This is a genomic window from Stenotrophomonas forensis (assembly GCF_028752115.1).
GTDB lineage: Bacteria > Pseudomonadota > Gammaproteobacteria > Xanthomonadales > Xanthomonadaceae > Stenotrophomonas > Stenotrophomonas forensis.
This window is the reverse complement of the sequence record NZ_CP082270.1, coordinates 4,765,001-4,819,725: the sequence shown is the minus strand read 5'-3', so window position 1 is coordinate 4,819,725 and position 54,725 is coordinate 4,765,001. Positions and strand designations below refer to the sequence as shown.

At 68.3% G+C, this 54,725-nt stretch carries 45 protein-coding genes (1 of these 45 cut by a window edge); 25 read left to right on the top strand and 20 right to left on the bottom strand.

The window, feature by feature from the left end:
• Nucleotides 1-255: 255 nt before the first annotated feature.
• The 6 genes from rpmH (at nt 256) to K5L94_RS21900 (ending at nt 8,112) form a co-directional block, all read left to right on the top strand.
• Entirely contained in the window at nt 256-396 is a 141-nt protein-coding gene (rpmH, locus tag K5L94_RS21925; RefSeq protein WP_005411729.1) for a 50S ribosomal protein L34, read from the top strand.
• A 5-nt stretch (nt 397-401) separates the two neighbouring features.
• Complete coding sequence (rnpA, locus tag K5L94_RS21920) at nt 402-896, top strand: ribonuclease P protein component (RefSeq protein ID WP_006479316.1); 495 nt, start codon at nt 402-404, stop codon at nt 894-896.
• On the top strand, nt 896-2,611 hold the full coding sequence (yidC, locus tag K5L94_RS21915) for a membrane protein insertase YidC (protein WP_274511457.1): 1,716 nt from the start codon (nt 896-898) through the stop codon (nt 2,609-2,611). Before rnpA ends, yidC begins: the two co-directional genes overlap by 1 nt.
• Nucleotides 2,612-2,775: 164 nt before the next feature.
• Nucleotides 2,776-5,448 (top strand): polysaccharide deacetylase family protein, encoded by a 2,673-nt coding sequence (locus K5L94_RS21910; protein WP_274511456.1) that lies wholly within the window; start codon nt 2,776-2,778, stop codon nt 5,446-5,448.
• A gap of 3 nt (nt 5,449-5,451) precedes the next feature.
• Nucleotides 5,452-6,801, top strand: coding sequence for a tRNA uridine-5-carboxymethylaminomethyl(34) synthesis GTPase MnmE (gene mnmE / locus K5L94_RS21905; protein WP_274511455.1), 1,350 nt, complete (start codon nt 5,452-5,454; stop codon nt 6,799-6,801).
• A 195-nt stretch (nt 6,802-6,996) separates the two neighbouring features.
• Entirely contained in the window at nt 6,997-8,112 is a 1,116-nt protein-coding gene (locus K5L94_RS21900; protein ID WP_274511453.1) for a glycerophosphodiester phosphodiesterase, read from the top strand.
• Nucleotides 8,113-8,202: 90 nt separating this feature from the next.
• On the opposite strand, the gene K5L94_RS21895 is transcribed toward K5L94_RS21900, so the two are convergent.
• Together K5L94_RS21895 and K5L94_RS21890 are read right to left on the bottom strand one after the other, a co-directional pair.
• The gene (locus K5L94_RS21895; protein ID WP_274511451.1) at nt 8,203-8,973 is read right to left on the bottom strand and encodes a rhomboid family intramembrane serine protease; all 771 of its coding nucleotides are present in this window, start codon (nt 8,971-8,973) and stop codon (nt 8,203-8,205) included.
• 106 nt (nt 8,974-9,079) lie between these two features.
• On the bottom strand, nt 9,080-10,042 hold the full coding sequence (locus K5L94_RS21890) for a TerC family protein (protein ID WP_005411722.1): 963 nt from the start codon (nt 10,040-10,042) through the stop codon (nt 9,080-9,082).
• A 290-nt stretch (nt 10,043-10,332) separates the two neighbouring features.
• Here K5L94_RS21890 and K5L94_RS21885 point away from each other — a divergent pair, with 290 nt between their 5' ends.
• Together K5L94_RS21885 and K5L94_RS21880 are read left to right on the top strand one after the other, a co-directional pair.
• Nucleotides 10,333-11,502, top strand: coding sequence for a class I SAM-dependent rRNA methyltransferase (locus tag K5L94_RS21885; RefSeq protein ID WP_053451213.1), 1,170 nt, complete (start codon nt 10,333-10,335; stop codon nt 11,500-11,502).
• Nucleotides 11,503-11,626: 124 nt separating this feature from the next.
• Nucleotides 11,627-12,862, top strand: a complete 1,236-nt coding sequence (locus K5L94_RS21880; protein WP_053451212.1) for a dipeptidase — start codon at nt 11,627-11,629, stop codon at nt 12,860-12,862.
• 73 nt (nt 12,863-12,935) lie between these two features.
• On the opposite strand, the gene K5L94_RS21875 is transcribed toward K5L94_RS21880, so the two are convergent.
• From K5L94_RS21875 to K5L94_RS21865, 3 genes are all read right to left on the bottom strand, one after another.
• Nucleotides 12,936-14,363 (bottom strand): amino acid permease, encoded by a 1,428-nt coding sequence (locus K5L94_RS21875; RefSeq protein ID WP_053451211.1) that lies wholly within the window; start codon nt 14,361-14,363, stop codon nt 12,936-12,938.
• Between the two features lie 245 nt (nt 14,364-14,608).
• Nucleotides 14,609-15,238, bottom strand: coding sequence for a leucine efflux protein LeuE (leuE, locus tag K5L94_RS21870; RefSeq protein ID WP_005411716.1), 630 nt, complete (start codon nt 15,236-15,238; stop codon nt 14,609-14,611).
• 15 nt (nt 15,239-15,253) lie between these two features.
• A complete protein-coding gene (locus K5L94_RS21865) occupies nt 15,254-16,225 on the bottom strand; it encodes a LysR family transcriptional regulator (RefSeq protein ID WP_274511441.1) in 972 nt (323 codons plus the stop codon).
• 91 nt (nt 16,226-16,316) lie between these two features.
• Between K5L94_RS21865 and K5L94_RS21860 the strand changes: the two genes are divergently transcribed.
• The gene (locus K5L94_RS21860; protein ID WP_274511439.1) at nt 16,317-17,324 is read left to right on the top strand and encodes a zinc-binding alcohol dehydrogenase family protein; all 1,008 of its coding nucleotides are present in this window, start codon (nt 16,317-16,319) and stop codon (nt 17,322-17,324) included.
• A gap of 40 nt (nt 17,325-17,364) precedes the next feature.
• Here K5L94_RS21860 and K5L94_RS21855 read toward each other — a convergent pair whose 3' ends face one another.
• A complete protein-coding gene (locus tag K5L94_RS21855) occupies nt 17,365-17,970 on the bottom strand; it encodes a glutathione S-transferase family protein (protein ID WP_053451208.1) in 606 nt (201 codons plus the stop codon).
• A gap of 45 nt (nt 17,971-18,015) precedes the next feature.
• Between K5L94_RS21855 and K5L94_RS21850 the strand changes: the two genes are divergently transcribed.
• From K5L94_RS21850 to K5L94_RS21840, 3 genes are all read left to right on the top strand, one after another.
• Complete coding sequence (locus K5L94_RS21850; RefSeq protein WP_053451207.1) at nt 18,016-19,572, top strand: DNA recombination protein RmuC; 1,557 nt, start codon at nt 18,016-18,018, stop codon at nt 19,570-19,572.
• Between the two features lie 71 nt (nt 19,573-19,643).
• Nucleotides 19,644-20,042, top strand: a complete 399-nt coding sequence (locus K5L94_RS21845) for a hypothetical protein (RefSeq protein ID WP_053451206.1) — start codon at nt 19,644-19,646, stop codon at nt 20,040-20,042.
• A 138-nt stretch (nt 20,043-20,180) separates the two neighbouring features.
• Nucleotides 20,181-20,726 (top strand): glutathione peroxidase, encoded by a 546-nt coding sequence (locus tag K5L94_RS21840; RefSeq protein WP_053451205.1) that lies wholly within the window; start codon nt 20,181-20,183, stop codon nt 20,724-20,726.
• Between the two features lie 100 nt (nt 20,727-20,826).
• Here the strand turns inward: K5L94_RS21840 and K5L94_RS21835 are convergent, their stop codons facing one another.
• The 6 genes from K5L94_RS21835 to K5L94_RS21810 are packed head-to-tail and all read right to left on the bottom strand — an operon-like array spanning nt 20,827 to nt 24,926.
• Complete coding sequence (locus K5L94_RS21835; RefSeq protein WP_053451204.1) at nt 20,827-21,843, bottom strand: MlaA family lipoprotein; 1,017 nt, start codon at nt 21,841-21,843, stop codon at nt 20,827-20,829.
• Nucleotide 21,844: 1 nt separating this feature from the next.
• Nucleotides 21,845-22,156, bottom strand: a complete 312-nt coding sequence (locus K5L94_RS21830) for an STAS domain-containing protein (protein ID WP_008266246.1) — start codon at nt 22,154-22,156, stop codon at nt 21,845-21,847.
• Nucleotides 22,146-22,808, bottom strand: coding sequence for an MlaC/ttg2D family ABC transporter substrate-binding protein (locus K5L94_RS21825; RefSeq protein ID WP_274511432.1), 663 nt, complete (start codon nt 22,806-22,808; stop codon nt 22,146-22,148). The genes K5L94_RS21830 and K5L94_RS21825 overlap by 11 nt, the downstream gene beginning before the upstream one ends.
• Entirely contained in the window at nt 22,805-23,329 is a 525-nt protein-coding gene (mlaD, locus tag K5L94_RS21820) for an outer membrane lipid asymmetry maintenance protein MlaD (RefSeq protein WP_014039020.1), read from the bottom strand. Before mlaD ends, K5L94_RS21825 begins: the two co-directional genes overlap by 4 nt.
• A gap of 59 nt (nt 23,330-23,388) precedes the next feature.
• A complete protein-coding gene (locus K5L94_RS21815; protein ID WP_005414955.1) occupies nt 23,389-24,138 on the bottom strand; it encodes an MlaE family lipid ABC transporter permease subunit in 750 nt (249 codons plus the stop codon).
• Nucleotides 24,138-24,926 (bottom strand): ABC transporter ATP-binding protein, encoded by a 789-nt coding sequence (locus tag K5L94_RS21810; protein WP_053451203.1) that lies wholly within the window; start codon nt 24,924-24,926, stop codon nt 24,138-24,140. Before K5L94_RS21810 ends, K5L94_RS21815 begins: the two co-directional genes overlap by 1 nt.
• A 189-nt stretch (nt 24,927-25,115) precedes the next feature.
• Here K5L94_RS21810 and recC point away from each other — a divergent pair, with 189 nt between their 5' ends.
• The 3 genes from recC to recD are packed head-to-tail and all read left to right on the top strand — an operon-like array spanning nt 25,116 to nt 34,017.
• Complete coding sequence (gene recC / locus K5L94_RS21805; RefSeq protein ID WP_274511422.1) at nt 25,116-28,463, top strand: exodeoxyribonuclease V subunit gamma; 3,348 nt, start codon at nt 25,116-25,118, stop codon at nt 28,461-28,463.
• Nucleotides 28,460-32,140: an exodeoxyribonuclease V subunit beta gene (gene recB, locus K5L94_RS21800; protein ID WP_274511419.1), complete on the top strand. Its 3,681-nt coding sequence runs from the start codon at nt 28,460-28,462 to the stop codon at nt 32,138-32,140. Before recC ends, recB begins: the two co-directional genes overlap by 4 nt.
• Nucleotides 32,137-34,017 carry an exodeoxyribonuclease V subunit alpha gene (recD, locus tag K5L94_RS21795; protein WP_274511416.1) on the top strand — a complete coding sequence of 627 codons (1,881 nt, stop codon included), beginning with the start codon at nt 32,137-32,139 and terminating at the stop codon, nt 34,015-34,017. The genes recB and recD overlap by 4 nt, the downstream gene beginning before the upstream one ends.
• A gap of 110 nt (nt 34,018-34,127) precedes the next feature.
• Here the strand turns inward: recD and K5L94_RS21790 are convergent, their stop codons facing one another.
• The 6 genes from K5L94_RS21790 to K5L94_RS21765 form a co-directional block, all read right to left on the bottom strand.
• A complete protein-coding gene (locus K5L94_RS21790) occupies nt 34,128-34,523 on the bottom strand; it encodes a hypothetical protein (RefSeq protein ID WP_274511413.1) in 396 nt (131 codons plus the stop codon).
• 61 nt (nt 34,524-34,584) lie between these two features.
• Nucleotides 34,585-36,624, bottom strand: a complete 2,040-nt coding sequence (locus tag K5L94_RS21785; protein ID WP_274511410.1) for an FUSC family protein — start codon at nt 36,622-36,624, stop codon at nt 34,585-34,587.
• A gap of 3 nt (nt 36,625-36,627) precedes the next feature.
• Nucleotides 36,628-38,088: an efflux transporter outer membrane subunit gene (locus tag K5L94_RS21780; RefSeq protein ID WP_053451197.1), complete on the bottom strand. Its 1,461-nt coding sequence runs from the start codon at nt 38,086-38,088 to the stop codon at nt 36,628-36,630.
• On the bottom strand, nt 38,085-39,002 hold the full coding sequence (locus K5L94_RS21775; protein ID WP_197563712.1) for an efflux RND transporter periplasmic adaptor subunit: 918 nt from the start codon (nt 39,000-39,002) through the stop codon (nt 38,085-38,087). The genes K5L94_RS21780 and K5L94_RS21775 overlap by 4 nt, the downstream gene beginning before the upstream one ends.
• On the bottom strand, nt 38,999-39,208 hold the full coding sequence (locus K5L94_RS21770) for a DUF1656 domain-containing protein (protein ID WP_025875651.1): 210 nt from the start codon (nt 39,206-39,208) through the stop codon (nt 38,999-39,001). Before K5L94_RS21770 ends, K5L94_RS21775 begins: the two co-directional genes overlap by 4 nt.
• Before the next feature lie 108 nt (nt 39,209-39,316).
• On the bottom strand, nt 39,317-39,772 hold the full coding sequence (locus K5L94_RS21765; protein ID WP_008265191.1) for a MarR family winged helix-turn-helix transcriptional regulator: 456 nt from the start codon (nt 39,770-39,772) through the stop codon (nt 39,317-39,319).
• A 610-nt stretch (nt 39,773-40,382) separates the two neighbouring features.
• Between K5L94_RS21765 and folE the strand changes: the two genes are divergently transcribed.
• The 4 genes from folE to K5L94_RS21745 all read left to right on the top strand — a co-directional run bounded on the left by folE (nt 40,383) and on the right by K5L94_RS21745 (nt 46,661).
• Entirely contained in the window at nt 40,383-40,994 is a 612-nt protein-coding gene (folE, locus tag K5L94_RS21760) for a GTP cyclohydrolase I FolE (protein ID WP_004141296.1), read from the top strand.
• 112 nt (nt 40,995-41,106) lie between these two features.
• Nucleotides 41,107-42,576 (top strand): DUF3375 domain-containing protein, encoded by a 1,470-nt coding sequence (locus K5L94_RS21755; protein ID WP_049457795.1) that lies wholly within the window; start codon nt 41,107-41,109, stop codon nt 42,574-42,576.
• Entirely contained in the window at nt 42,563-43,264 is a 702-nt protein-coding gene (locus K5L94_RS21750) for a DUF4194 domain-containing protein (RefSeq protein WP_053512058.1), read from the top strand. Before K5L94_RS21755 ends, K5L94_RS21750 begins: the two co-directional genes overlap by 14 nt.
• Before the next feature lie 16 nt (nt 43,265-43,280).
• Nucleotides 43,281-46,661, top strand: coding sequence for an ATP-binding protein (locus tag K5L94_RS21745; protein ID WP_053451194.1), 3,381 nt, complete (start codon nt 43,281-43,283; stop codon nt 46,659-46,661).
• A gap of 94 nt (nt 46,662-46,755) precedes the next feature.
• Here the strand turns inward: K5L94_RS21745 and K5L94_RS21740 are convergent, their stop codons facing one another.
• Nucleotides 46,756-47,544, bottom strand: a complete 789-nt coding sequence (locus tag K5L94_RS21740) for a sulfite exporter TauE/SafE family protein (protein ID WP_219626123.1) — start codon at nt 47,542-47,544, stop codon at nt 46,756-46,758.
• 93 nt (nt 47,545-47,637) lie between these two features.
• Between K5L94_RS21740 and K5L94_RS21735 the strand changes: the two genes are divergently transcribed.
• A complete protein-coding gene (locus K5L94_RS21735; RefSeq protein ID WP_053451406.1) occupies nt 47,638-48,030 on the top strand; it encodes a YchJ family protein in 393 nt (130 codons plus the stop codon).
• A 3-nt stretch (nt 48,031-48,033) separates the two neighbouring features.
• On the opposite strand, the gene K5L94_RS21730 is transcribed toward K5L94_RS21735, so the two are convergent.
• A complete protein-coding gene (locus K5L94_RS21730) occupies nt 48,034-49,314 on the bottom strand; it encodes a GGDEF domain-containing protein (protein WP_053451193.1) in 1,281 nt (426 codons plus the stop codon).
• A gap of 150 nt (nt 49,315-49,464) precedes the next feature.
• On the opposite strand from K5L94_RS21730, the gene egtB reads away from it, so the two are divergent.
• The 5 genes in view from egtB to K5L94_RS21705 are tightly spaced (at most 40 nt apart) and all read left to right on the top strand, a layout consistent with a single transcriptional unit that may run on beyond the window.
• Nucleotides 49,465-50,736, top strand: a complete 1,272-nt coding sequence (egtB, locus tag K5L94_RS21725; protein ID WP_274511384.1) for an ergothioneine biosynthesis protein EgtB — start codon at nt 49,465-49,467, stop codon at nt 50,734-50,736.
• Entirely contained in the window at nt 50,733-51,758 is a 1,026-nt protein-coding gene (gene egtD / locus K5L94_RS21720; RefSeq protein ID WP_053451191.1) for an L-histidine N(alpha)-methyltransferase, read from the top strand. Before egtB ends, egtD begins: the two co-directional genes overlap by 4 nt.
• Nucleotides 51,759-51,790: 32 nt before the next feature.
• Nucleotides 51,791-53,053, top strand: a complete 1,263-nt coding sequence (locus tag K5L94_RS21715) for a lytic murein transglycosylase (protein WP_274511381.1) — start codon at nt 51,791-51,793, stop codon at nt 53,051-53,053.
• 40 nt (nt 53,054-53,093) lie between these two features.
• Nucleotides 53,094-53,978, top strand: coding sequence for a D-hexose-6-phosphate mutarotase (locus tag K5L94_RS21710; RefSeq protein WP_274511378.1), 885 nt, complete (start codon nt 53,094-53,096; stop codon nt 53,976-53,978).
• Between the two features lie 32 nt (nt 53,979-54,010).
• Nucleotides 54,011-54,725 carry the 5' portion of a DUF2628 domain-containing protein gene (locus K5L94_RS21705; protein WP_274512649.1) on the top strand. The gene runs 44 nt beyond the window's last position, so the window shows 715 of its 759 coding nt (coding positions 1-715); the start codon lies at nt 54,011-54,013; its stop codon lies beyond the right edge, outside the window.

Below are 54,725 nucleotides of genomic sequence, written 5' to 3'. Positions count from 1 at the left end.
CAGCAATAATCGTCCGGTGGCCGGGGCGTGGACGCGACAAGGCGCCCAAACACAGGCCGGAAAGGGGGGAAATGGATGGCTCAGACTACCACCGAGCGCCCGCCTTCGGAATGCTTGTCCCCTACTTATTCACAAAAACATCCACAGCTATTGCACAGGGCAGTGAATTGGCGTAGCTGCCAGGGCTTGACTTGGGCCGGGGTACCTCTCTAGAATTTCCGGTTCTTTCCGTCCCATTCATACGAGAGGCCCCCAATGGCCACGAAGCGCACCTACCAGCCCAGCAACCTCAAGCGTAAGCGCGACCACGGCTTCCGTGCCCGTATGAAGACCGCTGACGGCCGCAAGATCCTGTCGCGTCGCCGCGCCAAGGGCCGCAAAGTCCTGAGCGCCTGATTGCCATGCCGCACCTCGCGGCAGACGCAATCCCTTCGACAGTGAATACTGCAGACCCGCGCAAGCGATTCCCTCGCTCTGCGCGGGTTCGCACGCGTGCCGAATACTCAACGGTCTTCAACGGCGCCCGCCGTGTGTCCGATCCGCTGATGACCCTGCACTGGCTGCCGGCTGACCGGCCGGCCAGGCTGGGTCTGGCGGTTTCCCGCAAGGTTGATCCGAACGCCGTCGGGCGTAACCGGATCAAGCGCGTCCTGCGCGACATCCTGCGTCAGACACGTACCGAAATCCAGCCAGGCGACTTCGTCGTCGTGGCTCGTAGTGCTGCGCGTTCCGCCAGCAACGACGAGATCCGCCAGGCCTTCCTGCGCCTGCTGCGTCGCCTGCGTGCATTGCCCACGCCGGGCGTGGACGGCACAATGCCGCCGCCTGATGGCATCGCAACTCCTTCTTTGACCGAGCCGGCATCGCGTCCCGGCCCCGCCGAGCCTGTCCGCTGATGAACCAGACCCGCGTATTCCTCATTTTTGCCTGGCTGATGGTGGCCGTGCTGCTGTGGATGGAGTGGAGCCGTGAAAAGGCTGCTCCGACCCCGGCCCCGACGACCACGTCGGCCCCGGCCGCCGCACAGAGCGTTCCGGGTACAACCCCGGGCGCCATCCCCAGTGCTCAGGTCCCGGGTGCCCCCGGCCAGGCCGCCGTGCAGGCCCAGGCCAGTGCCACCCCGGCCAGCCAGCGCGTGACCGTCACCACCGACGTGCTGCGCCTGGTGCTCGATGGCGGCCGCGTGCTCGATGCCGAGCTGCTGCAGTTCCCGCAGACCAAGGACGAAGGCAGCCCGCCGGTGCGCCTGCTGACCGAAGATCCCGCGCATCCGTACAGCGCGATCAGCGGCTGGGCCAGCGAGGACAAGAACACTCCGGTCCCGGGCGCTGACGGCTTCAAGCTGGTCGGTGACACCAACGACTTCGTGTTGGCCAAGGGCCAGAACGAGCTGCAGATCCCGTTCGTGTGGACCGCCGACAACGGCGTGACCATCAAGCGCACCCTGACCGTCTCGCGCAACGAGTACGCCGTGCGCTTCAAGGACGAAGTCAGCAACACCGGCACCGCGCCGTGGAACGGTTACGTCTACCGCACCCTGGACCGCACCCCGACGATCCTGTCGCGGAGCATGACCAACCCGGACTCCTTCAGCTTCAACGGCGCCACCTGGTACGACAACGACAAGAAGTACCAGCGTCGTGCGTTCAAGGACTACCTGGAAGACGGCACGCTGAACCAGAACATCACCGGCGGCTGGCTGGCGATGCTGCAGCACCATTTCTTCACCGCGTGGATCCCGCAGAAGGACCAGACCGCGCACTACGTGCTGTCGCAGGTGGCCGGTCGTGACCTGATCGAAGCGCGTGGCCCGGCCTTCACCGTGGCCCCGGGCCAGTCCACCAGCACCGAGGCCCGCCTGTGGGTCGGCCCGAAGCTGGTCAACCTGATCGCCAAGGAAGACGTGCCGGGCCTGGACCGCGTGGTCGACTACAGCCGCTTCTCGATGATGGCGGTGATCGGCCAGGGCCTGTTCTGGGTGCTGAACCAGGTGCACAAGCTGGTCGGCAACTGGGGCTGGGCGATTGTCGGCCTGGTGGTGCTGCTGAAGCTGGTGCTGTATCCGTTGTCGGCCGTGCAGTACAAGAGCGGCGCCAAGATGCGTCGCTTCCAGCCGCGCATCGCGCAGCTGAAGGAACGCTATGGCGACGACCGCCAGAAGTTCCAGACCGCGATGATGGAGCTGTACAAGAAGGAAAAGATCAATCCGATGGGCGGCTGCCTGCCGATCCTCATCCAGATGCCGATCTTCTTCGCCCTGTACTGGGTGCTGGTCGAGTCGGTCGAGCTGCGCCAGGCGCCGTGGCTGGGCTGGATCCAGGACCTGACCGCACGCGACCCGTACTTCATCCTGCCGGTCATCAACGTGGCGGTGATGTGGTTCACCCAGAAGCTGACCCCGGCACCGGGCATGGACCCGATGCAGCAGAAGATGATGCAGTTCATGCCGCTGGTGTTCGGCGTCATGATGGCCTTCATGCCGTCCGGCCTGGTGCTGTACTGGGTGGTCAACGGCGGCCTGGGCCTGCTGCAGCAGTGGTGGATGACCAAGCGCCATGGCGGCGATCCGGTCCCGGCCACCACTGCCCCGGCCCCGGTCAAGAAGAAGTAACGCCGACCTGTAGAGTCGACTGTTAGTCGACTGGCGTTGGGGATGGAGCAGTCGACCAAGGTCGACTCTACCCCCCGGTCGATGAAAAGCCCGCCGCAAGGCGGGCTTTTCGCATGCGGCGTTAGAATTCCCGGCACACCGTTCCTCCCACCTTCGAGTCCACCATGCCGCGTGCGCTGTCGTTCCGCCTGTTCCTGCCCTCGCTGTTGTTGACCCTGGCCGTGGCCGGGTGTGGCGACAAGGATGCGAAGGCACCGGCGGCCGCCGTCACCCAGCCCAGCGCGCAGGCCGCCGCCGCCGCCGACCCGGCCGCCACGCCGCTGCTGGCCGCGCTGCAGAAGCAGCTGGACGGCTACCGCCGCATCATCGTGCTGCTGGCCGACGAGGAACAGCAGTCGGCCGCAGACCGCGGTACCTCCACGCGTGTGGGGCAGCAGCTGTTCCACGATGGGCTGGAACAGCGCACGGCCATCGCCGCGCAGTTCGACACCCTGTTGCGCGGTTCCAGCCCGCAGCGCTTCGCCACCCTCGGCACCGTGCTGGACTACATCGAATCGGCACCGGAACTGTTCGATGCCGACCGCCTGGCGTTCCGCGAAGTGCTGCGTGATCTGCACGAACGGGTCGGTACCGATTCGTCGCTGCCGGCGGTGAAACTGCACCAGCGCATCGGCGAAGACCTGGAAGCACTCGATGAAATCGAGCGCAACTACAACCAGGAACTGACCCGGATCTTCAGCCGCTTCGAGCGCACCCGTGCCATCGAACTGAAGCGCGAGAAGTGGGACGACTACATCGCCCACCTGCACAAGGACTACAGCCGCGAAGCGATCCTGCGCGACTACGGGGTGATCGAGCCGTACCCGATGTCGATGAAGGACAGCGACCGCGAGATCTTCGGCCGCGACCTGCCGCCGAAGACCGTGGTGCTGACCTTCGACGATGGCCCGCACAAGGCCTACACCGATGAAGTGGTGGCCATCCTCAAGCGCTACGACGTACCGGGCGTGTTCTTCGAGGTGGGTCGCAACCTGGGCAAGGTCGAGGCGGACGGCAAGGTCAGCCTCGGGCCGATGGCGAAGATCAGCCGCAGCCTGATGGAAGAGGGCTATGCGGTCGGCAACCACAGCCTGACCCACGCCCAGCTGTCGCGCACCACCGGCGACGCGCTGCGCCAGCAGGTACTGGACACCGATACGCTGCTGAAGGACGTCGACAGCAAGCGCGCGCCCCTGTTCCGCTTCCCCTACGGTGCACGCAACGCCGAAGGCCTGCAGCTGCTCAACGAGGCAGGGCTGAAGTCGATCATGTGGAACATCGACTCGATGGACTGGGCCGATCCTGTGCCGGAGTCGATCGTGCAGCGCGTGCTCGACCAGGTGAACAAGGAACAGCGCGGCATCATCCTGTTCCACGACATCCACGACCGTGCGGTGAAGGCGCTGCCGCAGATCCTCGACCGCCTGATCGCCGACGGCTACCAGTTTGCCGGCTGGAACGGCCGCGACTTCACCGTCGCCCGCGCGCGCAAGGGCGCGGCCAGCGACGCCACCGTCACCACCGGCTACGAGAAGTCGTGGGCGATCGTGGTAGGCATCGACAGTTACGCCAAGTGGCCGAAGCTGGAGTACGCCAGCCACGATGCGCAGGCGGTGGCCGACACGCTGACAGGGCAGTTCGGCTTCCCCTCTTCGCAGGTGATCGTGCTGAAGAATGAGCAGGCCACCCGCAACAACATTCTGGCCGCCTTCCACGACCGCCTGGCCGACGACCGCACCGGAAAGAACGACCGCGTGTTCGTGTTCTTCGCCGGCCATGGTGCGACCCGCCAGCTCGCCTCCGGGCGCGACCTTGGCTACATCATCCCGGTGGATTCGGACCCGAAAGAGTTCGCCACCGACGCGATCGCGATGACCGACATCCAGAACATCGCCGAGAGCATGCAGGCCAAGCACGTGATGTTCGTGATGGATGCCTGCTACAGCGGCCTGGGCCTGACCCGGGGTGGCCCGTCGTCGTCGTCGTTCCTGCGCGAGAACGCACGCCGCAGCGCGCGGCAGATGCTGACCGCCGGCGGTGCCGACCAGCAGGTGGCCGATGCCGGCCCGAACGGCCATTCGGTGTTCACCTGGGTGCTGCTGCAGGCGCTGGCCGGCAAGGGTGACCTCAACGGTGATGGCCTGATCACCGGTACCGAGCTGGCCGCGTACGTGGCGCCGGCGGTGTCGGCGGTTTCGCACCAGACCCCGGCCTTCGGCAGCCTGCCCGGTTCGCAGGGCGGCGAGTTCGTATTCCAGGTGCCGGACAGCCAGGAGTTCCTCAACGCCGGTACGCGCCAGCTGACCGCCGATGCGATCGCGTTGAACAACAAGGTCGATGCGGCCAGCGAAGCCAAGGGCAGCCAGGCGCCGGTGACCGTGGCCGACCTGCAGGGCGGCAAGGCCAGGCTGGTGGTGCCCAGTGCCGGCCCGGCCTCGGACCGCCAGCGCGCGCAGCAGGCCAATGACCGTGGCCTGCAGCTGTATCGCGAGAAGCAGTACGACCAAGCCGCTGCCGAGTTCACCGAAGCACTGAAGCTGCGCCCGGACTTCGCGCAGGCGGCGAACAACCTCGGCTTCGTCTACTACCGTCAGCAGCGCTATGCGGAAGCGGCGCGCTGGCTGGAGAACACGCTGAAGATCGACCCGTCGCGCGCGGTGGCCCATCTCAACCTGGGCGATGCCTACTTCAACGCAGGCGACAAAGCCAAGGCCAGGCAGGCCTATACCACCTACCTGGCGCTGCAGCCGCAAGGCAGCGGCGCCGCGCAGGCGCGCGCGCAGCTGGAGAAGCTCTGAGCCATGGACACCACGATCCACACGGACACCATCGTAGCCATCGCCAGCGCGCCCGGTGCCGGGGGCGTCGGCCTGCTGCGCCTGTCCGGCCCGCGCGCGGCGGCCATCGCCAACGCACTGGGTGCGCCTGCACTGCGCCCGCGCCATGCGCATTACGCGCGCCTGCGCGACGCCGACGGTGAGGTGATCGACGATGGCATCGTGCTGTGGTTCCCGGCGCCGAACAGCTTTACCGGCGAAGAAGTGGTGGAACTGCAGGGACACGGCAGCCCGGTGCTGTTGCAGCTGCTGGTCGCGCGCTGCATCGCGCTGGGTGCGCGCCAGGCGCGGCCGGGTGAGTTCAGCGAACGGGCGTTCCTCAACGGCAAGCTCGACCTGGCCCAGGCTGAGGCCATCGCCGACCTGATCGCCGCCGGTGACAACCGTGCCGCGCGCGCTGCACGACGTTCACTGGACGGAGTGTTCTCGCGCCGCATCGAGGCCGTGGTCGAACAGCTGGTGCTGCTGCGCATCCACGTGGAAGCGGCCATCGACTTCGCCGACGAACCGCTGGATACGCTCGGTGGCGCGCAGGTGCGGCGCGGGCTGGAACGGGCGCGCAGCGATCTGGCCCTGTTGCGCCGCGACGCCGAGCGCGGCCGTCGCCTGCGCGATGGCCTGCACGCGGTGCTGATCGGGCCACCGAATGCCGGCAAGAGTTCATTGCTCAATGCGCTGGCTGGCAGCGAGCGAGCGATCGTCACCGACATCGCCGGCACCACCCGCGACACCCTGCGCGAGACGATCCGCCTGGACGGCCTGGAACTGACCCTGGTCGACACCGCGGGACTGCGCGACGGCGGCGATGCCATCGAGCGCGAAGGCATGCGTCGAGCGCATGTGGAAATCGAGCGCACCGACCTCGCATTGATAGTGCTGGATGCGCGGGACCCCACCGCCGGTGAAGCCGCGCTGGGTGACGCCGTGGCCGCGGTGCCGCACAAGGTCTACATCCACAACAAGTCGGACCTGCTGGATGTGCTGCCGGCGCTGGACGATCCGGACCGCGTGTTCGTCTCGGCCGCGACCGGTGCTGGCCTGGATGACCTGCATGCGCGCCTGCGCTCGATTGCGTCGGCCGGTGCAGGGGAGCAGGTGGACGGCGAGTTCTCCGCGCGCACCCGCCACGTCGATGCGATCGAGCGCGCGCAGGAGCATGCGCAGCGCGCCGACGGTGAGCTGTCCCACGAACACCTGGAACTGGCCGCCGAGGAACTGCGGCTGGCCCACGATGCACTGGGCGAGATCACCGGGCAGATGAGTGCCGATGACCTGCTGGGGCGGATCTTCTCCAGCTTCTGCATCGGCAAGTAAGGCCCGGGGCAGATTCCCGAACGGGCTCACGCTCTGGTGGGTGCCAACCTTGGTTGGCACAGGGCATCCGGGGTCATCGACGCCAGCCGGCAGGGCGCCGACCAAGGTCGGCGACTACCGGACGCGTGGGGTCCCCCGCCTGTCACATTGCCGCCGCATACTGACGCTCATCACATACCGCTTGGGGAAGTCGCAGTGAAGTCGTGGGGTTGTGCGTTGCTGTTGTCGCTGGCCGTGGCACCATCGGTGGCCATGAGTGCTGAATCCTCCACCCCGGCCGCACACAAGGTGTCGGTCTATGGCCACCGCGGTGCAAGCGCGCTGCTGCCCGAGCACACCCTGGCCGCCTATGCGCAGGCGATTGCCGATGGCGCCGACTACATCGAACCGGACCTGGTGATGACCAGGGACGGGGTGATGGTCGCCCGCCACGAGAACGAGATCAGCGGCACTACCGACGTTGCCTCGCATCCGGAGTTCGCCAGCCGCCGCACCAGCAAGGTCATCGATGGGCAGAAGGTCGAGGGCTGGTTCACCGAAGACTTCACCCTGGCCGAGCTGAAGACGCTGTACGCGCGCGAGCGCCTGCCGGAACTGCGCAGCACCGCCTATGATGGCCAGTTCCGCATCGCCAGCCTGGACGAGATCCTGGCCTTCCTGGTGCAGCAGGCGGGCCGTGCCAACCGTGGCATCGGCCTGGTGCCGGAGATCAAGCACCCGACCTACTTCCAGTCGATCGGCCTGCCGATGGAAGACAAACTGCTGGCGGCGCTGCGCGGCAATGCCTATACCAACGTCGGCCCGGTCACCATCCAGTCGTTCGAGACCGCCAACCTGCGCTACCTGCGCGGCAAGATCCCGCGCGACAGCAACATCCGCCTGCTGCAGCTGCTGTGGAAGGGCGACACCCAGCCGGCCGACATCGCCAAGGCCGGTGGCAGGCTGACCTACGCACAGATGATGACCCCGGCCGGCCTGAAGGACATCGCCGTGTACGCCGACAGCATCGGCCCGGAGCTGCGCTCGATCATTCCGCTGGATGACAAGGGCGCGCTGGGCACGCCCACTTCGCTGGTGCGCGACGCACATGCGGTGGGCCTGATGGTGATCCCGTACACCTTCCGCCCGGAGAACCACTTCCAGGCCAGCAACCTGCGCAAGGGTGCCGACAATGCACGCAACGCCGAGGGTTCGATCGCCGAGATGCGCGCGTACCTGGCCACCGGCATCGATGCCTTCTTCACCGACGACCCGGCACTGGGCCGGCAGGCGGTGGATGGGATGGGCAGGGCGGGGAACGCGGCCAACTGATCCGTCCGATCGCCGAATGTCGTGCGGTAGTGGCCAACCTTGGTTGGCCCCATGGGAACAGCGCCGACCAAGGTCGGCATCTACCACACCTCAGCCGCGCGGATCGTCCGGCCGCCGGAATGGAATCACCACGTAGTCCTGGCCCTCGCGTGGCTGCCACAGCACCGGCACGCGCTGCGGTGACGGCGGCTCCAGCTCGTCGTCGGCCAGCGCTTCTGCCTCATCCTCTTCGTCTTCCCAGCTGTAGCGCTGGCGCGGCGGCAGGGGGTCGGCATTGCGGAACAGCAACGCGGCAATGATGCCGGCGAAGGCGCCGCCCATGTGCGACTGCCACGACACGCCGTCGGCGTGCGGCAGGACGGTCATCAGCATGCCGCCGTAGAACAGCATGCCGATCAGGCCGGTGGCGATCGCCGCGCGGTCGCGACGCAGCAGGCCGAGGCTGGCGAGCAGGAACATCAGGCCGTGGGTCACGCCACTGGCGCCCAGGTGCACGCTGCCCGGATTGCCCAGCATCCAGGCACCCAGGCCCGAGCCCAGCCACAGCAGGGGCAGGGCGCGCACGGTGGCTTTTGGATAGACGCTGCCGGCCAGGGTGCCGAGGATCAGGATGGCGATGCTGTTGGCGGCGATGTGCTCGACCGAGGCATGCAGCATCGGGCCACCGACCAGGCCGAGCAGGCCCTTGGCTTCCAGCGGCGCTACCGCCCAGGGGCGCCAGTCGAACGTGCCCTGCAGGGCGAACACGGCCACCAGCACCAGCACGGCGGCCAGGCTGACATTGAACGCCCGCAGGATGCGCGAGTGGTCATTGCGGGGGGCCGGTACGTCGCCGGCGGGCAGGGGCGCGTTGTTGTCCATACCTCAGCAATGGCGGTGGTTGCCGCGAAACCAAGGCCGCCGCGGCGGGAGAGTGGAGACGGCCGGCGGGACAATCCCGCCGGCCGTGCCGTTCAGCGATTCAGCTTCAGGCGTGGCCCGATCCTTCCTTCGGCGGGTACTTCAGGCTCAGCACCACGGTGGCGGCGATGATCACCGCGACCACGCCCAGCGACACCGGGGTCGGGATCTTGAACAGGTCGATGATCATCATCTTGATGCCGATGAAGCCCAGCACCAGCGCCAGGCCATACGGCAGCAGGTGGAAGCGGTCGGCCATGCCGGCCAGCAGGAAGAACATCGCGCGCAGGCCCAGCACCGCGAACACGTTGGAGGTGAGCACGATGAACGGGTCGGTGGTGATCGCGAAGATCGCCGGGATGCTGTCCACGGCGAAGATCACGTCGGTGACCGCGATCAGGATCAGTACCGCGAACAGCGGGGTGAACCAGCGCACGCCATCGCGCTTCACGCTCAGCGCGTTGCCGGCGTAGTCCGGCAGCAGGCGCAGGTGCTTGCGCATCCAGCGCAGGGCCGGATTGGTCTCCAGATCGGGCTCCTGGCCGGCGGCGAACCACATCTTCCAGCCGGTGAACAGCAGGAAGGCACCGAACACGTAGAGCAGCCAATGGAACTGGCTGATCAGCACGCTACCAGCGAAGATCATGATCGTACGCAGCACGATCGCACCCAGGATGCCGATGATCAGCACCTTCTGGCGCTGCTCCTCCGGCACCGCGAAGTAGCTCATGATCATCAGGAAGACAAAGATGTTGTCGACCGCCAGCGCCTTCTCGACCAGGTAACCGGTCAGGAATTCGAGGCCGACCTTGTTGGCCACGACCTGGCCGGCGGTCTCATTCAGGTAGTACCAGAGGCCGGCGTTGAACAGCAGGGCCAGCGCGACCCAGCCGATCGACCACCACAGGGCCTCCTTGAAGGTGACCTTGTGCGGTCCACCATGGCGCATCAACACGAGGTCGACCAGCAGGGCGATGACCACCACCGCTGCGAAGCCGCCCCACAACCACACGTTACCGATCGTCTGCATTGGGAATGTCCGTTGGAAAGATGAATGCCAGGCCGGACGGCGAGGATCTGCAACGGAGGATCGGGAGGGGATCCAGGGACAGAGCTTCGCCAGTACGGCGAAGGTCTCGCTCGCAGTTCCAATGGCTGGAACTGCCGTTGCACCGGAGCCTGCGGGCTCGAATTGACGGCGACAACGTCTGGGAGCTACTCCCCTTCTGGCGCCGATTCTGCCGTCTGCCCGGGCCGCCGTCAATTGCCGCGCCCGTGCTGGATTTCCGGCCCCCGCCGCCCCCCGGCTACAATGGGCGGATGAATACCCCCCTTCCGATTGTCCGCCTCAAGAACGCGTGGCGTTCCAGCCACCCGTGGATCTTCCAGAAACTGGTCGAGAAGCCGACCGTCCGGCCCAAGCCCGGTTCCATCGTCGACGTGGTCGGCATCGATGGCGAGTTCATTGGCCGGGGGTTCTACAACGGGCATTCGCGCATTGCCGTGCGCATCCTCGAAACCGACCCGAACGTGCCGGTCGATGCCGGCTGGTTCTCGCGCAAGATCGCCCAGGCGGTGTCGCTGCGCCGTGAGGTGCTGAAGCTCGATGCGGTGTCCGACGCCTGGCGCGTGGTGCACAGCGAAGGCGACGGCCTGTCCGGCCTGGTGGTCGACCGCTACGGCGACCTGGTGGTGGTCGAATTCTTCGCCGCCGGCATGTTCCGCCACCGCGAGTGGATCTACGACGCGCTGCGCGAGCAGTTCCCCGGCTGCCGCTTCCACAGCTTCGCCGACGAGCACGTGCAGAAGCAGGAAAGCTTCGACTTCCACGGCAATACCACCACCGAAGCGTCGGTGATCACCGAGTACGGCATCAAGTTCCGCGCCGACCCGGCCGGTGCGCACAAGACCGGTTTCTTCGCCGACCAGCGCGAGAACCGCGAGTGGCTGAGCCAGCAGGTGGAAGGCAAGAGCGTACTCGACCTGTGCTGTAACACCGGCGGTTTCGCGGTGTACGCGGCCGCGCGCGGCGCTTCTGAGGTGGTCGGCATCGACATCGATGAAGACGTGATCCAGATCGCCAAGGGCAATTCGCGCCTGAACAACGTGCGTCCGAAGTTCATCCAGTCCGACATCTTCCCGTGGCTGCGTGATGCCGCCAACCGCGGCGAGCAGTACGACGTGGTGATCCTGGACCCGGCGAAGATGACCCGCGACCGCGACCAGGTGATCACCGCGCTGAAGAAGTACCTGGACATGAACAAGCTGGCGCTGGGCGTGGTCAAGCCCGGTGGCCTGTTCGCCACGTTCTCTTGCACCGGCCTGGTGGCCGAGGACCAGTTCCTCGACATGCTGCGCCGCGCCGCCTATTTCTCCGGCCGCACGATCCAGATCCTGAAGGTCGCCGGCGCCGGTCCGGACCATCCGTTCATGGCCCATGTGCAGGAATCGCGCTACCTGAAGGCGGTGTTCTGCCGCGTGGTGGATTGATGCCTGCGTGTAGAGTCGAGCCATGCTCGACTCGCGGTGCCTGATCAGTCGAGCATGGCTCGACTCTACAAATCAGCGGGCCGCAGCGCTATGGTCGGGCTCTTCCCAATGCCGGTGAGAGCCCATGCCTTCGTTGCGCCACCTGTCCGTCGTGCTTGCCCTGGCGCTGTGCGCGCCGCTGTCCGCCCACGCCGTTGAGTTCAGCGCGCAGGAGCTGGCCCGTGCCAAGGCGCTGCAACAGCGCCTGGTCACTCTCGACAGCCATCTGGATACGCCGGCCAACTTTGGTCGCAGCGGCTTCGACATCGAGCAGCGCCACGACCGCAATGCGCTTTCGCAGGTGGACTACCCGCGCATGGTCGAAGGCGCGTTGGACGGCGGCTTCTGGGCGATCTACACCGACCAGGGCGACCGCAGCGCCGCCGCACACCTGGCCGAGCGTGACCACGGCCTGCAGCGGTTGCTGGAAATCCGCGAGATGCTGGCGGCCAATCCCGAGCGCTTCGCGCTGGCGCTGACCGCCGATGATGCGGCACGGATCAAGGCCGCCGGCAAGCGCGTGGTCTACATCAGCATGGAAAACGCCAGCCCGCTGGTGGAAGACCCGAGCCTGCTTTCGTTCTACCACCGCGCCGGCCTGCGCCTGCTCAGCACCGTGCATTTTGCCAACAACGAGTTCGCCGATTCGGCCACCGATCCCAAGGGGGCGGAGTGGAAAGGCCTGAGCCCGGCCGGCAAGGAGCTGGTGCGGCAGGCGGTGAAGCTGGGCATCGTGATCGACCAGTCGCATGCCTCCGACGCGGTGTTCGACGACCTGCTGGCGATGATGCCGGTGCCGTTCGTGCTCTCGCACAGCTCGGCCAAGGCGGTCTACGACCACCCGCGCAATCTGGACGATGCACGCCTGCGCAAGCTGGCCAAGGCGGGCGGCGTGATCCAGGTGAATGCCTACGGTGGCTACCTGATCGACACCGGCAAGACACCGGAGCGCAAGCAGGCCGAAGAAGCGCTGAGCAAGCAGCTGGGCGGCTGGGAAGGGATGGGGATCGAGCAGGGTGTTGCCCTGCTGAAGGCCGAGCAGGCGCTGGATCACGAGCACCCGGTGCGCCATGCCAGCCTGGACGACTTCTTCGCCCACTTCGAGCACATTCTCAAGGTGGTTGGCCCCGAGCATGTGGGGATCGGCCTGGACTGGGATGGCGGCGGCGGCCTGAGCGACCTGCCCGATGTCAGCCAGCTGCCGAAGATCACCGCCTGGCTGCTGCGCAAGGGCTACACCGAGCAGCAGATTGCCGGCATCTGGGGCGGCAACCTGCTGCGGGTGATGCGCCAGGCGCAGGATTACGCCGCGGGCAAGTAGAGTCGAGCCATGCTCGACTGCTTCCGGTAGGAACCGCGCGAGTCGAGCATGGCTCGACTCTACAAAGCGGCCCTTATTTCGCGATCAGCGCATGGCGACGGCTGTACAGGAAGTACAGCACCAGGCCGGCCACGTTCCACAGCAGGAAGTACAGCTGGGTGCGGTGCGGCAGGCTGATGAACAGGTAGATGCAGCCCAGCGCCGCCAGCGGGCCGACCACGAAGGCCAGCGGGGTGCGGAAGGTGCGCTCGCGGTTCGGTTCGCGCAGGCGCAGCACCACCAGGCAGATGCCCACCGCGGTGAACGCGGCCAGGGTACCGGCGTTGGCCAGCGCGGCGATCTCGTCCAGGCGCGCCACACCGGCCAGCGCCGACACCACCACCGCGGTGAACAGCGTGGTCGCCACCGGCGTGCCAGTACGGGCGTTGACCTTGGACAGCCCGCGCGGCAGCAGGCCATCGCGGCTCATCACGAAGAAGATGCGGCTCTGACCGTACAGGAAGGCCAGCAGCACGGTCGGCAGGGCGATGATCGCGATCACGCCGATCACCATCGCCGCGGTCGGGTGGCCCAGCTGGCGCATGATCAGGGCCAGCGGCTCGGCGCTGTGGCCGAACACCGCGTAGCTCATCGCACCGACTGCCGCCAGCGCCACCAGCACGTAGACGATGGTGCAGCCGATCATCGAACCGATGATGCCGATCGACAGGTCGCGGCCCGGGTTCTTGGTTTCCTCGGCGGCGGTGGAGATCGCATCGAAGCCGTAGAAGGCGAAGAAGATGATTGCCGCCGCTGCCATCACGCCGTGCTCGACGCCATCGGGGCCGATCGACTTGGCGAAGCCGTAGGGCATGAACGGCTGCAGGTTGGCGCTGTCGAAGGCGGGCAGGGCGACGGCGACGAAGATGGCCAGCGCGATCAGCTTGAACACCACCAGGATGGCGTTGAGGGTGGCGCTCTCCTTGGTGCCGGCCATCAGCATGCCGGCCACCAGCCAGGTGATGACGATCGCCGGCAGGTTGATCATGCCGCCTTCCACGTGCGGGCCGGCGGCAAGCCAGGCCGGCAGGTGCACGTTCCAGCCGAACTGGGTGTGCACCCATTCCAGGAAGCCGACGAAGTAGCCGGACCAGCCCACTGCCACCGTACTCACCACCAGCGAGTACTCCAGGATCAGGCTCCAGCCCACCACCCAGGCGAACACCTCGCCCAGCGCACTGTAGCTGTAGGTGTAGGCGCTGCCGGCGGCCGGCATCATCGTCGACAGCTCGGCATAGGACAGCGCCGCGCAGGCGCAGACCGCGCCGGCGATGGCGAAGGAGATCAGCACGGCCGGGCCGGCCAGGTTGGCGCCGACGCCGATCAGCGTGTAGATGCCGGTACCGACGATGGCGCCGATGCCCAGCGCGATCAGGTGTGGCCAGCTGAGCGTGGGGATCAGACGCCTGCCGGCTTCGTGGACGGTGACGGAATCTAGGGACTTGCGCCGGAACAGGGACATGCAGGCCTCGGAAGGGGTGACTAAGAACGACAAGTTCCCGAGTGTGACCGAACGCAGCGCAGCATTACCACTGACGGGGGTCGTGCATGTGTTGAATGCGTCAGCGATGGTGGCTCGCCATCAGCTGAAGTGACGAAATCAGCACAATTGCGGGCAAAAATCGAATTCGTCCGAGGGCCCTCCGGTCGGCAGAGCCGATTCAGCGGGCGGGCGTCCAGCGCAGTGGGGTCAACGGGTCGGCCGGTTCAACCATTCAGCCCCAGGCGGATACCGAACCCCACCAGGAACAGGCCGGCCACGCGGCGCAGTGCGTCGCTGATCCGCGGGTGCTGGATCAGGCGGCGACGGGCCAGGTTGCCCACGCCGATCAGCATCGAGCAGTAGGCGATGCTGACCACCAGGATGATCCCGGCCAGTGCCGCGAAGGTGGCGATGCCCTGGTGCGCCTTCGGGTCGATGAACAACGGCAGGAACGCCATGTAGAACAGGATCGCCTTCGGATTGAGCAGGCTGACCAGAATGGCCTGCTGGAAGTAGCGGCCCGGCTGCATGCGGATCGGCCCGGCGTCACCCCCTTCGTGCTTCGGGGTCCGCAGCAGGCTGATGCCGACCCACACCAGGTAGGCCGCACCGAGGTACTGCACGGCATGGAACACCAGCGGATTGGCCTTCAGCAGTGCGGCCACGCCGGCCAGGGCCAGCCACATCAGGATCTGGTCGCCGACCAGCAGGCCGGCCAATGCGGTGTAGCCGCCACGCACGCCGCCACGGCCGGTGGCGGTCAGCAGGGTGAAGGTACCGGGGCCGGGCAGGGCGAGGAACACCAGCACGGCGACCAGAAACGTCCACAGGTCCTGGATGCCCATCCACGGCATGGCGGTGTCCTCTTGTTACGGGGGGCCGCCATTGTCGGCCAGCGCCGCGCTTGGCGACAGAGGGCTGGCGGGGCCGCCGGGCATGCCAGACAGCAGCGGTTGCAGGTGCTGGCGCAGCTGCGCGTGCAGCTGCCGCACCGCCGGCGAGAACTGCTTGCGATGCGGGCACACCAGCTGCAGCGGAATGCTGCTGCCAACGCCGTCGAGCAGCAGCTGCAGGCGCCCGGCCTGCACATCCTCGCGCAGGTCCAGCCAGGACTTGTAGGTGATGCCTTCGCCGGCCACGGCCCAGCGCCGCACCACATCGGCGTCGTCGCAGACCAGCGGACCGCGCACCGGAATCACGCTGCGGCGCCCTTCGACGTCGAATGACCAGCGATCGTAGGCGCGGCCACTGAGCTGGTAGACCAGGCAATCATGCTCACGCAGGTCCTCCAGACGGCCGGGTGTGCCGCGCCGCTGCAGGTAGTCGGGCGAGGCCGCGAGCACACGCCGGTTGCCTTCCAGCAGGGGCAGCGCGACGTAGTTGGCGTCGTCGAAGTGGCCGATGCGGATCGCTACGTCGACGGGATCGCGGAACACATCAGCGACTTCGTCGGACAGGCGCAGGTGCAGCCGCAGCCGCGGATGCGCGGCGCGGAAGGCGCTCAGCCAGGGCAGCAGCAGGTTGCGGCCGAAGTCCGACGGCGCCGACAGCTGCAGGGTGCCGTGCAGCTCGGTGTCCTCGCCCTGCACGCGCGCCTGGCCCTCGCGCAGGGTGGCCAGCACCTCCTGCGCATACGGCAGGTACAGCGCACCCTCGCCGGTCAGGCGCAGGCTGCGGGTGGTGCGCACGAACAGGCGCAGGTCCAGCTTGCGCTCCAGCCGCGCCACGGCGGCCGCGACCTGGCCGGGCAGCAGATCGGCCTCGCGCGCGGCCTGCGAGAAACTGCCCAGCGCAGCCGTGCGGACGAACAACTGCAGGTCGTCGAAACGGATCATTTTCATTGCCGGAGTGAAAGTGCTGCCCGATTCTGCGCCTTTCTGTGGGAGCGCGCGCGGCGCAACCTGTCGCCTCCTTCCCCACTGGACCGCTGCCATGCGCGCCATTGCCTACACCCAAGCCGGCCTGCCGATCGATGATGCCCAGGCCCTGATCGATATCGAACTGGAGCTGCCGCAGCCCGGCCCGCGTGACCTGCGCGTCGCCGTGCGCGCGGTGGCGGTCAATCCGGTCGACACCAAGGTGCGCCGCGGCGTGGCCACCGATGGCCCGCGCGTGCTCGGTTGGGATGCGGTCGGCATCGTCGACGCGGTGGGCAGCGAGGTGACCCTGTTCCAGCCTGGCGATGCGGTCTACTACGCCGGCGTGATCGACCGCCCCGGCAGCAATGCGGAGTACCAGCTGGTGGACGAGCGCAGCGTCGGCCGCAAGCCGGCCAGTCTCGACGATGCCGCCGCCGCGGCGCTGCCGTTGACCGCGATCACCGCCTGGGAACTGCTGTTCGACCGCCTGCGCATCGCCGAGGGCGGCGGCGAAGGCCAGACCCTGCTGGTGATCGGCGCTGCCGGTGGCGTCGGATCAATCCTGGTGCAGCTGGCGCGGAAGCTGACCAAGCTGACGGTGATCGGCACCGCCTCGCGCCCGGATACCCAGGACTGGGTGTATGCGATGGGGGCGCACCATGTGATCGACCACAGCCTGCCGCTGGCCGAGGGCCTGGCGCGGCTGGGCATCAGCGAGGTGCAGCACGTGGCCAGCCTGACCCATTCCGATCAGCACTACTCGCAGATCGTGGAGCTGCTGGCGGCGCAGGGACAGCTGGGGCTGATCGATGATCCCGGCCAGGTCGATGTGATGGCGCTCAAGCGCAAGGCGTTGTCCCTGCACTGGGAGTCGATGTTCACCCGCCCGCTGTACAAGACCGCGGACATGCAGCGCCAGCACGACCTGTTGAACCGGGTGGCCGAGCTGATCGACGCCGGCGTGTTGCAGACCACGCTGGGCGAGCACTTCGGGCGCATCGACGCGGCCAACCTGCGGCGCGCGCATGCGCTGCTGGAGAGCCATCGCGCCAAGGGCAAGATCGTGCTGGAAGGCTGGTAAGGCCGGGTCGTTCCCGCGCCCTTGGGGCCAGATCCCTGCCTCAGGCCACGCCGTTGTCGACGTGTTCGGCAAAACCGGGTTGCTGGCGCAGGCGTTCGAACCAGGCCCCCACGTTCGGCAGCGCAGGCGTGCTGCCGGGCGTGCTGCGCCAGCGCTGGGTCGACAGGCCCAGCACGACATCGGCGAGGGTGAAGGTGTTGCCCGCCACGTAGCTGTCCGTAGCGGCGAGCTGCGCATCAAGCACGCCCATCAATCGATTCCACTGCACCAGGCTGGCCTCGGCGCGGGCATCATCCGGGTAGTCCGGGTGTTGCCGCACCCGGGCCATGAACACGTGGCGCCAGGCGCTGTTGAGGTCGCTGGCCTGCCAGTCCATCCACTGCTCGACGCGGGCCCGCGCCTGAGTGGTGGCGGGCAGCAGGTCGTCGCGCCCGGCGCGTGTGGCCAGGTAACGGCAGATGCTGTTGGACTCCCACAGCACGAAGCCGCCGTCGCGCAGTACCGGTACCTGCCGGTTCGGGTTCAGCGTGGCCAGCAGGTCCGGCGCCGGCGCCGGTTCGTGATGCAGCGGCAGGTCAAGCCCGGCGCACAGCCACAGGACCTTGCGGACATTGATCGAGGTGGGCTTTCCGTACAGAGCGAGCATGGTCCTGACGCAGCGGCTGAGACTCGGCCAGCCTACACTTGCCACATGCAAACCGAATTCCTGCTCATCGGCGGCCTTCTATTGGCCGTGCTCATCCTGCAGCTGGTCGCCCTGCTGCGCCGCCCGCCGCATGACCGGCTGGAACAGGCCGTACGCGAGGAGGCCCGCTCCGGGCGCAGCGAACTGCGCGAGCAGCTCGATGGCTTCGCCCGCGCGCTGACCGACCTGTCCACCCGCACCGACCAGCGCCTGGACCTGCTGCGCGAAGCGCTGGGCGAAGACGCCCGCAAGGCGCGCGCCGAGGCCGCCGACAGCCAGCAGCGTGGCGCGGCGCTGATGGGGCAGCGCCTGCAGGAACTGCGCGGCCAGCTGGAAACCTTTGGCCAGCAGCAGGAGGCACGCATCCACGCCTTCGGCCAGCAGTTGCAGGAGCTCACCGCGCGCACCGATACCCAGCTCGGTGCACTGCGCCAGACCCTGGTGGACGACGCGCGCAAGGGCCGCGAGGAAGGCGCGCAGTCGCAGCAGCGCCTGACCGAGAGCCTGGGCCTGCGCCTGCAGGAACTGACCCAGCGCAACGAGCAGCGCATCGCCGAGATGCGCACCACGCTGGAAGAACAGCTGCGCGCGCTGCAGAACGACAACGCGCAGAAGCTGGAGCAGATGCGCCACACCGTCGATGAGAAGCTGCAGTCGACGCTGGAAACGCGGCTGGGCAATTCCTTCAAGCTGGTCTCCGAGCGCCTTGAGCAGGTGCAGCGTGGCCTTGGCGAGATGCAGCAGCTGGCCACCGGCGTGGGCGACCTCAAGCGCGTGCTCACCAACGTCAAGAACCGCGGCAGCTGGGGCGAAGTGCAGCTGGAGAACATCCTCGAGCAGACCCTGACCCAGGAGCAGTACGCGCGTGCGGTGAAAGTGCGTCCGGACAGCGGTGAAATGGTCGATATCGCGGTGCGCCTGCCGGGCCGCAGCAGCGACGACACGCCGGTGTGGCTGCCGATCGACTCCAAGTTCCCGCGCGAGGACTACGAACGTCTGCTCGATGCGCAGGAGCAGGGCGATGCCGAGGGCGTGCGGCTGCAGGGCATCCAGCTTGAACGCGCGGTGCGCGTGCAGGCCAAGTCGATCTGCGACAAGTACATCGCGCCGCCGCATACCACCGACTTCGCGGTGATGTTCCTGCCCACCGAAGGCCTGTATGCCGAGGTGATCCGGCGCCCCGGCCTGGTCGACCTGCTGCAGCGCGAGCATCGCGTGGTGGTGGCCGGGCCGACCACGGTCACCGCGCTGCTCAACAGCCTGCAGATGGGTTTCCGCACGCTGGCCATCGAACAGCGCTCCAGCGAGGTGTGGAGCCTGCTGGGCGCGGTGAAGAGCGAGTTCGGCAAGTTCGCCGGCATCCTCGAGAAGGCCGAAAAGCAGATCACCACCGTCGGCCGCAGCATCGGCGAGGCCAGCCGCAAGACGCGCACCATCGAGCGCCGCCTGCGCGGCGTGGAATCGCTGGCTGCCGAACAGGCGCAGTCGCTGCTGGGCGACCTGGCCGAGGGGGACGCCACGGGAGAGGCCGAGGACGAGGGCAGCGACGGCGAGGAGGCCTGAGCCGCGCTGACACGCCGCCTGCATCGTCGGTGCGTATGCTGGCGGCCTGTCCGTTTCGATCAGGTATCGCCATGCGCCTGCGCTTCTATACCAGTCTTGTCCTGACCGTGCTGCTTTCCGCCTGCAGCAGCGCGCCACCGGTCGTGGCCACGGCGGGGCAGGCCGGCGCGGCCGCCACGCCCGAAGCCACCGAGGCCTACCGCGAAGCACGCGACGTCGACTGCCAGGCCGCCGGCGGCACCCTGCAGCGGCTGGGCCGCCTGCAGCGCGAGCAGTGCGTGATTCCCTATGCCGATGCCGGCAAGGCCTGCAGCGGCAAGAGCGACTGCACCGGCCAGTGCCTGGCCGGGGGGGAGGTGGCCGCTGGCAGCGCCACCACCGGTACCTGCCAGCGTGATGCCAGCCAGAACTTTGGTTGCCGCCAGCGCATCGAGGACGGCAAGGCGCAGGGCACGATCTGCGTGGACTGATCGTAGTGCCGGCCGCTGGCCGGCAACCGCATGAACCGCTGGGAACGATCGCAGCATTGCCGGCCGGCGGCCGGCACTACCGGCATCGCACGGCGCTATGCTGGTGGGCCATTCCCCGCTGTAGCCGGAGCCCCCCGCGTGAGCACTTCGATCCAGGACATTTCCCTCACCACCATCGACGGCCAGCCGTCCTCGCTTGCCGACTACCGGGGCAAGGTGCTGCTGCTGGTCAACGTCGCCTCCAAGTGCGGCCTGACCCCGCAGTACGAAGGCCTGCAGGCGCTGTATGCGGAAAAGCATGCACAGGGCCTGGAAGTGCTGGGCTTCCCGGCCAACAACTTCCTCGGCCAGGAGCCGGGCAGCGAGGCGGAAATCCAGCAGTTCTGCCAGCTCACCTACGATGTCAGCTTCCCGATGTTCTCCAAGATCAGCGTGGCCGGCGACGACGCCCACCCGCTGTACCAGCAGCTGACCGCCGCACAGCCGCAGTCGATCGGTGAAGGCCCGTTGCGCGAGCGCCTGGCCAGCAAGGAGATTCCGATTCATCCAGCACCGGCGGTGCTGTGGAACTTCGAGAAATTCCTGGTCGGCCGCGACGGCAAGGTCGTCGCACGCTTTGCCCCGGACGTGGCCGCCGACGATGCGCGCCTGCGCGAGGCCATCGAGGCGGCGCTGGCAGCTTGAGGGACGCGTGCCAACCAGGGTTGGCACCTACCGGAAAGAAACGTCGCCGGAAAAGAAAAACCCCGCCGAGGCGGGGTTTTTCATGCAGCGATGAAACAACTCAGTGGGTCCACTGCGGCATCGGCATCGCATCGACCGGGATCGGCGAATTGGCATCGTCATGGCCACGGTCGCGCTTGCTGCGCAGGTCGTTCTCGATCTGGTAGTTGCGGCGCTGCATCCACGCATCGCGGACCAGCGAGTACTCGTCCACCGCGGTGTCGCGCAGGTCGTCGATCGCCAGCAGCTGCGCGCGGGTATCGACCAGCTGCAGGCCCTGCAGGCCGATGCGGACCTTGTCTTCTTCGATGCGGCGGATCGGCGACAGCGGGATGTCACCGGCCAGGCCGAACACATCACGCACGGTACGCGGGCCGAAGAACGGCAGTTCCACGTACCGCGAGCGACGCCAGCCCCACACGCCCAGGGTCTGGCCGAAGTCTTCATTGCGACGTGGCACCATCGCCTTGCTGGCCGGATCGAACAGGCCGCCGATACCCAGCGTGCTGTTCATCAGGAAGCGGCCCAGGCTGTCCCATGCATCGGCCCCGCGGCCCTGCAGCAGCTGGTTGGTGATGGTCACCGGCGCACGCAGGTTGCTGAAGAAGTTGCTGACGCCGGTACGGGCGAAGCGCGGCACCACATGGGTATAGGCGGTCGCCAGCGGACGGGCGATGCCGCGGTCGACCGCGTTGTTGAAGGTATGCACCTTGCGGTTGAACGGTTCCCACGGATCGTAGGCCGCCGCGTTGGTGGTATTGCCGGCGCCGCCATAGAGGGCGTCGAAATCATCGTCGCCGCCGGGTGCGGTGGCTGCTGCGGTGTTCGCTGCATTGCCATCAACGGGCGCTGCCGGAGTGGCCGGCGATGGGGCCGTGGCAACCGGCGCCTGCGCCGCCGGAGCGGCCACGGCAGGGTCGACCGTTCCGCCATCGGCAACTGCAGAGGGGGCTTCGGCAGCGGCATTGGCCGGAACCACGGTGCTGGCCACCGGTGCATCACTGCGTGCGGGCTTGCCGGCGCAGGCGGTCAGGGCGGTGGCCAGGACGATCAGGGGGAGAGTGCGTACGACGTTCATGTCAGCTCGCAGCAGAAGTAGCGTTGAAATCCAGGTCGGGCGACAGCCGGTAGGCCGCGCTCAGCTCGTTGTAGCCGGCCGGCGCGCCGGAGATCGCCAGCGGGTGGCCGGCTTTGCGTGCACGTGCCGCCAGTTCGGCCAGCAGGGCCAGGCCGGCGCTGTCCACGCGCTCGACCTCGCCCAGCTCCAGCCGTGCCAGCTGGGCGGGCAGCGCCTGCAGCTGCGGCCACAGTGCGATCACTGCGGCACGATCCAGCACCCCGCGCAGGCGCAGGGTGTCGCCTTCCAGCAGTGCCAGTGCGTTACTTGCCATTGCCCGCGGGCCCGGCCTGCATGCTGCCGCTGTGCAGCTCGCTGGCCACCTGCTTGATGCCCTTCTGGCGCAGCGGGGTGTCGAACTGGTTGCGGAAGGTCTGCACGTAGGAGATGCCTTCGATGTTGACGTCGAAGATCTTCCACTGGCCGTTGACGTTGCGCATCCAGTACTCGACCGGGGTCGGCTCGCTGCCGGCACGCACCAGTTCGGTGCTGACGCGCACGCCGCGGTTGCCCGGCAGCGGGCTCTCGCCCTTCAGGCGGAAGCTCGGCTTGCCCTGGATGTTGAGCAGGGTCGAACCGTAGCGCTGCATCAGGCTGTCGGCCATGGCATCGGCGAACAGCTTGATGTCGGCATCCGAGGCGCCGCGGGCGTGCGGGCCCAGCACCAGGCGCGCGGCGTAGTCGCGATCGAAGGCGCGGTTCAATTCGCTGTCGATGTAGCTGCGCAGGCTGGCCGGGTTGCTGCTGAACTCGCTCCGGCGCTGCTGCAGGGTGGTGAGGATGCGCGTGCTGGCATCGATCACCACCTTGCCGGCCTGGCCCTGGGTCGCGGCTGCGGCAGGGGCGGCGGCCTGGGCCTGGGCGAGGAACGGAGTAGCTGCCAGCAGCGCCGAAGCGAGCAGGGCCGGGATCAGTTTCATCTTCATGGTTGCGGTTCCGTTGCAGGCGCCTGCGCGCCATCGTTGGGCTTCTGACCAGCGCCGCCACCGGCGCCGCCACTGAACATGTACTTGCCGACCAGCTGGATCAGGTCCACGGCGGGCTGGGTGAAGACGATCTCGTCGCCGGCCTTCAGCACGTCCGGATCACCGCCCGGCTGCAGACCGATATAGCTCTCGCCGAGCAAACCACTGGTGAAGATGCCGGCCGAGGTGTCTGCCGGCAGGTCCTTGACCTTGCTGTCCATGCGCAGGGTCACGATCGATTCGAACTTCACCGGGTCCAGGTCGATCGAGGCGACCTGGCCGACGGTCACGCCGCCGATCTTCACCGGGGCCTGCTTGCGCAGCTGGCCGACCTGGGAGAAGCGTGCTTTCAGCTCGTAGCCCTGGCTTCCCCAGCTCCAGCGCTGGTTGGTCGAGGCCACGGCCAGCACCATCAGCGAGGCCAGGGCCAGCAGCAGGAAGGCGCCGACGGAGAATTCGAGTCTGGGACCGCGGATGGCCATGTGGATTACCTGATCGAGTCGTAGTGGCCGCGCGCGCCTGCGCACCGCCGGTGGAGGGGTTAGGTGAACAACATTGCCGACAACACGAAGTTGAACATCAGCACCAGCAGCGAGGCGTTGACCACCGCACGGGTGGTCGCCACCGAGGTGCCCTCGATGGTCGGCTCGGCGTGGAATCCAACGTAGGCGGCAACCAGCGCGGCGGTGCCGCCGAAGATCGCCGACTTCAGCATCGCCACGCCGAAGTCATCCCAGAAATCGACGCTGTTGCGCAGCGCCGACCAGAACACGCCGTTGTCCAGGCCCAGCACATGCACCGCTTCGAAGTAGCTGGCACTGATCGCCAGCGAGCAGAAGATGCCGGTCAGCAGCGGCACGGTCAGCACCGCCGCCCAGAAGCGCGGCGCCACCGCCTTGGCCACCGGATCGATCGCCATCAGTTCCAGCGCCTTGATCTGGTCGGTGGCTCGCATCAGGCCCAGTTCGGCGGCGATGGAACTGCCGGCGCGACCGATGAACAGCAGCGCGGTCAGCACCGGCGCCAGTTCGCGGTACAGCGACAGGCCGAGCAGGGTCGACAGCGCGTCGGCCGCACCGAAGGTGGTCAGCGTGCGGTAGCCCTGCAGGGTCAGCACCAGGCCGACGAAGGCGCCGCCGACGGCGATGATCGGCAGCGAGCGCGCGCCGATCTTGTAGATCTCGCGGGTCAGCTCGGCCAGGAAATCACGCGTGGGCAGCGAACCGCGCAGCACGGTCAGCGAGAACAGGCCGGCGCGGCCCAGCGAACGGGTGGCTTGCACGAACGGCATCAGGCAACCCTCGCGCGCGGCGCGGCATCGAACGGAATGGGGCCGTCGGGCTGGCCATGCAGGAACTGCCGCAGCAGCGGGTCCTGGCTGGACTGCAGCGCCTCGGGCGTGCCCTGGAACACGATGCCGCCATTGGCGATGGCGATCACCTGGTCGCAGATCGGCAGGGTCTCGTGCACGTGGTGGCTGACGATGATGCTGGTCAGGCCCAGGCTGTGGTTGAGGCGCTGGATCAGGCTCATGATCACCCCCGAGGCGATCGGGTCCAGCCCGGTCAGCGGCTCGTCGTAGATCATCAGCGGCGGGTCCAGTGCCAGCGCGCGGGCCAGTGCCACGCGGCGCGCCATGCCGCCGGACAGCTCGCGCGGCCAGGCCTCGGCGGCGGCCAGCAGGCCCACCGCGTGCAGCTTCATCTGCACCAGCCGGCGCAGCACGACCGCCGGCAGGCGGGTATGGGTGCGCAGCGGCAGCGCCACGTTCTCGGCCACGGTGAGGTCGGTCAGCAGGCCGTTGCCCTGCAGCAGCACGCCCACGCTCTTGCGCATTTCCAGCAGCGCGCTGCTGTCGTGCGGGATCGGCTTGCCGAACAGCGTGACCTCGCCGGCGACCGGGCGCAGTTCGCCGGTCAATGCCGCCAGCAGGGTCGACTTGCCGCTTCCGGATGGACCCAGCACGGCGGTGATGCTGCCCTTGGGCACCTGCAGCGACACATCGCGCAGGATCGTGCGCCCGCTCCGGTCGATGCGGACGTTGGATAACTGCACCAGACTGGAGGCGGAAGCCGACATGGGCACCATTAACGTTTTTTAGACATCGAAGGATCGGGCCCGTCGGCTGAACATAAGCAGACTGGACGGTCCAGTATTGTTGCACGACAAGGCTTGGCGCTGGCCGGGACAATCGGTGCGTACCCCGGAACAATCCGTACCGGTGGCGGGCCGACCATTGAATACTGCCTGCCGTCCTGCACACTGTGCATGATGAGTGACCCAGGCAGCGATTTCCGCCTCTACCATTCCAATTCCCTGGACGTGCTGGCCGCGCTGCTGGCGCGCAATGTGCGTGCGCCGGTCGCGGGCCAGCCGCTGTTGGCACCGGAAGTGGTGCTGATCCCGCAGGTGGCGATGCGGCGCTGGCTGCAAGCGACACTGGCCGCCGAGTTCGGTGTTGCCGCCAACCTCGAATTCCTCACCCCGGGCGAGTTCGTGGCCCGCGCGCTGAAGGCCAACGTCAGCGGCGAGCAGGACGACCTGGACGCGGCCGGCCTGCACTGGAAGCTGTACCAGGCACTGCGCGATCCGGCGCTGCTGGCACAGCCACCGATGCGCGCGCTGCAGTCCTACCTTGCCGGTGGCGACGCATTGAAGCCGTGGGCGCTGGCTGGCGAACTGGCCTCGGTGTTCGAGAAGTACCAGGCCTGGCGCCGCGACTGGCTGCTGCGCTGGGCGGCCGGTGCCGATCCGGCCGATCCGCAGGCGATCCTGTGGCGCACCATCACCCATGGCCACGACTACCGTGCGCGCCGCATCCAGGAATACCTGGACCGCTTCGAAGGGGCGGGCCAGCCGTTGCCGAAGGGCTTGCCGCTGCGCATGTCCGCGTTCGCGACGCTCAACATCTCCCCCGACGTGCTGCGGGTGATGGCCACCCAGGCACGGGTGGGCGAGCTGCATTTCTACATGCCCACGCCCGTGCAGTCGTACTGGGGCGACCTGCAGACCCTGGCCGAACGCCTTCGCAGCGGCGCGCCGGATCCGTTTGGCGAGGCCGCCGGCGAGAACCGTCTGCTCGAAGCCTGGGGCGCCGCGGGCCGCGACTTCATGGCGGTGCTGGGCAGCTACGAGGTGGTGCACCCGGCCGGTGAGATCGCCGCCTATTCCGATCCGGAAGAAGACACCCGGCCGACCCTGGACGAAGGCGGCCTGTCCGACAGCCTGCTGCATCGCCTGCAACGCGATCTGTTCCACCGTCGTGCACTGCCTTCGGGCGAACTGCGCGATGGGCTGCGCAGCGACGACCCCAGCCTGCAGGTACACGCCTGCCATACCCGCCTGCGCGAACTGCAGGTGCTGCACGACCAGCTGCGCAGCCTGCTGCAGGACGCGCGTTTCGACCCGCCGCTGCAGGCACGCGAGATCGCGGTGCTGGCGCCGGACATCGATCCCTACGTGCCGTACCTGGAAGCCGTGTTCGGTGGCCGTGGCGGCGAGGAAGAGCACATTCCCTATGCGCTGGCCGACAGCAGCCCGCTGGCCGGCGAGCCGCTGGCCGATGTGTTCGTGCATCTGTTGGGCCTGCCGGTCTCGCGCTTTGGCCTGAACGAAGTGCTGGACCTGCTGGCCAGCGCACCGCTGGCCGAAGCGGCCGGCCTGGAAGCGGTGGACTTCGACCGCCTGCATGGTTGGCTGCAGCAGGCGGGTGCGCGCTGGGGCCTGGACGCGAAGCATCGCGACCAGCACCAGGCACCGGCCGACGATGCCTACACCTGGCAGTTCGCGCTGGACCGGCTGGTGCTTGGCCATGCCACCGGCAGCGAGGCCGACCTGGCCGGCGTGGCGCCGTGGATCGAGCTGGAGGGCGGTGCGTTGGAAGCGCTGGACCGGCTGCTGCGCCTGTTGCGCGTACTGGCGGTCTACCAGCGTCGACTCGGCGAACTGCTGACCCCGGCGCAGTGGCGGCAGCGCCTGCTGTCGCTGCTGGACGCGCTGCTGCCGACCGCGCCCAGTTCGCCCAACAGCCAGCGCGCGCTGGAGCGCCTGCGCAAGCTGCTCAACCAGTTCGCCGAGGACGCTGCCAAGGCCGGCTTCAACGAAGGCGTGCCACCGGAGGTGGTGCGTGCGCACTTCGCCGGGGCACTGGGCGAGGCCGATACGCGCGCACCGTTGCTGACCGGTGGCATCAGCTTCGGCCGCATGGTGCCGATGCGCCTGCTGCCGTTCCGGGTGATCTGCGTGCTGGGCCTGAATGACGGCGATTTCCCGCGTCGCGACCCGGCCGCGGGACTCAACCAGCTCACCGCCGAACTGGATACACCGCGCCGCCGCCCGGGCGACCGCTCCACCCGCGAGGACGACCGTTTCCTGTTCCTGCAGCTGTTTGCCGCGGCGCAGGAGGTGTTCTACCTGAGCTACCTGGGTGCCGATCCGCGAGATGGCAGCGTGCGCGAGCCGTCGGTGCTGGTCAGTGAACTGATCGATGCCGCCGCTGCCTATCACCTGGATCCGACGATGGCGGTGCGCGACTTCACCGTGCGCCATGCCTTGCAGCCGTTCTCGCCTGCTGCGTTCGGCGATGGCGATCCGCGTCGATTCAGCTATCGGCGGCAGTGGCATCCGGCGGCCGGCCGCCTCACCGGCCAGAGGGGTGGCCTGCTGCCCTGGTTCGACGCGCCGTTGCCGCCACCGCTCGACGATGCCGTGGAGGACGAGGTCGCACTCGATACCCTGCGCCGCTTCCTGTGTGACCCGGCCGGGCAGTTCCTGGCGCAGTCGCTGGGCCTGCGCCTGGCCGACGAGGTCGAAGAGGTGGATGACCTGGAGCCGCTGGTGCTGTCCTCGCGCGGCCCGGAAAAGCGCAGCGTGCAGGCGGCGGTGGTACGGGCCACGCTCAATGGCGACAGCGAGCCGCTGTACCCGCGGTTGCGTGCGCGTGGGCTGTTGCCGTCCGGTGCACTGGGTGAGCGCCAGTTCGAAGTGGAGCAGCTGAAGACCCGTCCGTATGCCAGCGCGCTGCTGGGGTGGATGCAGGGCGAACCATTGGAAAGCCGCCGGTATGAAGTCGATATCGACGGCGTGCGGCTGCATGGACGGGTGGCCGATCGGCATCCCGAAGGGCTGGTGCGCCTGCGCGCCGGCACCCTCAACGGCAATGCGGTGATCCGCCAGGGCCTGGACTGGCTGTTGGCCAACGCCGCCGGCGATGCCCTGCCGTTGGTGCAGTTCCACGATGGCGGCGATGCCGGCCCGGGCCCGCATGTGCTGCCGGCGTTGAGCGTGCCCGCTGCACGCGCCGCGCTGCGCGCGCTGCTGCAGCTGCGCCGGCGTGGCCTGCGTGAACCGCTGCGCTTCGCCCCCTATACCGGCTGGGTGCTGTATAACTCGGCCGGCGAGAAACAGCGCAGCGAAGGCTGGAAGCAGTGGCACGGCAGCGACCGCAGCTGGGGTGAATCCAGCAGCGACGCTTGGCAGCTGCTGCTGCGCGGTGCCGACCCGTTCGCCACCGATGCCGGCTATGCCGATCTGCTGCGCAACAGCCAGGTGGTCTTCAGTGCGGTGCGCGAAGGCCGCACCCTGGGCGCCGAGGCAGGCCAGGAGGGCCGCGCATGAACAGCACCATCGCCGACGAGGACATCGACGCCACCGGTCACGACCCCTATCTGGCCCTGCCGCTGGAGGGCATCCGCCTGATCGAGGCCAGCGCCGGCACCGGCAAGACCTTCACCCTGGCCACGCTGTTCACCCGCCTGGTGGTGGAGCAGGGGCTGCGCATCGGCCAGATCCTGGCGGTGACCTTCACCGACGCCGCCACCCAGGAACTGCGCAAGCGCATCCGCGAGCGGCTGGCGCTGGCCGCGCGCCTGGTCGATCTGGAACCGGCCGAGGGCGAGGCGCCGGATGTGCGCTTGACGCGCGAGGTGCTGCAGCGCCATCTGCGGGATGGCACCGAGAGTGCCGCTGCGCTGAAGCGTCGCCTGCAGGTCGCCGCCGACGAGATCGATCTGGCTTCAATCTTCACCATCCACGGCTTCTGCACCCGCGTGCTGCGCGAGCACGCGCTGGAAAGCGGCCATACCTTCGACCCGCCGGAGCTGCTGGCCAGTGACCGCGAGCTGCTGGAGGAACTCGCCGCCGACCTGTGGCGCGTGCACGCCAATGATCCGGCCACGCTGGAGCCGCTGACCTGGCTGTGGTCCACCCCGGACGCCCTGGCGGCCGATCTGCGCGCGCTGCTGGCCGCGCCGCCCTTGCACCCGTTGCCACGGCCGGTGACGCTGGCCGATCCACACCCGGCATTGCAGGCCAACGCCGCCGAACTGCAGCAGGCGCTGCGCGAGCATGGCGAGCAGTTCTTCATCGACCTCTGCGATGCGGTCGACAACAAGTGGATCAACGGCGTGTCCTACAAGCAGGGCTGGCTGCACCCGCTGGGCCGGCAACTGCTGGCCTGGGCCGAGCGCGCCGATCCGCGCGAGCTGCTGGCCAACGAGCGCCTGCCGGCGCTGCTGCCGGAGGCGCTGGCCGCCAAGACCAACAAGAAATTCGCCGAGCGCACGCCGTCGTCGCCATTGCAGGCGCCGTTGGCGCGCCATGTCGCGCTGCTGGCCGAGCGTGATGCCTGGCTGCGTGCCACCGCGCTGAACTTCCTGCACCGCCTGCGCGACGAAGCCACCCAGCGCCTGCAGGCGCTGAAGCGCACGCGCCGGGTGCAGACCTACGACGACCTGATCGATGGCGTGGCACTGGCCCTGGAAGGGCCGCAGCGCATGGCGCTGGTCAGGCAGCTGCGCGCGCAGTACCGCATCGCGCTGGTCGATGAGTTCCAGGATACCGACGACCGCCAGTGGGGCATCTTCCACACCGTGTTCGGCGATTCGCCGGAGGTGCGCGAGCTGGGCCTGGCGCCGGCGCTGTTCCTGATCGGCGATCCCAAGCAGGCGATCTACGGTTTCCGCGGTGGCGACATCCATACCTACCTGACGGCCAAGCAGGTGGCGCAGCAGGCGCCGGTGCTGGACCAGAACTTCCGTTCACGCCCGGCCGTGCTGCGTGCCCTGCAGGCGCTGTACGACAACGGCGGCGAAGACGCGTTCCTCGAGCGCGACATCCAGTTCGAACCGGTGCGCCCCGGTGGCGTGCGCATCGACGCGGACTACCTGCGCGACGGCCGCGCCGCCGTGGCACTGACCCTGCGCGTGCTGCGCAGTGGCGGCGACAAGGCGATGAGTGCCGACGCCTCGCGTGATGCAGCGACCCAGGCCTGCGTGGCCGCGATCCACCAGACCCTGGTCGATGCGCGCGCCGGTAACGCCGTGTTGCGCGGGCGCCCCGTGCAGCCGGGCGACATCGCGGTACTGGTGCGCTCGCATCGCGAGGCCACCCTTGTACAGCGCGCGCTGGCAGCGGTCGGTATTCCTGCCGTGGCGGCGGGCAAGCAGAGCCTGTTCGCCACCAGCGAGGCACGTGATCTGCGCGCACTGCTGCTGGCACTGCTGCAACCGGCCGATGAAGGACGCCTGCGTGCGGCGCTGGCGACCGTGCTGCTTGGCCAGCGGGCGAGTGCGATCGCGGCGATGGAACGCGAGGGCGACCTGCAACGCGGCTTCCAGGCGCAACTGTTGCACTGGCGCGAGCGCTGGCAGCGCGGTGGACCGTTCGCGGTGATCGCCGATGTCTGTGCCGAACAGGGCGAACGCCTGCTGGCGCTGATCGATGGCGAGCGTCGCCTGACCAACTACCTGCAGCTGGGCGAACTGCTGCAGGAAGCCTCGGCGCAGGCGCTGGGCATGCATGGCCTGCTGGACTGGCTGCAGGGCCAGATGGCCAGCGCCGACCAGGATGACGAGCAGCAGCTGCTGCGCCTGGAATCGGATGCACGCCGCGTGCAGATCATCACCCTGCACAAGAGCAAGGGCCTGGAATACCCGCTGGTGTTCCTGCCGTTCGTCGGCATCGACGGCGGCGCACCGAACACCGCTTCGCACTGTACCGTGCACGTGGGTGGGCAGCGCCAGCTGCACTGGAAGCTGGACAAGGACGAGGCCTGGGAAACGGCCAGCGCCCAGCGTGAGCGTGAGCAGCGCGCCGAGGACGCGCGCCTGCTGTATGTCGGCCTGACCCGCGCCGAGCACGCGCTGTGGATTGCCGTGGGCGATCTGGCCGGGCTGGCAAAGACGCGGCTGGCGCCGCTGCTGGGTGACCTGCAGGCGCTGCGCGCGCATGCCGATGTGCACATCGATGACAGTGAGGCACCGGCCGCACTGCCGCAGCTGGCGGCCGAAGTGGAAGGTGAGCTGCCGGCCGTGCGTGCACTGACCCGGCGCGTGCCGCACGACTGGTGGGTGTACAGCTTCACCCAGCTGGCCCATGCAGACGCTGGCGCGGGCAGTGACATCGAAGCCGCCGCCACCGAGCTGCCGGCGCCCGCCGCCGACGAACCGGTGGGCCCGGAACTGCCGCTGGAACCGGCGCTGCCGGAACCCGCCGCGGCCGCCGAGGACAGCACACCGGTCGATCCGCGCTTCATGGGCAGTCGCTTCGGTAACGTGCTGCACGAAGCGATGGAGAACGTCGACTTCGCCGCCTGGGGTGGCTGGCGACCGGGCCTGGAAGCCCCTGAAGGCCAGGCCGAGGTACTGCGCAAGGCGCTGCACGACGAGGGCTACGCTGACGCCGACCTTGGGGATGGCGTGGCCGTACTGGTGCCGCTGGTCGGTCACACGCTGACCGTGCCGCTGCCGGAGGGCGGTGCGCTGCACAGCCTGGATGAAGGCGAGCGCCGTGCGGAAATCGACTTCCATTTCGCCATCGAGCCGACCGCGGTGCCGGCGCTGCTGCAGGTGCTGCACGCACATGGGGTTTCCAGCGCGCGCCGCGGTTTTGGCCAGCGCCGCCGCCTGGAAGGGCTGATGACCGGCATGATCGACCTCACCTACGTGCGCGATGGGCGCTGGTACGTGCTCGACTACAAGTCCAACCGCCTGCCCGGCTACAGCCCGGACCTGCTGGCCATTGCCATGCGCCACAGCGAGTACGACCTGCAGGCGCTGATCTATACGGTGGCGCTGCATCGCTGGCTGCGTTTCCGGCTGGGTGCGGCCTACGACTACGAGCGCGACATGGGCGGCATCCGCTACCTGTTCTGCCGCGGCCTGGATGCCGCCGGCAACGGCGTGCATGTGGACCGCTTCCCGCTGGCGCTGGTCGATGCCCTCGATGCGTTGTTCGCCGGTGGCGAACAGGCCCAGGCCGAACTGGCCGCACGTGCCCGTGGAGCCAGCGCATGAGCCTGCTGAAGGAACTGCACCAGAAGGGCCAGCTGCGCACCCTCGACCATGCGTTGGCGACCAGCCTGCAACGACTGCGCGACGACACGCCCGAGAGCGTGGCGCTGGCGGCCGCGTTGGCCTCGCTGGCGGTATCGCAAGGCCATGCCGCGTTCGATCCCACGCAACCGCAGCGGTTGCTGGAAGGCGTGCCCGAGTGGCCTGCCGCGCAGGACTGGCTGGCGCAGCTGCGTGCGTCGCCGTGGGTGGCGACACCGGAGCAGGCCGATGCCATCGCCGAGGATGCGCCGCTGGTGCTGGAACACGGATTGCTCTACCTGCGCCGCTACCGCGAGTACGAACGCCAGTTGGCCGCCGGCCTGCAACGCATTGGCCGGCATCCGCTGCCGGCGCCGGACATGGCAGCGCTGGCACCACTGTTCGCGCATCTGTTCCCGCAGGCGTCGGGCAGCGAAGATCACCAGGCGCGCGCGGCCGGCGTGACCCTGCGCCATCCGCTGGCGCTGGTCACAGGCGGCCCCGGTACCGGCAAGACCACCACCATCGCGCGCCTGTTGCTGCTGCTGGCCGCACAGGCCCGGCAGGCCGGCCAGCCGGCGCCCGAGGTCGCGCTGGCCGCGCCCACCGGTCGCGCCGCCGAGCGCATGGCCGAGAGCCTGCGTGTCGCCGTGCAGCGCCTGCAGGAACAAGGGCTGGATCCGGCGCTGTGCGCGGCATTGCCCAGTACCGGCACCACCCTGCATCGCCTGCTCGGGGTGATTCCCGATTCACCGCGTTTCCGCCACCACGCCGACAATCCGCTGCCGGTGGACGTGGTGGTGGTCGACGAAGCCTCGATGATCGATCTGCCGATGATGGCCAAGCTGGTCGATGCGATCGCCAGTGGCACCCGGTTGATCCTGCTTGGCGACCCCGACCAGCTGCCGTCGGTGGAAGCCGGCGACGTGCTCAGCGCGATCCTGCGTGCCAGCGGCGATGGCATCGGCACCCGTGCCGACGATGCGCAGGCGTTGCATGGCCTGCTGGCGCCGGCCACGTTGCAGCCGCAGGCCGCACCACGCGCTTTTGCCGGGCGCCGCGTGCAGCTGCAGCGCGGTTACCGGCAGAGTGATGCACTGGACCTGGCACCGCTGGCGCATGCCGTGCGCGAAGGCGACAGCAGTGCCTCATTGCAGCTGCTGCGCAGCGGTGAACTGGCCGGCGTGCGTTTCCACGAGGGCGAGGCCGATCCGTTGCGTGGCCAGCGCGAGCACCTGCTGGGCCACTGGCGTGCGCTGGCGGATGCCGCCGATCCGATACTGGCCCTGCAGCAGGCCGGACGCCTGCGCGTGCTGACCGCACTGCGCGAAGGCCCGCAGGGCGCACGTGGGCTCAACAGCCGCATCGAACAACTGCTGGCCGGCAATACACCGGGCTATTTCCAGGGCCGGCTGCTGCTGGTCACCGAGAACAGCTACCGTCATCGCCTGTTCAATGGCGATATCGGCATCTGCCTGCGCGATGGCAGCGGCGCGATGGTGGCCTGGTTCCCCGGCGACACCGTCGACCAGCCACGCGCCTTCCACCCGGCCGCACTGCCCGCGCACGAAAGCGCCTTCGCGATGACCGTGCACAAGGCGCAGGGTTCGGAGTTCGACGAAGTGTGGTTGCAGCTGCCGCGCCAGGACAGCCGCGTGCTGTCGCGCGAACTGGTCTACACCGGCCTGACCCGCGCCCGCCAGGTCCTGCACGTGGCCGGCAGTGCCGAGGTGCTGCAGGCCGCGTTGAAGCGTCATGCCAGCCGGTTGGGAGGGCTGGCCTGGCGGCTGGGCGCGGAAGAGGTGGCCGAAGAGCCGGCGTGCATCGAACAGCCTACGGTGCAGGGCACGCTGTTCTGACGCGGGCGCGATGCGCTTCCTGTAGAGCCGAGCCATGCTCGGCTGATGGACCCAGGAGTCGAGCATGGCTCGACTCTACAGAAGCGCGCTTTGATCGCTTCGGCGTGGATCTACGCGATCAGCACCAGGCCATCGGGGAACACGATCGCCGCTTCATCGGCGCTCACATCGAAGAAGCCCACGCCGTGCTTCTCGGCCAGGTCCTGCACGCGGCCATGCGCATGCTCTGCCACCGAGTAGGCAAACGCACCGTAGATCACCTGGCGGCCGATGCTGTACTCGGTCACTTCGGCACGGTCGTCATCGTCATTGCTCAGCGGACCGTCCATCGGCGGGAACTCCTGCGCCATCTCCGCGAACCAGGCCTGCAGCGCCGGGCTGCTGACCGCCGGGTCGTCGTACTCGTGGTTCTCGCCCCATTGGGCCTGCTTCTCGAACCAGGCGATGAAGGCTGCCACCTCGCGCGGGGCGGCACTCGCCTCGAAGACCATCATGTCGTAACTCATTGAACCGTCCTGTTGCCATGGCGAAAGGCCGCCGGGAATGGGCCGGCGCTGCCGGGCATTATCAAGCCGATGCAACGCCGGCGTCCGCCCACCCTGGCGCCAATGCCTTCGCCTCCGGGAACAGCGCGAAGCGCAGGCCGATCAGGCCCATCAGGGCCTCGTCGCGCGCCTTGCAGGCGGCCACGCCGCCAACCCGGCCCAGCGAAGTATCCAGCCGCTCGCGCAGCGCCTCGGCCGCCACGATCGGTTTGCGCGCAGCGATCTGCCGGCGGTAATGCACGGCGATCTCTTCCAGGATGTGCTCGACCGCTTCGCGGCTGCGCTCGGGCAGTTCCAGCCGTGCGCGACGCAGTTGCAGGATGTTCAGGCCGATGCGTGCCTCGTTGAGCATGTCCACCGATGCGATGTCGCTGCCCTCCGGTGTCGCCGCCAGGCGCGGTGCGAGCAGGCCCAGCAGGTCGAGCATGCGCGCGGCAAAGCGCTGGCGGTCCTGCTGGCCGCGGCCTTCGGCGGCTTCGGCCAGCGTAGTCCAGCCCTGCCGTACCAACCGGCGTGCGGTCCACTCGGCACCCACCGAACGGAACAGGCGGGTCATCACCACCGCAAAGCCAATGCCGATGAACATCGCGATCGACGAATTGAGGAAGGTCTGGATGTTGGCGCTGTAGGTGTTCTGCAGGCTCAGCAGCGCGGCCAGGTTCACCGTCAGCGGCAGTGCGAACAGCGCGCTCTTCGGGTGATGCAGCATCAGCCCCAGTGGCAGGAACACCACCGCCAGCACCAGCGCCAGCAGGCCGAAGTCATGTACGGCCGGGAACACGCCGAACAGGTACACGCCGGCCACCACCGAAGCGACCATCGCCCACACCAGGAACGACACCATGCTCGGCGCCGGATCATCCTGCGCGGCGAAGAACGCGGCGGTCACCGCGGCCATCATTGCGCCGTTGCCGCCGCCTTCCCAGCCCAGTGCGATCCACAGCACGCAGTAGCTCATCAGCGCCACGCCGGCACTGAGCGCGGAGAACAGCGCCATGCCGTAGTCGACGTGCTTGTCAGCGGCCACCCGTTCGGTGCGGATGCGGTAGTGCGCGCGGTCCAGCGGTGCGGTGCCATGATCGATCGCATGCTGCAGCGTGCGGCAGTCCTGCCACAGGTCCACCAGTTCCTCCAGGCGCAGCAGCAGGCTGGCCAGCTGCAGGTGCTGCAGATCGCGGTCCACCTGCGGTTTCAGCGCACTGATGCGCGCGCGCAGGCGGGCGTACTCGCTGGCGCTGGTCGGCCCGTCCAGCCAGTCGTGGAGGTCGTCGATCAGTTCCGGCAGGCCCTCCGGCAGCGCCTGGCCATCGCTGCGCAGCGCACTCAACCGATCGGCGATCGACGACAGCACCGGCAACAGCAGCAGCATGCGCTCACGCAGGCGCTCCATCGACACCGCCGAACCGGCATGGCGCGGATCATCGCGGCGCAGGAATTCAATCAACGCCTCGAACTGCACCAGGTCGGCGGCCAACCGGTTGCGTGGCGCGTGCGCGCGGCCGCGTTCAAGAATCTGCCGGCACCACTGCGCGGCGTCCTCCATCCAGGTGCCGATGCGTGCACGCAGCATCGGCCGCACCGAGGCCGGGAACAGCAGCGAAGCAAACAGCACTGCCACCACCGTGCCGAGGATGATCTCCTCGCTGCGCGCCACCACGGTGTCGAAGATGGTCTCCGGCGAGGTCACTGCCGGGAAGCCGATGAAGGCGGTGGTGTAGCCGGCCAGCAGGAACGCGTAGCCGCGCGGACCGCGGTTGAGCAGCGCCATGAACAGGCAGCCGGCCAGCCAGATCGACATCGCCGCGCTCAGCACCAGCGGAGTCTCCACCAGCGCCGGCAGCACCAGCAGGGTGGCCAGGCCGGCCACCAGCGTGCCGACGATGCGATACACGCCCTTGGCCCGGGTGGGGCCCAGCAGCGGCTGGCTGACGATGTACACCGTGCCCATCGCCCAGTACGGGCGCGACAGGTTGCCGGCCATGGCGATGTACAGCGCGGCCACCGCGGCCAGGTAGGTCTTGATCGAGAACAGCCAGGCCTGGCGGTCGGTCAGCGCGTTCATGGCTTACTTCGCGGCGGTCGTGGTGGCGGCCGGGGTGGCACTGGCCTGCCAACCGCCACCCAGCACCAGGAACAGGTGGATCTGGTCGCGCGACACCTGCGCTTCGGCCGCGGCCAGGGTGGCATCGCTGGTGGCCAGGCTGCGGTCGGCATCCAGGCTGGACAGGTACGGCGTGCGGCCGCCCTGGTACAGCCGGCGGTTCTGTTCGGCGGCCAATGCAGCCTGTTCCTGCGCGGTGCGCAGCGACTGCAGCCGGCGCAGGTCCTGCGCGTAGCGGTCCAGCGCCGTCTGGGTTTCGCGCAGCGCCTGCAGCACGGTGTGGTCGAACTCGGCCAGCGCCGCATCGGCACCGGCTTCGGCGGCGTGGATGCGGGCGTGGGTGCCGGACGACGGCAGCGTCCACGAGATCAGCGGGCCGATCGACCACTGCTGGGTCATCGGCGTGCCGAAGTCCTCCAGCAGGCCGGCGGCACCGAGTGAGGCACCGAGGCGGATATCCGGGTACAGCTCGGCGGTGGCCACGCCAATGCGTGCAGTGGCCGAGGCCAGCTTGCGCTCGGCCTGGCGCACGTCCGGGCGACGCTGCAGCAGCGCACGACCATCGCCCACCGGCAACGGCTGCGCCAGGGCGGGGGCGTGCGCGCAGTCGATCACGCCGGCCGGCAGCTGGCCCGGGGTCTGCCCGAGCAGCGCGGCCAGCGAATAGGCGGCCGCCGAACGCTGCGCATGCAGCGGCGGCAGTGCAGCTTCCAGCACCGCCACCTGGGCATTGGCGCGGGCCAGCTCCGGCGGCGTGCCACGACCGGCATCGATCAAGCGCTGGGTGACCGAACGGCTGCGCTGCTGCAGTTGCAGCGAATGCTCGGCCACATGCAGCTCGTGGTTGGCATGGCAGATTTCCAGGTAGCTGTCGGCCACCTGCGCAACCACGCTGACCTGGGCCAGGTCGCGTGCGGCGGCCACCGACTGTTCGTCGGCGCGCGCCGCTTCGGCGCCGCGCTTGAGCTTGCCGAACAGGTCGAACTGGTAGCTGACCGCGAACTTGCCGTCGGCCAGGTTGATCACCGGCAGCTCGTGTTCCTGCAGGAACGATTCGGCCGACAGCTGCGCGCGGCTGACGCCGGCCTCGGCCTCGTACTCGAAGCCGCCCGCGTCCAGCGCCTGCTCGTATACGGCGGCGGCACGGCGCAGATGCGCATCGGCGGCCTTAAGTTCCACGTTGTCGCGCAGCGCCTGGGTGATCAGCCCGTCCAGCACCGGGTCGTTGTACAGCGACCACCAGCGGTCGGGCAGCGCCTGGTTGGCGGCCACCTGCGGGTTCTGGGTGTCAATGAAGGCCGCATTGGCCTGCGGGCGCTTGAACGCCGAGTCTTCCGGCAGGGCGTAGTCGGGGCCGACGGTCCTGCACGCGGCCAGGCTGGCCAGCGCGACGATCAGGCCGAGACGGGGCAGGGTGGTGTTCACAGGCCCGCCTGTGTCGGCGCGGTGCCGGCCTTGCCTGCGTGCTTCGTGCTGCTGGTCTGGACGGTCACCGTGGCGGTACGGCCGGCGATCAGTTCCACGCCCTCGGGCACCTCGTCGATGCTGATGCGCACCGGGATACGCTGCGCCAGCCGCACCCAGTCGAAGGCCGGGGTCACGTTCGGCAGCAGGCTGCTGCCGTTGCTGCGGTAGCGGTCCTCGATGCCGGCAGCGATGCTCTCGACATGGCCGCGCAGCGGGGTCGATTCGCCCATCAGGCGGATGTCGACGCTCTGCCCCGGCGCCACGCCGCGCAGGCGGGTTTCCTCGAAGTAGCCATCAATGCGGAACGAGCCGGTATCCAGCAGCGCCAGTACCGGCTTGCCGGCCACCACGTAGTCGCCCACGCGCAGGGTGCGGTCGTTGACCCGGCCATCGGCCGGTGCGCGCACCTCGGTGCGGCCCAGGTTGAGTTCGGCCAGGTCGACTGCGGCCTGTGCGGTGGCCAGCGCGGCCTGTGCAGCCTGCAGCTTGGCGCGGCGCACTTCGGCGTCCTCGGCGGCGACCAGGTCCTGCAGGCTGCGGTCGCGGCCGATCTCGCGGCGCAGCTGCGCCACCGAGGCCTGGCGCTCGGCCAGGCTGGCCTTGGCCTGCTCCAGTGCGATGCGGTAGCGCGCGCGGTCGACCACGAACAACAGGTCGCCCTTCTTCACTGCCTGGTTGTCGGCCACGTCCACCGTTTCCACCAGCCCGGACACATCCGGCGCCATCTGCACCACGTCGGCGCCGACATGGGCGTCGCGGGTCCATGGCTCATCCATGTAATAGACCCACAGCTGGCGCAGCACCAGCAGGGCCACGATCACGGCTGCGCTGGTGAGCAGCACCGGCAGGGTCTTCTTCACGATCTTGTTCACGATTGCATCCAACGCAGGAGGTGGAACAGCAGGCCAAGCACGATCCCGTACAGCGCCAGGTTGAACAGCGCCGGGTGCCATACATGGCGGTAGGCGCCGGCACGCTGCAGCAGCGCGTGCAGGCCGCTGTTGACCAGATAGGCCAACACCATCAACCCGAGCAGGGTCGGGACGAACACTCCGTGGAGACTGAATTCACCGGGCATCGGTAGGGGCGGGGGCGAGGTGGGGGAGGGGAGGGACAACGAAACAACAGCAACGGGCAAAAGCCGCTGGCGTGTGCACGGCAGCGGCGGTGTTCGGGGGCAGCGGTCTTACGTAATGCGGTCGGCGGCCTCGGCCAGCAGGCGCCATGCCTTCAGCACGGCGTGCAGTTCATCCATGGAAAGCTCGCCGAACACGTCCTGGCGCAGGCCGATCAACTGGTCTTCCAGCTCGCTGACCAGGGCCTGGCCGGCGTCGGTCAGCCACAGCAGGTTGGCGCGGCGGTCGCTGGCGTCGCTCTCGCGGCGGACCAGGTCGCTGGCGCACAGCTTGTCCAGCAGGCGCACCAGGGAAGGCCCCTCCATGCCCAGCTGCTGGGCCAGCGCCACCTGGCGGATGCCACCGCCGGAGCGGCCGATCATCAGCAGCGGCATGGTGCAGGCGGTGGAGATGCCGTAGCTGCCCAGGCGGCTGTCGGCCAGGCGCTGCCACTGCCGCCCTGCGTACAGCAGGCCGGAGCTGAGCTGCATCTGCAGCACGGTGCGCTCGTCGAGGGGTCGGTCCATAAGAGATAGATAGGATACTACTAATTTCATTCCTATCAATTGGTTTTTCTGAATGGGCGGGGGTGTAGTGAGGAAAAGCGTTGCGCCACGTTGCTACGGTGGGGCAGCGGGGGTCGGACGGGGCAGGACACGCCGTAAACCCGTCCCTGGGGGCTCGGCCGCGGCATCCATGCCGCGGACGGTCCTGCCCCGTCCGGCCCCCGCTGCCCCACCGTAGCAACGTGGCGCGGTGGGTTGGCTCTTTAAAGGCAGGAGCAGAAGCCAAAGCTGTGCGGACCAGCGGTCCGCGCCCACCACAGCAGTCGCGCAGTCGCGCGCGGTGCTTCCGAAGCCATGAACCCCCGCTTTTGACCCCGCTTTCGGGCGGTCCGGCCGCGCCCGCAGGAAACTGTCAGGGATGGGGAAGGGCGGCAGGGCAGGACCGTGAGGCGCATGGATGCGCCGACCGAGCCCCCATGGATGGGTTCACGGCGTGTCCTGCCCTGCCGCCCTTCCCCATCCAAACCCGTAACAGGCAGGCGCCACCAGACACCCGATGAACCGTCCCAACAGGACGACCCACCCCCCGGTCGGGTACGATGCTCGCCCCCCGTTCGGGACGCTGTACGCAATGAGCAAGAACAACGAAAAGGCCGCCCCGCAGGGCGACGTGACCCAGGACCAGGCCGAGGATGCCGTGCGCACCCTGCTGCGCTGGGCCGGTGAGGATCCGTCCCGTGAAGGCCTGCTGGATACCCCCCGCCGCGTCGCCGAAGCCTATGGCGACTGGTTCAGCGGTTACCGCGACGACCCGCGCGCCTACATGGAGCGGACCTTCGAGGAAGTGGCCGGCTATGACGAACTGATCGTCCTGCGTGACATCGAGTACGAAAGCCACTGCGAACACCACATGGCGCCGATCATCGGCCGCGTGCACGTCGGCTACCTGCCGGCCGGCAAGGTGGTGGGCATCAGCAAGCTGGCCCGCGTCGTCGAAGCCTATGCCCGCCGTTTCCAGGTGCAGGAAAAGATGACCGCGCAGATCGCGCAGTGCATCCAGGACGTGCTGCAGCCGATCGGTGTCGGCGTGGTCGTCGAAGGCGCCCATGAATGCATGACCACCCGCGGCATCCACAAGCGCGGCGTCAGCATGGTCACCTCCAAGATGCTGGGCAGCTTCCGCGACGACGCGCGTACCCGCGCCGAGTTCCTGCGCTTCATCGAAGTGGGCGGCAAGCGCTGAGCCGCTTGCCCGCACCCCGCCGGCCCCTGCGGGCCGGCATGCCCACGGCTGCCCGCGCGGCAGCCGTGCGTGGCGGCTCGTCCCTGTCAGCCCTACAGACCTCTTTCGCTGCATGAAGCATCGCGAACGCATCTCCCGTTACCGTCATCTGCGCGAACAGCCCCAATGGAAGCTGCTCGCCGCTGACCACGCCCCGGAAATCATCGGCCTGCTGCAGGGGCTGCTGATGGACGGCGAGCGCACGCTGTCGTCGTCGGTGCTCAACGAGCGCCTGCAACGCGCGCTGGACCAGCTCAACGGCGACGAACTGTCGCGCGACCTGCCGCGTACCGCGCAGGCCTACATCGCGCACTGGCTGGCCCAGGGCTGGCTGGAACGCCGCCTGCCCGAGGGTGCCGACCAGGAACAGTACGAACTGTCGACCGCGGCGCTGCAGGCGATCCGCTTCGCCGATGGCCTCGAGCAGGCCCGCGTGGCGGCCACCGAAAGCCGCCTGGCGCTGGTCATCGAACAGCTCTCGCAGCTGGCAGCGCAGACCGAATCCGATCCGGACGCGCGCCTGTCGGCGCTGCGCGACGAGCGTGACCGCATCGATGCCGAGATCGCCCGCGTCGGTGCTGGCCGCGTGATCGCGCTGGATGGCAAGCGCGCGCTGGAACGTGCGCGCCAGATCATCGGCCTGGCCGACGAACTGACCGAAGACTTCCGCCGCGTGCGCGACGATTTCGAGCAGCTCAACCGTGATTTCCGCGAACGCATCATCGACGATGAAGGCGAGCGCGGTGACGTCCTGTCGCAGCTGTTCGAAGGCGTGGACGTGATCGGCGAGAGCGATGCCGGGCGCAGTTTCCAGGCCTTCTGGCGCCTGCTCAACGACGCCGAACAGAGCGCCCAGCTCGATGCCGCGCTGGAAGCAGTGCTGGCGCGTGGCTTCGCGCGCCGCCTGGACCGCAACGAACGCAACTTCCTGCGTGGCTTCACCAGCACCATGCTCGAGCGTGGCGGCCAGGTGCACGATGTGCTGCAGAACTTCGCGCGCAGCCTGCGCGGTTTCGTGCAGAGCCGTGGCTACCTGGAACAGCGCCGCCTCAACCAGTTGTTGAAGCAGGCGCAGTCCGAAGCGCTGGCACTGCGCGATGAGTTCCCGGCACAGCGCGGCATCGGCCGCGACCTGCAGCTGACCACCAGCCGCCTGCGCTCGTGGTCGCAGTGGAAGCTGCATGATCCACGCAGTGCCCAGGTCGATGGCAACGTCGAATACAACGACGCGGCCGCGATCAGCCTGGAGAGCGTCGGCGATCTGGTCGCTTCGTCCGAAATCGACTTCCGTACCCTGCGCCGCGACCTGCACGACCTGCTCGATGCACAGCCGCGGCTGAGCATCGCCCAGGCCCTGTCGCAGCGCGAAGCGCCGCAGGGCCTGGGCAGTGTCATCGGCTACCTGTCACTGGGCACGCGCTTCGGCAACGTGGTCGCCGGCGAGCAGGAGCTCGCGCAATGGCGTGGTGGCGACGGCCAGATCCGTCGCGCCCGCATCCCGCTGGTTTGGTTCACCCAGGAGAGACGCCATGAGCTGGCATGAAGATCCGATCGACGCACCGCAGGCCGACGTGGCGGAAGACGCCTACGAGGCCGAGCCGGTGGCGAGCGTGGCGCAGCCCCGCCGTGGCAACGACGTGTACTACCTGGGCGATACCGGGCGCCTGCCGCTGGATGCGCGCCGCGCGCTGTGCCAGCTGCTGATCGGCCCCAGCATCGACCAGCTGCGCCACGCCAAGCTGTGGCCGGCGCTGATCCGCAGTGAAGCCGCCATCCGCTCCGCGCTGGCCGACCTGTTCCTGGAACTGGTGCTGGACCGCGACAGCGGCGTGGCCTTCACCCGCCAGGCCGACACCGAAGACGTTGATGCACCGGTACTGCTGCGCACCTCGCCGCTGACCTTCATCGACTCGGTGCTGCTGCTGTACCTGCGCCAGCAGCTGGCCGAGGCCGACGCGCGGGGCAACCGCGCGGTGGTCGCCGACGCCGAGATGGCCGAAGCGCTGGCCATCTACGAAAAGAACCTGTCCACCGACCGCGCCGGCTTCAATCGCCGCGTCGCCTCGGCGGTGCAGAAGATGAAGGACAACCACATCCTGACCCGCCTCAGCGGCCAGGAAGACCGCCACGAAGTCTCGCCGGCGCTGAAGCTGCTGTTCTCCGCCGAAGACGTGTCCCAGCTTTCGGCGGTCTACCGCCAGCTGCGCGAAACCCCGGCCGCCGAGGCCTGAGAGACCCGACCATCGCATGGCTATCTCCAAGCACACCCCCGCCCTGTTCAACGAAGGCCTGCCGGACCCGCGCCTGCAGCAGTTCCGCATGCGCCGCCTGCAGGTGCACAACTGGGGCACCTTCAACGGTTTGACCGAAGTACCGATCGCCGAGCGCGGCTTCCTGTTCGTCGGCCGTTCCGGCTCGGGCAAGTCGACCCTGCTCGATGCCATGTCCGCGCTGCTGACGCCGCCGGCCATCGTCGACTTCAACGCCGCCGCGCGTGAAGCCGAGCGCAGTGGCCGCGACCGCAACCTGGTGTCCTACGTGCGTGGCGCGTGGGCCGACCAGCAGGACAGCGGCACCGGCGAAATCGCCACCCAGTACCTGCGCAAGGGCGCGACCTGGACCGCGCTGGTGCTGGAGTACCGCGCCGGCGATGGCCGCGTGGTCAGCCTGGTGCGCCTGCTGTGGATCTCCGGCAACGGCACCTCGGCCGGCGACGTGCGCAAGCACTACATGATCGCCGAGCGTCCGTTCGACATCGCCAAGGATCTCGGTGGGTTCGATCTGGACCTGCGCAAGCTCAAGCAGAAGCTGTCCGACCTGCACCATTTCGACACCTTCTCCGGCTATGCCGAGCGCTTCCGCGACCTCCTCGGCATCGACAACGAGATGGCACTGCGCCTGCTGCACAAGACGCAGTCGGCGAAGAACCTGGGCGACCTCAACGTCTTCCTGCGCGATTTCATGCTCGACACGCCGAAGACCTTCGACGCCGCCGAGCGCCTGGTCAGCGACTTCGCCGAGCTCGATGGCGCGCACCAGGCCGTGGTCACCGCCCGCCGCCAGGTGGAAACCCTGCTGCCGGCGCGCGCCTACTACAACGATCTGAAGGAAATGCACCGCCAGCGCGGCGACGACGAAGCGCTGAAGCTTGGCGTTGACAGCTTCCGTGAAAGCCGCCGCCAGGCGCTGATCGAAGCGCGCCTGCGCGAAATGGATGTGCGTGACCGTGGCCTGCTGGGCGAGGAAGCCCAGCGCCGCGCCGCGCTGGACAACCACACCGAGCGCCTGGCCGAACTGGAACTGCAGCGCCGCCAGCAGGGCGGTGAGCGCATCGAGGAACTGGAACGCGAGCAGGGCCGCGCCGAAGCCGAGCGCGACCGCCGCCAGGCCAAGCGTGACCAGGCCCAGGAAGCGGCTCAGCAATTGCAGGCCGAACTGCCCGGCGATGCCCACGGTTTCGCAGAGCTGGTCGAGCGTGCGCAGAACGAACTGCAGGACCGCCAGCGTGCCTCGGCGGCACTGGATGATGCGATCAGCGATCGCCTCGGTGGCAAGCGCGATGACGAGCGCCGCTTCGGCGAAGTGCGCAGCGAGCTGGAGGCGATGCAGCGCACGCCGTCCAACATCCCGGCGCCGATGCAGAAGCTGCGCGCGCGCCTGGCCGAGGAAACCGGCATTGCCGAAGCGGCGCTGCCGTTCGTCGGCGAGCTGATCCAGGTCCGCTCGGAAGAGCAGGGCTGGCAGGGCGCCATCGAGCGCGTGCTGGGCGGCTTCGCGCTGTCGCTGCTGGTCGATGACAAGCACTACAACGACGTCGCCGAGTGGGTGAACCGTACCCACCTGGGCATGCGCTTCACCTACTACCGCGTGCGCCGCAACGATGATGCGTTTGCCCGAGAGCCGTCGGCGAAGTCGCTGCTGCACAAGCTGGAACTGCGCGAGCACGTGTTCGAAAGCTGGCTGCGCCGCGAGCTGGGCAAGCGCTTCGACTACGAATGCGTGGACGCCAAGCAGCTGCGCAACGTCGACCGCGGCATCACCCGCGAAGGCCAGGTCAAGCATCCGGGCGATCGTTTCGAGAAGGACGATCGCAGCGCCGTCGGCGATCGCCGCCGCTGGATCCTCGGCTTCAACAACCACGACAAGGTGGGTGCCTTCGAGCGTGAAGCGCAGGAACTGGCCAAGCGCATCGCCAGCTGCGAAACCGATATCGCGCGCCTGCGCGGTCAGCGTGACCGCGACAACGAGCGTCGCCTGGCCTGCCACGAACTGGTGAGCATCAGCTGGAACGAGATCGACATCGCCGCCCCGCAGCAGCGCCTGAGCGATATCGAGGCCACCCTGCGCGACCTGCGCGAAGGCAACGCCGACCTCGCCAAGCTGGCCAAGCAGATCGACGCCGTGCGCGCCGACATCGAGCAGTCCCGCCGTACCTATGAAGACGTCCGCGTCGAGCGTGGCCAGCTGGTCAAGGAACGTGACCGCCTCGACCGCGCGCGCCAGCAGAGCCGTGCACTGGTGCTGCCGAGCCTGGCTCAGGAGCAGGAGGCCGGCCTGGCCGAGCGCCTGCAGGAGCAGGGCCCGCTCAGCCTGGAAACGCTGGAAGCGCACATGCGCCAGGTCAGCAATGCGCTGAATGAACAGTTGTCGTCGTCGCAGCAGGACCTGAACCGCATCGAGAACCAGCTGATCGGCTGCTTCCGTCGCTTCATCCAGCAGTGGCCGGAGGAGTCGGGTGACTTCACCGTGTCGGTGGCCTCGGCCGAGGATTTCCTCGCCCGTCTCGAACGGCTGGAGCGTGATGGACTTCCGCAGCACGAAGAACGCTTCTTCGACCTGCTGCAGAACCAGAGCAAGAACAACCTGCTGGCCCTGCAGCGGCACAGTGCAGAGGCCCGCAAGTCGATCGGCCAGCGCCTGGACGAAGTGAATGCCAGCCTGGAACAGGTGCCGTTCAACCGCGGCACGCTGCTGACCATCGAGCTGAGCGACCGCCGCCTGCCGGAAGTCGGCGAGTTCCACCTGCAGCTGCGCGAAGTGCTGTCGCAACAGCAGACCGAGCAGCGCGAGCTGGCCGAATCGCAGTTCACCGTGCTGCGCCAGCTGGTCAACCGCCTGGGCTCGCAGGAAGGCGAGGACAAGCGCTGGCGCGAGCTGGTGCTGGACGTGCGCATGCACGTGGAGTTCATCGGCGTCGAACTGGATGCGGAAACGCGCCAGCAGGTCGAGATCTACCGCAGCGGCGCCGGCAAGTCCGGTGGCCAGCGCCAGAAACTGGCCACCACCTGCCTGGCCGCAGCACTGCGCTACCAGCTCGGCGGCGCCGACAGCCAGCTGCCGAGCTACGCCGCGGTGGTGCTCGACGAGGCCTTCGACAAGGCCGACAACGAGTTCACCGCACTGGCGATGAACATCTTCGACAATTTCGGCTTCCAGATGGTGGTGGCCACCCCGCTGAAGTCGGTGATGACGCTGGAACCGTTCATCGGTGGCGCCTGCTTCGTCGAGATCAGCGGTCGCCACGACTCCGGCGTGTTGCTGATCGAGTACGACGAAGAAGGCAAGCGGCTGAAGCTGCCGGAACGCAGCCGCCAGCAGGCCAACGAACCGGAAGAAGCCGAGGCCTGACCCGGCCGATTGAATGGGAATGCCGGCCAGCGGCCGGCACTACCGGGTCATGAACCCGCCCATGGTAGTGCCGGCCGCTGGCCGGCAACCGCATTCACGCACCGCGGAACGTATCCCACGCCATCCGTGCGATCAACACCACCACCAACCCCACGAACAGCTTGCGGATGAACGGCGTGCCGCCCTTCAGCGCCAATCGCGTGCCGACCACCGAGCCGATGATGTTGGCCGCCGCCATCGGCAGCGCGAACAGCCACAGGATGTTGCCGGTGGGCACGAAGAACGAGATTGCCGCCACATTGGTCGCCAGGTTCACCACCTTCGACGCGGCGGATGCACGCAGGAAATCCAGCCCGAAGAAGCGCACGAACAGGAAGATCAGGAAACTGCCGGTGCCCGGCCCGAAGAATCCATCGTAGAAACCGATCGCCGCACCGATCGCCAGCGCGATCACCAGCTCGCGGCGTCCGATCTCCTGCGGCCGGTGCAGCGCGCCGAAGTCCTTCTTCCACAGTGTGTAGGCCAGCATCGCGATCAGCAGCACCAGCACCAGCGGGCGCACCGCATCCTTGGGCAGCAGGCTCACCGCCGTGGCCCCGGCGAACGAGAAGATGAAGGCGGTACCGGCCGCGAACAGCACCGGCTTCCACGGGAAGCGCACGTTACGCGCATAGCGCCAGGCCGCCGCACCGGTGCCGAACATCGAACTGAATTTGTTGGTACCGAACAGCATTGCCGGCGTCTGCTGCGGCAGCACCGTGAACAGGCCGGGCAGCTGCACCAGGCCACCGCCACCGACGGCGGCATCCACCAGGCCGGCGATGAAGGCGATCACCACCAGCCACCACAACTCAGGGGGAACCAGTTCCAGCACGGCGGTCATTCAAGGTGGGGGCGCGACAGCATACGCCTGTCCTGCTGCAACTGACCTGTGCCGCGCGTGGATCAATCCGTGCAACCCGGCGACAATGACGGCATGAGCCGACAACCCGCCGATCCCTGTCCCTGTGGCCTGGCCGCCGACTACGCCGCCTGCTGTGGACGCTTCCATGCCGGCGAAGCCGCACCGGACGCCGAGCGCCTGATGCGTTCGCGCTACAGCGCGTACGTGCGTGGCCTTGCCGATTACCTGCGCCAGACCTGGCACCCGGATACCCGCCCGGCCGAGCTGGTGCTGGAGGAGGCGCCGGGCCAGCGCACGCATTGGCTGGGCCTGACCGTGCACGAGCACACGCCCACCGGTGCGGACAGCGCCGAGGTGCGCTTCACCGCGCGCTACCGCATCGGCGGCGGCAGTGCGGTGAAAATGACCGAGCACAGCCGCTTCCTGCGCATCGACGGCCGCTGGTACTACCTCGACGCGGTCTGAGCCTCAGCCGCCGCGCACGGCCAGCACGCGCTGGCCGGCGTGCGCGCGGACCTGGTTGCGGCCGCCGTCCTTGGCCCTGTACAGCGCCTGGTCGGCCGCCTTGATCACCGCTGCCGGCCGTGGATCCTCACGGCTGTCGGCCAGGCCGATACTCACTGTCACCTGCACCACCTGGCCGTTGCCGCCGCGTCCGCGCTGCTGGCGGCCGGCTTCGTCATCACGGCTGCGGGTACTGCGGTCGCGCAGCTGCATGCGGGTGGCCTCGATGCTCTGCCGCAATGCTTCCACGGCATCGACACAGGCCGCCGCCGGACGGTCCAGGAACACCACGACGAACTCCTCGCCGCCATAGCGGAACGCGCGGCCACCGTCGCTGACCCGCGACAGCCGCGAGGCCACCAGGCGCAGCACGTCGTCACCGGTATCGTGGCCATGGGTGTCGTTGAAGGACTTGAAGTGATCCACGTCCACCATTGCGATGCTGTAGGTGCCGCGTGCCCGCTGCACGGTCTCGTTGAACGCGCGGCGCCCCGGCAGGCCGGTCAGTTCATCGCGGAAGGCCATGTGGAAGGACTCCTGCAGCATCGCACCCAGCATCAGCAGCAGGGCAGCACTGCTCAGTGCCGGCAACAGCACCGGTTGCAGGAAGATCCGCGGCAGCATCCACCACAGACACAGTAGGGCCAGCAGCATCGCGGTGTGCAATGGCCGCGGATGCCGCCACGCCTGCCAGCCCAACGCAGCGGTGGCCAGCAGGAACAGCAGGGCCGGCACCTGCGCCAGCGCGTTCCAGTGGGCGGGAATCCAGCGCCAGTGACGGTCCGACAACAGGTCGTGCATGCCGCTGGGCTGCTGTGCTGCCAGCAGCAGGAAGACGGCAAGCGCCAGGCCGCAGGCCACGCCGCGCAGCAGCAGGTCCTGGCGACGTCGCCCGCGTTCCGGCCACAATGCCAGGCCCGCCAACAGCAGCGGCAACCAGGCCGAGATGGCATGGAAGCGCAGCGGGGTCAGGGCGGTCACATGGCCACTGCGCAGGTAGCCACCCACATCCTGGTGCAGCAGCGCGAACACCACCGCCACCAGCAGCAACAGGCACAGCGCACGCACCTGGTGGTAGAGCAGGGCCAGCCCGGCGCCGAGGCTGGCCAGCAGCCACGGCAGGATGCGCTGGGCCGGGCTGGCAACGTCTTCGTTGCCCAGCGCCGTCCACAGCAGCAGTGCGACCAGCACGGCGGGCAGCACGAACAGGTAATGCGCAGGCTGGCGGAGCGGATGCAGGGGCAAGCAGGAATTCCAGCGCGGTGACGACGCGGCCGCAGCACTGCCGTTAGCGGCGTTCGGGCCCGCTTCTTGAATGCGGGCGGGTCACCCATGTGAACAAAGTGACGCCGAACCATGACGTCGCACTCACCGGCCTGCGCCGATGCTGCCTGCATGGACAGCGTACCTGCCGCCGTCGCTGCCCCGCAGCACGATCTCGCCCACCAGTTCGCGCGGGTGCGGGCCCGCAGCCTGCAGTTGGCCGCGCCGCTCAGCGCCGAGGACGCCATGCTGCAGAGCATGGCCGATGCCAGCCCGAGCAAATGGCACCTGGCCCACACCACCTGGTTCTTCGAGCGCTTCGTGCTGGCAGGCCTTGCCGCCGCACCGGCGCACGATCCTGGCTGGGACTTCCTGTTCAACAGCTACTACAAGAGCATCGGCCCGGCCCACGCGCGGCCACAGCGTGGGCTGCTGTCGCGCCCTTCGCTGCAGCAGGTACGCGATTACCGCCAGCAGGTGGATGCGCAGGTGCAGTCACGCCTTGCTGCCGGCGACCTCGACCCACAGGCGCTGCAGCACCTGCAGCTGGGCCTGCAGCACGAACAGCAGCACCAGGAACTGCTGCTCACCGACATCAAGCATGCGTTCTGGTGCAATCCGCTGCAGCCGGCCTACCGGCAGGACCTGCACGCCATCACCAGCATCGCCACTGCGCAGGGCTGGATCGAATCGCCCGAACGCATCGTTACCGTCGGTGCCGCGGCGTGGCCGCAGCACGCCGCCTTCGCCTACGACAACGAATCGCCGCCGCACCGCGTGCTGCTGCCCGCCCATGCCCTGGCCGAGCGCCCGCTCAGCAACGCCGAGTACCTGGCCTTCATCGAGGCCGGCGGCTATCGCGAGCCGCGCTGGTGGCTCAGCGAAGGCTGGGCGCTGCGCGAAGCAGAGGACTGGCAGCACCCGCTGTACTGGGACGACGCCCTGCAGCGCGAATACACCCTGGGCGGTTGGCGCGAACTGGACCTGCACGCGCCGGTCTGCCACCTCAGTTATTACGAGGCCGACGCCTGCGCCCGCTGGGCCGGTGCACGCCTGCCCAGCGAGTTCGAATGGGAAGCCGCTGCCGCCTCGCAACCGTTACGCGGCCATTTCGCCGATGACGATGGCCTGCACCCGCAGGCCGGGCAGGGCAATGGCCTGCGACAGATGTTCGGCGATGTATGGGAGTGGACCCAGAGCGCCTATGGGGCCTATCCGGGCTTCCGCCCGTTCGCCGGCAACCTGGGCGAATACAACGGCAAGTTCATGTGCGGGCAGTGGGTGCTGCGCGGCGGCAGCTGCGCCACTCCGCGCGGACATGTGCGTGCCAGCTACCGCAATTTCTTCATGCCGCCGGCGCGCTGGCAGTTCTCCGGGCTGCGCCTGGCCAGGGACCTCACATGAGTACGGTGGATGACGCACTGCAGGCGCTGACCGATCTCACCCCGGGGCGCCAGCAGATCCTGGCCGATGTGGTGGCCGGTCTGTCGCGCCCGTCGCGGCAGTTGCCCTCCAAGTACTTCTACGATGCCCGCGGCTCGCGCCTGTTCGAGCAGATCACCCAGACCCCCGAGTATTACCCCACCCGCACCGAGCTGGCCCTGCTGAAGCGCGTGCTGCCGGACATCGCCCGTACCGTCGGCCCGCGCCTGCACGTGGTGGAACTCGGCAGCGGCAGTGGCCGCAAGACCGCGCTGCTGCTGGCCGCATTGCACGATCCGGTGGCCTACACGCCGATCGAGATCTCGCGTGCCGCACTGCTGTCCAGCATCGATCACCTGGCACCGGCGCTGCCCGAGGTCGAGATGCTGCCGGTCTGCGCCGACTTCACCCGTCCCGTGGCCGTGCCCATGCCCGAGCGCGAGCCGGCGCGACGCCTGCTGTTCTTCCCCGGTTCCACGCTGGGCAACTTCGAAGGCGAGGACGCCATCGCGCTGTTGCGCGCGATGCGCCAGACCATGGGCGGTGAGGGCCTGGCCCTGGTCGGCATCGACCTGCACAAGGACCCGGCGCTGATCGAGGCAGCCTACAACGACGCGCAGGGCGTCACCGCTGCCTTCACCCTCAACCTGCTGGCCCGGCTCAACCGCGAGATCGGCAGTGACTTCGATCTCGACGGATTCCGTCATCGTGCGTGCTACAGCACCGCCCGGCTGCGTATTGAAACCGACCTGGTCAGCCGCTGGGCGCAGGATGTCCATCTCGATGGCCGGACCTTCCACTTCGCCGCCGATGAGCCGATCCGCGTGGAATACAGTCACAAGTACACCGATGACAGCTTTGAAGCGCTGCTGCAGCAGGCTGGGCTGCAGGTCACGCAGCGCTGGGATGCCGACCGTCCTGCCTACGGCCTGCGCCTGCTGCGTGCGGTCCAGCCCGCCGGTGGTCCGGGTGCCCTTCAGGTTCGGCGGCATCGGTACCCCTAAGATGGCCCTGCAACGGCAACACGGAGGACGCCATGCCCATTCTCACCACGCTCGGCCTGGCAGCCGCCCTGGTTTCGGCCCCCACGCCTGCGGCAGCGGATGCCAGTGCCGATCCAGCCTTCAGCCGCTGCCTGGCGAACCTGCAGGCCACCGCCGCCAGCCGGGGCATCCGTGCCGAGCGCTTCACTGAGATCACCGCTGGCCTCACGCCCGACCCGAGCGTGCTCGACCTGCTCGATGCGCAGCCCGAATTCACCACGCCGATCTGGGACTACCTGGCCGCGCTGGTCGATCGCCAGCGTGTTGATGATGGCCGCGCGATGCTGCAGCAGCATCGTGACCTGCTCGATCGGGTGTCTGCACAGTACGGCGTCGATCCGGCCACTATCGTCGCGGTCTGGGGCGTGGAGAGCGACTACGGCCGCGTGTTCGGCAAGCGCCCGCTGCTGCAGTCGCTGGCCACGCTGTCCTGCGCCGGCCGCCGTCAGGCCTTCTTCCGCGGTGAACTGCTGGCCCTGCTCACGCTGATCGACCGTGGAGACCTGCAGGCACAGGGCCTCACCGGGTCCTGGGCAGGCGCCTTCGGGCATACGCAGTTCATGCCCAGCACCTACGCACGCATCGCCGTGGATGGTGATGGCGATGGTCGCCGCGACCTGGTCGGCAGCATCCCCGATGCGCTGGCGTCCACCGCCAACTACCTCAAGCGCGCCGGTTGGCGCAGTGGCGAGCCGTGGGGCATGGAGGTGCGTGTCCCCGCCGGTTTCAATGCCAGCCAGGCGGGGCGTACCCAGCGCCGCGCCCTGGCCGAGTGGCGCGCGCAGGGAGTGACTGCGCTGGATGGCAGTGCGCTGGCCCCGGCCAAGCTTCCCGCCGACGCGCGTGCCGCCCTGCTGCTGCCGGCCGGCAGCAAGGGCCCGGCGTTGCTGGTGTTCCGCAATTACGACGCGATCTACAGTTACAACGCGGCCGAGAGTTACGCACTGGCGATCGCCACGCTGGCCGACCAGCTGCGCGGCGGCGCCGGATTGGCCACGGCCTGGCCCACCGACGATCCCGGAATCGGCCGCGATGAGCGCCGTCAGCTGCAGACCCTGCTGCTGGCCCGCGGCCACGATATCGGTAGCGCAGACGGCATGATCGGTACTGCCACGCGTCGCGCGATCCAGGCCGAACAGCAACGCCTTGGCTGGGCCAATGCCGATGGTCGCGCCGGGCAACGCATCCTGCGCGCGCTGCAGGAAGAGGCGGCTGCCGCGCCCAGTGCGCAGAAGGCCTTGCCGGCGGCACGTTGACCGCGACATCATCGCCGCGGTCTTCAAGGAGCGTCATCGCATGCAGTCGAATCCGGACATCAGCAACGGCCTGTATCACGGGCTTGAGGCCTGGCACGTGCGCACGCCCGTCGCCACGGCGGTCATCAGCGTGTTCGGCGGACAGCTGCTGTCGTTCATTCCGCAGGGACAACCGGATCTGTTGTGGTTGTCGCCCATGCGCGCCGAGCTGCCGACGCCGATCCGCGGTGGCGTGCCGGTGTGCTGGCCATGGTTCGGTCGCCAGGGCCAGGGCGCGGATGCTCCTGCACATGGCCTGGTGCGCACCGCACGCTGGGAACTGCTGCACGTGCACCAGGGCGATGACGGCGCAGTGGAGCTGCAGCTGGCCCCGTTACTGCCCGACCCACTCGGCCTGCGCCTGCAGATGGTGGTGCACGTCGGCCATCAGCTGCACCAGCAACTGATCACCGAGAACATCGGAACCGTCCCGGTGACGTTCACCCAGGCACTGCACAGCTACTTCAGGGTGGGTGATGCCAGCCGCGTGGACGTCGAGGGTGTCGACGGACTGCAGTACCTGGACAAGTACGAGGACTATTCCCACGCGCGGCAGCAGCAGGGGCCATGGTCGCTGCGCGACCCGCGCGATCCTGGCCGCAGCGACCGCATCTACAACGGGGCACAGGGCCACTATGTGCTGCGTGATCCCGTGCTGCAGCGGCAGATCGAGATCCACAGCGAAGGCAGCCAGACCCTGGTGGCCTGGAACCCGGGAGCCGAGGCCGCGGCGAAAATGTCGGATGTCGGCGAGGGCTGGCGCGACTATGTGTGTCTGGAAGTGGCCAATGCCGGTCCCGAGCAGATTACCCTTGAACCGGGCGCAAGCCACCGGATGGCACAGACCCTGGCCAGCGCACCGCTGCAGGCCACGACAGGACGTTGAGCGTGATGATGGAACCAGCAGAGGTAGGCAACATGCAGGATGCGCAGTGGTGGTATGCCAACAGCAGGCAGAGCGAAGGGCCGGTCGATCTTGCCGGGCTGCGCCGCCTGCAACAGGACGGGACGGTGACGGCGCGTACGCTGTTGTGGCGGGAGGGAATGCCGTCGTGGCGACCGCTGGCCGAGCTCGACCCTGCGGTGGCCGCAGCCGGGCCGGTCGCCCAACCGCCCGAGCCTGCAGGAGTCGCGACGACCGCCGCCGATCCATCCGATCCCTACCGCGCGCCCACGACGGCCGCCCTGCCCACGCCAGCCACAGGGCTGGAGGGTGACATGGCGCTGTATGCCGCCGTCGTCGGCGGCAACTTCCCGATCTATCGCCAGCGCTGGCGGCTGGATCAGGGCATCGCCACGGGCAGCGGTACCTGGCACTGGCCGGCGTTCCTGCTGGGCCTGGTTTGGATGATGTACCGCAGGATGTATCGCCTCGCAGCGATGTGGGCGGGCCTGCTACTGCTGATCAGCGTGATCGAGACGCTGCTGGATGTGCCTGATGGCCTGTCGCTGGTCATCACTGTCGCGCTCAGCATCACTACCGGTGCCTTTGGCAACACCTGGTACCTGGCACATTGCCAGCGCCTCATTGCCCGGGCCCGAGCGGAGAGCCGTGGCGACGAGACGCGGCTGCACCGTGAGTTGAGCGCGCGCGGTGGCACCAGCGTGGTCGCCACCGTGATCGCCCTCGTCA

Excerpts from the sequence above, each read along its gene's own strand:
- rpmH (WP_005411729.1), top strand. The coding sequence starts at position 256 with ATGGCCACGAAGCGCACCTACCAGCCCAGCAACCTCAAGCGTAAGCGC.
- egtD (WP_053451191.1), top strand. The coding sequence starts at position 50,733 with ATGAGTACGGTGGATGACGCACTGCAGGCGCTGACCGATCTCACCCCG.
- egtB (WP_274511384.1), top strand. The coding sequence starts at position 49,465 with ATGGACAGCGTACCTGCCGCCGTCGCTGCCCCGCAGCACGATCTCGCC.
- K5L94_RS21715 (WP_274511381.1), top strand. The coding sequence starts at position 51,791 with ATGCCCATTCTCACCACGCTCGGCCTGGCAGCCGCCCTGGTTTCGGCC.
- K5L94_RS21910 (WP_274511456.1), top strand. The coding sequence starts at position 2,776 with ATGCCGCGTGCGCTGTCGTTCCGCCTGTTCCTGCCCTCGCTGTTGTTG.
- leuE (WP_005411716.1), bottom strand. The coding sequence starts at position 15,238 with ATGCCGTGGATGGGCATCCAGGACCTGTGGACGTTTCTGGTCGCCGTG.
- mnmE (WP_274511455.1), top strand. The coding sequence starts at position 5,452 with ATGGACACCACGATCCACACGGACACCATCGTAGCCATCGCCAGCGCG.
- K5L94_RS21790 (WP_274511413.1), bottom strand. The coding sequence starts at position 34,523 with ATGAGTTACGACATGATGGTCTTCGAGGCGAGTGCCGCCCCGCGCGAG.
- K5L94_RS21845 (WP_053451206.1), top strand. The coding sequence starts at position 19,644 with ATGCGCCTGCGCTTCTATACCAGTCTTGTCCTGACCGTGCTGCTTTCC.
- recB (WP_274511419.1), top strand. The coding sequence starts at position 28,460 with ATGAACAGCACCATCGCCGACGAGGACATCGACGCCACCGGTCACGAC.
- K5L94_RS21765 (WP_008265191.1), bottom strand. The coding sequence starts at position 39,772 with ATGGACCGACCCCTCGACGAGCGCACCGTGCTGCAGATGCAGCTCAGC.
- mlaD (WP_014039020.1), bottom strand. The coding sequence starts at position 23,329 with ATGGCCATCCGCGGTCCCAGACTCGAATTCTCCGTCGGCGCCTTCCTG.
- K5L94_RS21770 (WP_025875651.1), bottom strand. The coding sequence starts at position 39,208 with ATGCCCGGTGAATTCAGTCTCCACGGAGTGTTCGTCCCGACCCTGCTC.
- K5L94_RS21750 (WP_053512058.1), top strand. The coding sequence starts at position 42,563 with ATGAGCTGGCATGAAGATCCGATCGACGCACCGCAGGCCGACGTGGCG.
- K5L94_RS21865 (WP_274511441.1), bottom strand. The coding sequence starts at position 16,225 with ATGAAAATGATCCGTTTCGACGACCTGCAGTTGTTCGTCCGCACGGCT.
- K5L94_RS21735 (WP_053451406.1), top strand. The coding sequence starts at position 47,638 with ATGAGCCGACAACCCGCCGATCCCTGTCCCTGTGGCCTGGCCGCCGAC.
- K5L94_RS21880 (WP_053451212.1), top strand. The coding sequence starts at position 11,627 with ATGCCTTCGTTGCGCCACCTGTCCGTCGTGCTTGCCCTGGCGCTGTGC.
- K5L94_RS21835 (WP_053451204.1), bottom strand. The coding sequence starts at position 21,843 with ATGAACGTCGTACGCACTCTCCCCCTGATCGTCCTGGCCACCGCCCTG.
- K5L94_RS21755 (WP_049457795.1), top strand. The coding sequence starts at position 41,107 with ATGAAGCATCGCGAACGCATCTCCCGTTACCGTCATCTGCGCGAACAG.
- K5L94_RS21785 (WP_274511410.1), bottom strand. The coding sequence starts at position 36,624 with ATGAACGCGCTGACCGACCGCCAGGCCTGGCTGTTCTCGATCAAGACC.
- K5L94_RS21710 (WP_274511378.1), top strand. The coding sequence starts at position 53,094 with ATGCAGTCGAATCCGGACATCAGCAACGGCCTGTATCACGGGCTTGAG.
- K5L94_RS21745 (WP_053451194.1), top strand. The coding sequence starts at position 43,281 with ATGGCTATCTCCAAGCACACCCCCGCCCTGTTCAACGAAGGCCTGCCG.
- K5L94_RS21860 (WP_274511439.1), top strand. The coding sequence starts at position 16,317 with ATGCGCGCCATTGCCTACACCCAAGCCGGCCTGCCGATCGATGATGCC.
- K5L94_RS21855 (WP_053451208.1), bottom strand. The coding sequence starts at position 17,970 with ATGCTCGCTCTGTACGGAAAGCCCACCTCGATCAATGTCCGCAAGGTC.
- K5L94_RS21825 (WP_274511432.1), bottom strand. The coding sequence starts at position 22,808 with ATGAAGATGAAACTGATCCCGGCCCTGCTCGCTTCGGCGCTGCTGGCA.
- K5L94_RS21815 (WP_005414955.1), bottom strand. The coding sequence starts at position 24,138 with ATGCCGTTCGTGCAAGCCACCCGTTCGCTGGGCCGCGCCGGCCTGTTC.
- rnpA (WP_006479316.1), top strand. The coding sequence starts at position 402 with ATGCCGCACCTCGCGGCAGACGCAATCCCTTCGACAGTGAATACTGCA.
- K5L94_RS21875 (WP_053451211.1), bottom strand. The coding sequence starts at position 14,363 with ATGTCCCTGTTCCGGCGCAAGTCCCTAGATTCCGTCACCGTCCACGAA.
- K5L94_RS21740 (WP_219626123.1), bottom strand. The coding sequence starts at position 47,544 with ATGACCGCCGTGCTGGAACTGGTTCCCCCTGAGTTGTGGTGGCTGGTG.
- folE (WP_004141296.1), top strand. The coding sequence starts at position 40,383 with ATGAGCAAGAACAACGAAAAGGCCGCCCCGCAGGGCGACGTGACCCAG.
- K5L94_RS21890 (WP_005411722.1), bottom strand. The coding sequence starts at position 10,042 with ATGCAGACGATCGGTAACGTGTGGTTGTGGGGCGGCTTCGCAGCGGTG.
- K5L94_RS21895 (WP_274511451.1), bottom strand. The coding sequence starts at position 8,973 with ATGGACAACAACGCGCCCCTGCCCGCCGGCGACGTACCGGCCCCCCGC.
- yidC (WP_274511457.1), top strand. The coding sequence starts at position 896 with ATGAACCAGACCCGCGTATTCCTCATTTTTGCCTGGCTGATGGTGGCC.
- recC (WP_274511422.1), top strand. The coding sequence starts at position 25,116 with ATGATGAGTGACCCAGGCAGCGATTTCCGCCTCTACCATTCCAATTCC.
- K5L94_RS21830 (WP_008266246.1), bottom strand. The coding sequence starts at position 22,156 with ATGGCAAGTAACGCACTGGCACTGCTGGAAGGCGACACCCTGCGCCTG.
- K5L94_RS21885 (WP_053451213.1), top strand. The coding sequence starts at position 10,333 with ATGAATACCCCCCTTCCGATTGTCCGCCTCAAGAACGCGTGGCGTTCC.
- recD (WP_274511416.1), top strand. The coding sequence starts at position 32,137 with ATGAGCCTGCTGAAGGAACTGCACCAGAAGGGCCAGCTGCGCACCCTC.
- K5L94_RS21810 (WP_053451203.1), bottom strand. The coding sequence starts at position 24,926 with ATGTCGGCTTCCGCCTCCAGTCTGGTGCAGTTATCCAACGTCCGCATC.
- K5L94_RS21850 (WP_053451207.1), top strand. The coding sequence starts at position 18,016 with ATGCAAACCGAATTCCTGCTCATCGGCGGCCTTCTATTGGCCGTGCTC.